The organism is Lentzea kentuckyensis (genome assembly GCF_002150765.1).
GTDB classification, from domain to species: Bacteria; Actinomycetota; Actinomycetes; order Mycobacteriales; family Pseudonocardiaceae; genus Lentzea; species Lentzea kentuckyensis.
Map to the genome: position 1 here is coordinate 1 of NZ_MUYM01000001.1, position 55798 is coordinate 55798.

A 55798-nucleotide genomic window follows, 5' to 3' on the forward strand; every position below is an offset into this window, starting at 1 on the left:
GGGACCACGCTGGTACCAGCGCCGGCAGGACGAGATCACCCAGCGGCGCGAGCACGGGGCGCCGGACACGCCGTTGCCCACGAGCGTCGCGTACTTCTCGATGGAGTTCGGCGTGCACGAGGCGCTGCCGAACTACTCGGGCGGCCTCGGCATCCTCGCCGGCGACCACCTCAAGGCGGCGTCCGACCTGGGCGTGCCGTTGATCGCGGTCGGGCTGCTCTACCGGTCCGGGTACTTCCGGCAGTCGCTGTCGCTCGACGGCTGGCAGATCGAGCACTACCCGGTGCTCGACCCGCGCGGGCTGCCGCTGGAGCTGCTGACCGAGCCGTCCGGGCTGCCGTTGCTGGTGCACGTGGCCATGCCGGGCGACCGGATGTTGCGCGCGAAGATCTGGAAGGCGCAGGTCGGGCGCATCCCGTTGTTGCTGCTCGACTCCGATGTGGAGCAGAACGACGAGGACCTGCGCGGCGTCACGGACCGGCTGTACGGCGGCGACCAGAACCACCGCATCCGCCAGGAGATCCTGGCCGGAATCGGTGGTGTCCGCGCGGTCCGGACCTTCTGCGAACTGACCGGGCACGCGCAACCCGAGGTCTTCCACACCAACGAGGGCCACGCGGGCTTCCTCGGCCTCGAGCGGATCCGCGAGTACATCACCAACGACGGCCTCGACTTCGACCAGGCGTTGACGGCCGCGCGCGCCGGTGCCGTGTTCACCACGCACACGCCCGTGCCCGCCGGCATCGACAGGTTCCCGGTCGACCTGGTCCAGCACTACTTCGGCGCCGAGAACCTCGTGCCCGGCGTCAACACCCAGCGCATCCTCGCGCTCGGTGCCGAGGACAACCCCGGCATGTTCAACATGGCCCACATGGGCCTGCGGCTCGCCCAGCGCGCGAACGGTGTGTCCAAACTGCACGGTGAGGTCAGCCGGGACATGTTCCGCGGCCTCTGGCCGGGCTTCGACGCCACCGAGGTGCCGATCGGGTCGGTCACCAACGGCGTGCACGGGCCGACGTGGGCCGCGACCGAGATGAGCAAGCTGCTCGGCGCGTCCGATGCAGACACAGTGGACAGCCGCCTCGGCCTCGGCATCGGCGCGTTCGAGCCGGTCACCGACGCGGGGCTGTGGGAGCTGCGCAGCACCCTGCGCGGGCGGCTGGTCACCGAGGTCCGCAGGCGTCTGCGCGAGTCGTGGCTGCAGCGCGGCGCGTCGGCGCTGGAGCTCGGCTGGACCGACTCGGTGTTCGACCCGAACGTGCTGACCGTGGGCTTCGCACGGCGCGTGCCGACGTACAAGCGCCTCACGCTGATGCTGCGCGACCCGGAGAGGCTGCGGTCTCTCCTCCTGCACCCCGAACGGCCCGTGCAGCTCGTGGTCGCGGGCAAGTCGCACCCGGCGGACGACGGCGGCAAGGCGTTGATCCAGCAGATCGTGCGCTACGCCGACGAGGCGGGCGTGCGGCACCGGATCGTGTTCCTGCCGGACTACGACATGTCCATGGCCCGGTACCTGTATTGGGGTTGTGACGTGTGGCTGAACAACCCGATGCGTCCCCTCGAGGCGTGTGGCACGTCCGGCATGAAGGCCGCGTTGAACGGCGGTCTCAACCTGTCCATTCGCGACGGTTGGTGGGACGAGCTCTACGACGGGTCGAACGGCTGGGCCATCCCGACCGCGGACGGCGTCAACGACCCGGTCCGCCGGGACGACCTGGAGGCCAACGCCCTGTACGACCTGCTCGGTTCGCAGGTCGCGCCGCTGTTCTACGACCGCGGTGAGGACGGCGTGCCGACCCGCTGGATGTCGATGGTCCGGCACACGCTGGCCTCGCTCGGCCCGGTCGTGCAGGCCTCCCGGATGGTCCGCGAGTACGTGGAGACCTACTACGCGCCGGCCGCCGCGTCCGCCCAGAACGTCCTCGGTGACGGCTACCGCGGCGCGAAGGAGCTGTCCGCGTACCGGCACCGGCTGCGCGCGTCGTGGACGCGGGTGCGGGTGCTCGACAGCGACCTGGTGCTCGGCGGCTCGTCCGTGCCCGTGCTGGGCGCGCCGGTGATCGTGCGGGCGCGGGTCGAACTGGCCGGACTGGAGCCGTCCGAAGTGGACGTTCAGGTCGTGCTCGGCAAGGTGTCCAACGACTCCGACGAGCTGAAGGACATCGTCAGCGCCCCGATGAACTACGCGGGCAACGGCAACTACGAGGTCGAGGTGCCGCTGCCGCACGCCGGTGCGCTCGGCTACACCGTGCGCGTGCTGCCGCGGCACGGCCTGTTGGCCACGTCTGCGGAACTCGGCAGGGTCGTTCTGGCTAGTTGATCGCTTTACCAGATCCACACAGGGCATCCAGTTCGCCTTCAAACGGCGGGCTGGATGCCCTGATGTGTTCGTCTTCCTTGTTGCCTGTTCACTGCTCGTGACCTGGGGCAGGCGTATACCCGATTCAGGGCTTCCCTCAATCGAATGACCCCTTTTTCGAGTGGGTGAATTCACGATCTCCGCTGGTAGGGGTCGGTGTGCAGGCTTACGCTCCTTGGCATGGAATGAACCGCACCAGAATTCCTATCTGGCATTTCCGGCGCGGCTCCAGCGAATTGCGCATTGAGGAAGAAGGTAGCCGTGAAGAAAACGATTACCGCACTCTCGCTCGTTGCAGCTCTGTTCACCGCCTCGTCAGTTCCGGCTGCCAGTGCGACGCCCGCCGCGCCAGAACTCCCAGCCGCCTGTGCCGCGATCGTGACCGACCTCGCCGGGAAGCTCACGAAAGTCGTCAGCAGCCTGTTGCCACTTCCGAACGTCGGCGCGGTGACACCGTTGATCGGTGATCTGCTCGGCCTGGTGACCGCACTGCAGAGTTCCGGATGTCTGCCGGCGTTGCCGACCAGCGGGCTGCCGGTCCCGGTTCCGGTGAAGGGCGTCGCCGCCTACTCCGGCCCGGTCGACCAGTGTCTGCCGGTGGTGATGAACCTGATCTCGACCATCGCGGGTCTCGGCGGCACGATCCTGGGCGCGGCGAGTGGCGGTCTGCCCGACGTCGGAAAGATCACCGGGATCCTGACGACGCTGCTGAAGACCGTCACCGAGCTGCTGAGCAAGTGCGGCCTGCCGGCTCCTCCTGGCGGCCTGCCCGCGTTGCCCGGCCTGCCGCTGCCGGTCGAGCACAGCTGATCCGAACGCGGGGTGGGAAAGGGCCCGTCACCGGTCTCGGTGACGGGCCCTTTCCTTGTGCGCGGTGCGTAGTATTCCGTGCGCAGAGGAATAGTTGATTCGACCTGCGTGGTCACCCATTTGCCGCAGTCCAAGTGTTTTTCCGAAATGCACACAATGGGGCGACCGATTCGTTTTCCGCGAGAAGGTGTGGTTAACCTGCGATTGCTCGATCCGCTGCTCGAAGAACGGAAAACTGCAGATGATCAAGAAAGCAATCGTCCTCGGTGTCGCACTCGCAGGCATGGGCCTGTTCGCGTCGACCGCACACGCGGCTCCCGCCCAGAGGGAGTTGTCGCAGAGCCGGGATGTGCTGGACACGCACTTGGTGGGTCCCATCACGATCACCGCGCTGTCGCACAACCCGTGGACACCCGGCAACGGCAACGTCACCGGATCGGGCAACATCGGAGGCAACGGCAACAACGTCGGAAACAACAACAACGGAGGTAACGGCAACAGCAACGGTGGCGGCGGCAACAACGTCGGCGCGGGCAACTCGGGCGGGAACGGCAACAATTCGCCCGGTTTTCCCGGCTGAAGCCGTTGATCTCCTGCGTTAGCTGATCTCCAGACGGGCGCGGGTCGCCGCCACCCGCGGACTCCAGCCCGCGAGCTCGTGCGCTTCGGCCGCGAGCTCGCGGGCCTTCGCGTTGTTGCCGTCCGCCATCCACGCCCGTGCGATGGTGATCAGCTCGTCGGCCCGGTCGACCCCGTTCTCGCTCGACTCGGCGGCGTATCCCGCGAGCTGCCGGGCCGTCGCCGCATCGCCCTCGAGCAACGCGATGATCGCCATCGTCCCGTTCGCGCGCTGCTTCGGATACCCGATCTCGTAGGCGTTGCCGAGCATGCTGCGAGCCGTGTCCAGGCCGACCTCGGCGGGGAACTGCCCGGCCTCCACCGCGAACACCGCGACCCCGGCCGTGGTCGCCATGACGAGCGACAGCTCCCGCGAGCCCAGATCGGACCGCCCGGTGAGCCCGACCACCGCCTGCATCGCCTCGAGGTACTTCGCGCGTGCGCACGCCGTCACGACCTTGAGCCCGACCACGGTGAGCAGGTCGGGGTGGTCCTTGGTCAGCTCCGCGCAGACCCGTTCGGCCTCGTCGAGGTCACCGCGGTAGTAGGCGTCCATGCCGGCGACGACCTGCGGCCGCGCCTCGAGTTCTTCGAGCGGCCGTCCGGTCAGCTTCGGCAGGGAGAACACGAACCAGCCCAGGCTGGTGTAGGCGGCCTTCTCGATCGGCACGAGTTGAACGAGGAAACACGCCGTCGCGGCCAGCGCGAGGCCCCTGCCGAACGCCGACCCGGTCGCGAGCCAGGTGGCCGCCGCGATCGCCGCGCAGCACACGATCGCGAACGCCCCGGTCAGGACGGTCCGCCGGCGCACACCGGGCTTGAGCCCGGAGATGCCGATCGAGGCGAGCACCGGGATGTTGCGCAGCACGATCCGCCGGTTCGTCGTGGTCCACGACCTGAGCTCGCCGCCGACGCCGATGATCACGTGGTCGACGCGGAGTCCGAAGAGGACCGCGCCGAGCGCCAGACCCGCCTGGGGTGCCGTCAGTTCCAGCAGCAGGCCGACCAGGGCCCCCGCCAGTCCGAGGTACCACTCCGAAAGGGTCCAGGCGATCGTTCCGGCCACCACCAGGCCCGTCACGATCCAGCGCACAACAGTCACGGTCTCCAGACGCTACCGGCGCGCTCCCGGTTCCGATCAGACGACGGCCTGGGAGCCGCCCTCCCTGATCGGCAGCCCGGCGGCGCGCCAGCCGCGGTACCCGCCGACGAGGTCGGTCGCGTTCGCGAGCCCGATCCGCTGCAGGTCACGGGCGGCGAGCGACGAGGCCCACCCCTCGTTGCACACCACGACGACGGTGGTGTCGGCGGTGAACCCGGGCAGTCGCCAGTCGCCGGTCGGGTCGAGCCGCCACTCCAGCACGATCCGCTCGACCGCCACGGAGTTCTCGATCTCGCCCTCGGCCAGCCGGTTGTGGATCGGCCGGATGTCGACGACCAGCGCGTCCTTCAGCGCGTGCAGCTCGTGCGGTTCGAGCCGCCGCAGGTGGGACCTGGCTTCTTCGAGGATGGTGTCGACGGAGCTCACGGGCCCTCCTGGTCGGCCAGCTGACGCAGTTCGGACAGGGGGAGCCGTTGCGCGGGCAGTGGTGGGATCGAGTCGGGGATGTCGAGCAGCGACGCGTACTCGCGGGTCGGCACCAGCGGTGGCGAGTAGGCGTGCACGGTCGCGGCCGGCGCCTCGAACGGGTTCGTCACCTGGTGCGCCCGCCCGGAGCCGAAGCCCAGCGCCTCCCCGGTGTCGCGAACGGCCGACCGGACCGGCCCGGCGGGGTAGCGGTAGTCCTCCTGAAGGGTGCCCTTCAGCACGGTGAACGAGCCGGCCGAACCGCCGTGGTCGTGCGGCTCGGTGCCCTGACCTGGCAGCCACGACAACAGCCACAGCTCCACGCCCTCGGTCAGGCCCAGCCGCGCCCACCAGCGACGTTCGGTCGAGTAGTCGAGGATCTGCAGCAACCCGGTGGTCAGCTCGCTCGCCACGAACGAGGTCAGCTCGCGCAGTTCGCGCGGCGTCCACAGCGACCGCGACGGGTGGATCACGTCACGCAGCAGCTGGCTGTCCAGCACGGGGTGCAGGTCGAATTGAACTTGCTCAGCAAGGTTTCCGGCATACGTCGAAGTCACGCACTCGCTCCTGAAGGCCGCGTCGGTACGGGGTAGCGATCAAGACGCGACGCAGGGCGCTGTCAGCGCGTGCGTCGCGTCGAGCTACACCCGCACGACGCCACGAGCAAGAGGTCGATCGTGCGGTCGGTCCAGCAATAGACGACCACGGCCGTGATGGTGCCAGACGCTCTCGGAAAGTGGCTAGAGCGTCCACTGGATGATCTACCTCGGCTACCGAGGTACTCGCAGCAACAGCAGCGAGCGCGCCTCGACCGTCACCTTCTCCTTCGGGCCGAACGCGCCAGGAGCCGCCGGGGAGCCGTCTGCCGTCGTCGTGTCGAGGTACGGCTCGTACGCCGGCCCGTACCGCTCGTGCGGCAGCGTCACCGTGATGGCCTCCGCACCGGCGTGCATCAGCAACAGCCACGAGTCGTCCGACACCAGCTCACCGTCCCGCGTGCGTGACAGGCAGTTCGAGCCGTCGATGAACATGCCGAGCGTGCGGCGGCCCTCGTCGAACCAGTCGGTCTCGGCCATCTCCAGCCCGTCCGGACGGAACCACACCAGGTCAGGGTTGCCGCTGGGGGTGGTGCGGCCCTCGAAGAACTCGGGTTGCCGCAGGGCGGGGGACGACGCCCGCAGGTCGATCAGCCGCTGGGTGAACCCGAGCAGCGCCTCGCCCGCGTCCGTCCGGGTCCAGTCGACCCACGACACCGCGTTGTCGAGGCAGTAGGGGTTGTTGTTGCCGCCCTGGCCGCGCCACATCTCGTCGCCCGCGACCAGCATCGGCGTGCCGGTCGACAGCACGAGCGTCGCGAGCAGGTTCCGCGCCTGCTTGGCCCGCAGCCGGAGGATCCCGGGGTCGGTCGTCTCGCCCTCGACGCCGCAGTTCCACGACCGGTTGTCGTTCGTGCCGTCGCGGTTCTCCTCGCCGTTCTCCTCGTTGTGCTTGTCGTTGTACGACACCAGGTCCCGCAGCGTGAACCCGTCGTGCGCGGTGATGAAGTTGATCGACTGCCACGGCCTGCGCAGGTCGTCCGCGTACAGGTCGGACGACCCGGACAGCCGGTACGCGAGGTCGCGCACCGACGTGTGGCCGCGCCAGAAGTCGCGGACCGTGTCGCGATAACGGCCGTTCCACTCCGCCCACTGCACGCCGAAGTCGCCGACGCGGTAGCCGTCGCCGGTCGCGTCCCACGGCTCGGCGATCAGCTTCGACCGGCACAGCACCGGGTCCGTGGTGATGGCGGTCAGCAGGGCGCTGTCGCGGTCGAAGAACCCGCCGCCCGGCCGCCCCATCGTGGACGCCAGGTCGAACCGGAACCCGTCCACGCCCATCTCGTCCGCCCAGTACCGCAGCGAGTCCGTGACCAGGCGCACGACCTGCGGCGATCCGGCGTCGAGGGTGTTGCCGCAGCCGGTGATGTCGACGGTGCTGCCGCCGCCCGCGTGCAGGTAGTAGCCCGGCGCGTCGTAGCCGCGGAAGCAGATCGTCGGCCCGCCAGGCCCGCCCTCGCAGGTGTGGTTGTAGACGACGTCGATCAGCACCTCGATGTTCGCCGCGTGCAGTGCCGCGACCATCGTCCGGAACTCCTGGATCTCGTTGCCCGGCTCGCTCGCGTATGCCGCGTGCGGCGCGAAGTACCCGAGCGGCGAGTACCCCCAGTAGTTGCCGGAGTTCCGGCTCAGCAGCGACGGTTCGTCCTGGAACGCCTGCACCGGCAGGAGCTCCACGCTGGTGACGCCGAGCCGGGTGAGGTGCTCGATCGCGGCCGGGTGCGCGAGGCCGAGGTACGTGCCGCGCAGCTTCTCCGGGATCTCCGGGTGCCTCTTCGTGAAGCCCTTGACGTGCAGTTCGTAGATGACGGCCTCTTCGAACGGCACCTCGGGCTTCACCCCGGTGTCCGCGCCGCCGGGCGAGCTGACGACGCTGAGCGGCACGCTGCCGAGCGAGTCGACGGCGGACGGCGGTCCGTGCATCGGGTCGCCGACGTAGCCGAGCGAGGCCTCGAGGTCGGTGATGCCGCCGGTGATCTGCCGCGCGTACGGGTCGACCAGCAGCTTCGCCGGGTTGCACCGCAGGCCGCGCCCCGCGTCGTACGGCCCGTGCACCCGGTATCCGTACCGCTGGCCGGGCGTCACGCCGGGGACCAGGCCGTGCCAGACGCCGAACGTCCGTTCGGTCAGTTCGACCCGCTTCTCCGTCCCGTCGTCGTTGATGAGACAGACCTCGACCGCGTCGGCGACATGTGACGTCACCGCGAACCGGACACCGCCTGCCTCGGCGTGTGCCCCCAGTGGGAACGGACGGCCTGCCAGCACCTCGGACTCGGGTCGCGTAGCCATACCTCCGATCTTGGCATCCGGGACCGACAAAAAACTTGAGAGTTCACGCGGGCGGCGCAGTGGGCGCGCCCAGTGCGAGGACCACCCCGATGAGTGGTCGGTGCGAGGCCGTTCGGAACAATGGGCTCGTGGCGGACGTCGACGTGACAGATCTGGTCGTGCACATGGCGGGCGTATCGGTCCGCCGGGGGAAGAACGTGCTGGTCGGCAACATCGACTGGAGCGTGGAACTGGATGAGCGATGGGTGGTCCTCGGCCCCAACGGAGCCGGCAAGACGACCCTGCTGAGGCTCTCCAGCGCAGAGCTGCACCCGACCAAGGGCAAGGTCCACCTTCTGGGTGAACGCCTGGGCAAGACCGACGTCCAGGAGCTCAAGCCTCGGATCGGTCTGTGCTCCGCGGCGCTGAACGGCCGCGTCCCCGGCGACGAGACGGTCGTGGACCTCGTGGTGTCGGCCGGCTACGCGGTGCTGGGCAGGTGGCGCGAGAAGTACGGCGAGGAAGACACCGACCGCGCCCGTGAGCTGCTCGGCACCCTCGGCATCGAGCACCTGGCCGACCGCCTGTACGGGACGTTGAGCGAGGGCGAGCGCAAGCGCACGCTGATCGCCCGCGCGTTGATGACCGACCCCGAGATGCTGTTGCTCGACGAGCCCGCCGCGGGCCTCGACCTGGGCGGCCGCGAGGACCTCGTGGCCAAGCTGTCCGAGCTCGCCCTCGACCCGGACGCGCCGGCGATGGTGCTGGTCACGCACCACGTCGAGGAGATCCCGCCGGGCTTCACCCACGCGCTGCTGCTGCGCGAGGGCTCGATCGTCGCGCAGGGCCTGCTCGACGACGTGCTCACCGAGGAAAACCTCTCAAAGACGTTCGCGCAGGACCTGGAGCTGCAAAAGTCGGGGGAGCGGTTCTTCGCCCGCCGAAAGATCTGACAAGCTACTGCCGGGTAACGTGACATCGCCGTCGCGACAAACTGTGGAGGGCTGCGTGGCTGAGTTCGTGAGGCTGGAAGTCGAGGACGGGATCGGCACGATCCGCCTGGAGCGGCCGCCGATGAACGCCCTGAACCGGCAGGTGCAGACCGAGCTCCAGGCCGCCGCCAAGGAGGCCTCCGAGCGTTCGGACGTCTACGCGGTCGTCGTCTACGGCGGCGAGAAGGTCTTCGCGGCCGGCGCGGACGTCAAGGAGTTCGCGCGGATCTCCCACGCCGAGATGACGCTGCGGGCCAAGAGCCTGTCGGACGCTCTCGGCGCGCTGGCGTCCGTGCCGAAGCCGACCGTCGCCGCGATCACCGGCTACGCGCTCGGCGGCGGCTTCGAGGTCGCGCTGGGTTGCGACCGGCGGATCGCCGGCGACAACGCGAAGCTCGGCCAGCCCGAGATCCTGCTCGGCCTGATCCCCGGCGGTGGCGGCACGCAGCGCCTCGCCCGGTTGATCGGTCCGTCGAAGACCAAGGACCTGCTGTACACCGGCCGGTTCGTCGGCGCCCAGGAGGCGCTCGAGATCGGCATGGTCGACGAGGTCGTGGCGCCGGACGACGTGTACGCGGCGGCGCTGCGGTGGGCCAAGCAGTTCGTCAACGGTCCTGTGCTGGCTCTGGCCGCGACCAAGGCGGCCGTGGACGGCGGCCTCGACACCGACCTGGAGTCGGGCCTGAAGCTCGAAAGCCACCTCTTCGCGGCCCTGTTCGCGACGGAGGACAAGAAGGCGGGCGTGGAGTCGTTCATCGAGAACGGGCCCGGAAAGGCGAAGTTCAGTGGCAACTGATCCGGTACCCAACCCGCACGCGACCGCGGAAGAGGTCGAGGCGGCCTACAAGGACACCAAGCTCGCCCAGGTGCTCTACCACGACTGGGAAGCGGGCACGTACGACGAGAAGTGGTCGATCTCCTACGACGACCGTTGCATCACCTACGCGACGGACCGGTTCCGCGCCGCCGCCGGTGACGTCGGCCCGTACGAGCACGCGCTGGAACTGGGCTGCGGCACCGGCTTCTTCCTGCTGAACCTCATGCAGGGCGACGTGATCAAGAAGGGCTCGGTCACCGACCTCTCGCCCGGCATGGTCGAGGTGGCGCTGCGCAACGCTGAGCACCTCGGGCTGGACGTCGACGGCCGGGTCGCGGACGCCGAGCGGATCCCGTACGACGACAACACGTTCGACCTCGTCGTCGGCCACGCGGTGCTGCACCACATCCCCGATGTGGAGGCGGCGATGCGCGAGGTGCTGCGCGTGCTGAAGCCGGGCGGCAAGTTCGTGTTCGCGGGCGACCCGACGAACATCGGCAACTTCTACGCGCGCAAGCTCGGCCAGGCGACGTGGTGGCTGACCACCAACATCACCAAGGCCGTGCCGGTGCTGGGTGACTGGCGTCGTCCGCAGGAGGAGCTCGACGAGTCTTCTCGTGCGGCTGCTCTGGAGGCCGTGGTCGACCTGCACACGTTCGACCCGGACCAGCTGGAGGCCACGGCCAGGCGTGCGGGCGCGGTCGGCGTTCGCGCGGTGACCGACGAGCTTTCCGCGGCGCTGTTCGGCTGGCCGGTGCGCACGTTCGAGGCCGCCGTGCCGCGCGAGAAGCTGGGCTTCGGCTGGGCGATGTTCGCCTACCGCACCTGGCAGAACCTCACGTGGGTGGACCAGAACGTGCTGTCGAAGGTCCTGCCGCGCGAGGTGTTCTACAACGTGTCGATCACCGGCAAGAAGTCTTCCTGAGTTGGGGTACGCGTTCACCTCTGCCGACGTGGCGTTCCTGCGCTCCGCCGCCGGAATCGCCGCGCTGGCCGAGGTGAACGCGTTGCCTTTCTCCACCGCGTCTCATCTCCAGGACGTCGCTACCGCGCGCAAGTCGCTGGGTGAGTCCTTCGCCCCGGTCGTGGAGACCGTGCTGCTGCGCCGTCGTGCCGCGTCCAAACTGGACGGTTCGGCGTCGTGGCTCTTCACCGACGACGCCCTGCAGCAGGCCACCGCTTCCGCCGTCGCCCGGCATCGCGCGGAGCGGTTCGCCGATCGGGTCGTCCACGACGTGACGTGCTCGATCGGCGCGGACCTGTTCGCGTTGAGCGAGGTCGCTTCCGCGTGCGTTGGCTCGGACCTCGATCCGGTGCGGCTTGCCATGGCGCGCAACAACGTTCCGGGCCGGCTCGTCGTCCAGGCCGACGCTCTGCGACCGGTGTCCCGGGCCGGTGCCGTCACCGCGGACCCCGCTCGCCGTGACTCCGCCGGTCGCCGCAAGTGGAACCCGGCGGACTTCGTGCCGCCGCTGGACGAGCTGTCGTCCGTCTACGCGGGCGTGGATCTCGCGGTGAAGTGCGCTCCCGGCATCGACTTCGCGGTCGCGCCGTGGGCGGACGAGATCGAGGTCGTGTCGCTGGACGGCGCGGTCCGCGAAGCCTGTCTGTGGACGCGCGGCCTGGCCACCGCCGGGGTGTCGCGCCGGGCTTCGGTTCTGCACGGTTCGGAGTCGTGGACCATCACCGACGCCGAGCCCGACGACTGCCCGGTCGCTTCTCCGGGCGCGTGGATCATCGACCCGGACGGCGCGGTCGTGCGTGCCGGTCTGGTGCGGCATTACGCGGCCCGGCACGGCCTGTGGCAGCTCGACGAGCGCATCGCCTACCTGAGCGGTTCCGTGCCTCCGCCCGGCATCCGCGCGTTCCGCGTGCTCGAACACGGCCACTACACGGAGAAAGCGCTCAAGTCGTTGCTCCGGGCGCGTGGGATCGGCCGGTTGGAGATCCTGGTGCGCGGCCTGGACGTCGACCCGAACACGTTGCGCAAGCGCCTGAAGCCGACCGGTTCCGCCGAGGCCTCGGTGGTGCTGACCCGCATCGGCGCCAAGCCGGTCATGGTGCTGTGCCAGGCTGAAAGGACCTGACCACCAGGTCGATCCGGGCCTGGTGGTGATCGGGTCGCAGCCGTTTCCCGTGGGTGAGCGTGGCGATGCCGTGCAACCCGCTCCAGAACACCTCGGTCAACGTCTCCAGATCCCGTTCTCCCGCAACGGGTTTCACCGCGGCCACCAGCTCGCCGAACGCGTCCCGCAGCTCCTGTGGCGTCTCGTCCGTGCCCCACGGGATGTCGACCTGCAGCACGAACATGGCCTCGTAGAGCGCGGGCCTGCGCTCGGCGAACTCCAGGTACGCCTCGGCAGCGGCCTGCAGCCGGGACTTGCCCCGCGCCGCACGCGCCTTGCGCAACTCCCTGGCCAGCACACCGCACCCTTCGATCGCGACCGCGCGCACGATCGCGTCTTTGCCCTTGAAGTGGCTGTAGAGCACCGGCTGGCTGTATTCGACCTTCTCCGCGAGCCGGCGCGTGGTGACCGCGTCCCAGCCCTCGGTCTCGGCCAGTTCGCGCGCCGCGTCGATGATCAGCTGGTGCCGCTCCGCGCGTTCGCGCTCACGCCGGTTCTGGATGCTCACGACGCCAAATCTAGCACTGCTAGACATTCGAGCGCTCCTAGTGTTAGCGTCGCTCTAGTCGCTAGCAGTGCTAGATCTCAAGTGGGGGTAGTCATGCGTTTGACCACGATCATGGGTTGGCTCGTCGTGCTGGCCGGTTTCTACTTCGGCCTCAGCTACCTGCTCAACGGCGACGGCGCCGCCGCGGGCTTCGGCATCGCCGACCCGGCCGGCTACTACGTGGTGAAGGGGGTGCGCGACATCGCCTACGCCCTGACCGCACTGATCCTGCTGCTCATGGGCCAACGCCGAGCCCTGGGCTGGGTGGTCCTCGCGGACTCGATCATCCCGATCGGCGACTGCCTGGCCGTGATGACCCACGGCGGCACGGTCGGCTACGCGTTGGCGGTGCACGGCTCAGCGGCCGTGCTGGTGCTGCTCACGGCCGCGTTGTTGCTGCGGGAGACAGCGCCTGCACGGCCGCTGCCAGAGCCGGTTCGTCAATCTCGTTGAGCAGCAACCCGGTCAGCACGTGGAACGCTCGCCGCAGCTCATCAGGATGGGTCGACAGCACGAGCGTCCCGGCAAAGGCGTCGGCATCGGTCAGGTCGTCGAGCCCACGCCCCTGCACCGCGTTGACCCCCTGGCGCAGGCACCACAGCGCCATCACCTGGTCGCGCAGGCAGTTCACCATGTACAGCGCCTGCCACACCCGCCCACGCGCAATCGACGAACGCACGTGCAGCCCGTACAACCAGGCAAGCCCGATGAGCCCGGCACGACCAGGCTGGCCGGCCTGCGGCAGCGTGTTGGCCTCGCCGAAGAGCAGCCGGAACGTGGGCCCGGTCGCGCCGAACTCGGACGAGGGCCAGAACGCGATGTCCACCTGCAGCGTCGAGCGCATCAGGAAGACGCGGAACAGGACCGCCCCGTGCTTCACGTCGAGGTGGCCGACGGCACCGCGCGAGTACATCAGCGCGGTCCAGTCGGCCACCACCCCGTCCACTTCGCGGTCGACCGACAGGGCGAGGTCGATGTCGGACCAGCGGTCTTCCCTGCCCACGGCGGCAGATCCGGTCAACGCCGCCCCGACCACGCGCGGGTCGGTCTCGGCGGCGTCGACCAGGTCGCGACGCAGCTCGTCACGTTCGGAAACGGTGAACACCACCCCAACACTATTGGCCGCGGCTCGAAGGATCGACGCGAGCGAACCTGAGCAGGTCGACCATGCCGAACTGGTCGGCGGCCCGCGACGGCAGAACCGGCTTCCAGTCAGGCTGTTGCCTCAGGTACGACTCGGGATCGAGCTGCAGCAGGCCGACGAACACCTCGCCGACCAGTCGGGCGGCGGCGCCCGCGAGCGAGATGCCGTCACCGAGCGTCTCGGCCTCGCGCAGCGTGTAGTACCAGAGCGGCGTCGAGCGGTCGAAGCCGAACTCCCGCAGCTCCGGCACGGAGTCGAGCACCGGAATGCCCATGGCCCTCGCGACCGCCTGCCCCGACGGCAACGACCACGTGAGGTGCCTCAACAGGTTGCGTTGCGGCAGTGCGACCGGCGGCGAACCGTCCGCGATCGCGCCGAGCGGCAGCCGGAACAGCGGCGTCGAGATGTGCGTGTCGATCCGTTTGTTGGGCCGCACCTGGCCGTCCCCGAAGTCGAAGAACGTCTGCCACCCGATGAACCTCCGGCGCGCCCGCCGCCCGCCGCGCAGATCCACCGGATCGCTCTGCCCCTCGGCCGCCGGGTCGAAGACGAAGCCGAAGAACGGCTGACCGTTGTCCCCCTTCAGGTTCGCGCGGTACGACGGCCGCACCTGGCTGTGCCCGAACCGGTAGCACGCGCCCTGGAACTCCACCGGCATGTAGTGCTGACCCTGTGCCGGCCGGTAGAAACGCCGCCCGTGCGCGAGAACGTCCTGGGTGAGCCCGAATCCGATGATCTGCGGCAGGAACTCGTGCACCACGATCCACTGGTAGTGCCACGCAACGGTTCTCTGCGCGTCGGCGAACACCCGGTCGGCGGGCACACCCGCGGCGCGCAGCCGGTCCACGACCCGGTTGTGGAACAACAGGAACGCCGCGTGCAGCCCGGCGATCATCAGGTTCTCGTCGTTGCGCGGGTCCCCGATGATCGCCACACCGTCCGCGCGCCGCGGCAGGTCCTCGAACGATCCGCCGCTCTCCACCCGGAACTTGGCCCGGTCGCCGGAGTCGTACAGCTGCGGCGACAGGACAGGGCCGCCGCCGTACACGGAATCCAGTGACAGCGTGGGATTGCGGGTGTTCGGACTCTGCTCGGGCACGGCCGGCACCGCCAGCCGCGAGTGGAGGTCGAAGGTGAAGTCGTGATCGATGAACTGCCCGAGGAACGTCGTTCCCGCGGTGTTGAAGGGGTTGTCGAGGTTGCCCGGACTCAGTTCCGGGTTGGTGATGAGCCGGACGGGTCCTTCGTGCAACGGATCCTTGGCGTCCAACGGCCCGCCGGGTGCGCCCATCGCACGCAACGCGTCCTGGACGCGCGGCGTGTTCTCGGCGAACGGCGGCAGCCCTGGGAACATCCGCCCGAAGAACCGGGGCGAGGTGGCCGCGGCGTCGACAGCGGCCACTCGTGCGGCGGCAGGGGAGGGAGCCAGCGTGACGGCGCTGGCGCCCGCGACGCCTCCCAGAAATCCACGTCTGGTGAGATTGCCCATGTCAGCGCAGTGTTCTGCGGGATCACCCGCCGCCGCACGGACGAAGAACCATGCAGGGGACGCCAATCCCTTACGCCTGGTTTCCAGGTCAGCCGGGCTTGCGCACCAGGTTCGTGTACCCGGCCAGCGCCAGCGTCGCCAGCCCCCACACCGCCAGCTGCACCAGCCAGATCGCCGCCGTGAACGCCTGCCCCGCCCGCGCCGCGGTGTCCAGATCGCACCGCGCCCGCATCCCGGTCATCCCCAGCGGCAGCCCGCGATCGAGCCCCAGCCCCACCAGTTCCACTGTGGAGCAAGGGACGCCAGCCGCGGTGGTCGCACTGGCCACGCGTTCGGCGGCGAGATGTCCCGGACGGGTGGAGACCTGGCCCGCCGACCAGCCGAGGAGTCCTGCCATCGCCAGGACCAGCAACAGCGCCGCAGCGGTCCGGCGAGCGCGGTAGCCGTAGCCCGCCAGCACGCCCCACAACCAGTGGAACCACCGGGTGAGCGGACCACCCAGAGCCCATGGGTTGCGGCGCCGGAGGTCCGTCTGCTGAGTCATGAGAATCCTGCGCACGGTGCCGTCGTGCCCGGCAGCCCGCTCCACCGCGGCCAGCCGCTGATACGCCGACGCGTGATAGGCGAGGGTGTGGTGGCGGATCAGGTGCAGCCACTGCTGCCAGTCCCACCCCTCGCCGAGCGAGGCGTAGGAGAGTCCGTCCAGCCGCACCCAGCTGTGGTGCACGCAGGTCCAGTCATTGCCGCGACGGCCGCACCTCAGGGCCGGCGGCAGCGTCACGGTGGTCCCGACCCCCAGTTCCTGGAGGTTCAGCACCGGGCCGGGCCCGCCCAGCACCTTGAGCGCGGCCTGGCCTTCGCTGTCGAACTGACCGCCGATGCGCCCGCCGTGCAAGGTCAGCGCGCCCCTTCTGCCGGCGGCGGACAACGAGGTCTTTCCCGAGAGGAACAGGCGCCCGTCGACCTTGATCTGGTCGGCGGACACCGCCGGACCGAGCGAGTTGGTGACGGTCACGTTCGCGATGTCGAGATCTCCCGCGAGGTGGCCGCCGACGAGGTCGATCGCGCCGCCGGGCTGCCGTCCGGTCAGCACGGCGCCCCTGTGCAGGAAGAGGCTTCCGCCGAGGTCGATGCCGTTCGCGTTGAGAGCGGCACCGAGGTCGTTGGTGATCTCCGCATTCTCCAGCAGCACACTTCCCCCGACGTGAGCACCGGCCAGGTCGATCGCGCCTCGGGGCCCACGTCCGCTGATCCGGGTCCCGTTCCTCACCAGCACATGACCACTGACGCGAGCGCTCGTCGCGTTGAAACCGGTGCCGTCCTCGTTGGTGATCTCCGCCTTCTCCACCTTGACGTTCAGGATCACGTTGGCGTTTTCGAGGGAGACCGCACTCATCGCACCATGCCCGGTGGCTCGGAAGCCGTCCGTCAGCCACACCGAGCCCTGGACGCGGACGTCGTCGGCGTCCAGAGCGGGCCCCTTGGCGTTCGTGATCGTCACGTCGTCGTCCAGCAGGAGGTCTCCCTCGATGTGGGCGCTCTGCAGGTCGAACGCGGCTGCCCAGCCGTTCCCGGTGATCCGGACCCGGCGCCGGCCGAAGACCGAACCGTCGATGCGGACCCGGTTGGCCTCGATGGCGGGACCGGACGCGTTCGTGAGCTCCACCTTCCGCAGACTCAGATCTCCGCCGATGTGGCTGCCGCTCAGCCTGATCAGGCCGTCCTTCTGGTCGCCGTCGACCTGCAGGCCGCTGTGCAGGTACAGGTCGCTGTCGATGAGGACGCCGTCGGCCTGCAGCCCGGCGCACCGCCCCCCGCTGAGCACCAACGTCCGCAGGTGCGCGTCGCGCGCGTCGATCGGTTCGTCGATGGTGCAGTCGGTCAGGTACAGGCCGACGGAGGCGGTCACGTTCTCCAGGTCGAGCACACCCTTGATCCGCGCACCCTCGATCCGGACGCCCCGCGGGTCCAGCTCGCCGTGCGCGCCGAGCAACAGCTCCCTGATCAGCTCGGCGGGCACCGCCGGAGCCGACTTCGGGCACACCAGCAGCTCGCCACGCTGGGCAGCACCGACGAGCCGTTTCTCGAACTCGGTCACATCTGGGAAATCCGCTGGTAGGCGGCTTACGTTAGCAATCCGAGCCGCTGTGCTTCCGAAAGTGCCTGAGCCCGGTTGTGCACCCGGAGCTTGAAGAAGAGCTGCCGCTGTTCCGACTCGACGGTCTTCACCGCGATGCCCAGCGCCGAAGCGGTCTGCCGCACCGAGTCGCCCCGGGCGATCGAGGCCAGGATGTCGTGCTCCCGATGCGTGAGCGCGGGAACGTCGTCATGCGACACAGCGCCCCGGCAGGGAGTCCGGACGAGCCCCAGCCGGGCGACCACCGCGGCGGCCTGCACCCGGCTCTGCACGCCGAGCTTGGCGAAGATCCGCCGCTTGTGGTTGACCACGGTGTGCGGCGAGAGTCGCAGGGCGGACGCGACCGACACCGCCGGCAGTCCGGAGCAGACATGCGCCAGGACTTCCATCTCGCGGTCGGTCAGCGCGCCCGGTGCGAGGCGGCGAAGAGGAACCAACGGCACTCGTTCCAGCGAAGCCCGCAGCGAGGCGAGGCCGCAGGTGGGGCTGAGGGCGACGAGTGGAAAACCCGGTACGAAAGCCGGTTCCAGCTGCCCCACCACGACGTCCGGCGGGCGCAGACGACACAGCAACAGGAGGTCCTCGAGCGTGCAGGCGGTGCCCACGACGAGCCAGCCGGGCAGGGCGTCCAGCCAGTTCGCGACGGCGTCCGCGGTCAGCCGTTCCCACGAGTGCACGGCGATCCTCGTCGACCGCACGCCTTTGGGCATAGCGCCTCACGCTCACAGCGGCGGCGCTTTGGGCTGCTTCACAAGATAGGACGTGGGTGGTTCCCGTCGCCAGCGCGACGGGCACCACCCACGGTTGACGAACTAAGCAGGCTGCCGGAAGTTGTGTCCGTTACTCGTCTGGTGCTCTGCCTTGGGCTCTCATGACGTCTGCAAGTACCACCAACTCAACATCAACAGGCGTGTTTCTACACCCAACAGGGGTCGCTTCCCTCTGAGAACACCGCAGCGGCTCGACAGGCGGCGACGAGATCGGGTGTAGTTGACGGCGATTCGATCAAGAGTTGGTGGTACTTGCAGGTGTGGGCACCCAGCGAGGCCAGAGGTTTCGGATACCACTTTCGGCCAGGTGCTTAGCCCACTGCCACCGCGAAAACATGCAGGTCCGCATCTTCCGGCAGCACCACGGAGGCCAGCGTCTTGCCCTCAGGTGCCACGTACGTCTTCGTCGCGAAGATGTGCGTGGCGACCTTCTCGGTGCCGCCGCCCAGCTGGTTGCGGTACGGCGTGTTCGCGATGATCACGTTGCCGTAGCTGGGGGCCGCCCCGCCGCCGCCGAGCGTCCAGTCGCTGAAGCCGATCTCGACCTGGGCCGTCGTGCCGTCCGTGAACGTCACGGTGGCGGCCTTCGCGCGTGCCCCGTTGGCCGCGGAACCGACGAAAGCGAGCCGGGTTCCGGACAGGGCAAGTGTTTGCTTCGCCGCGGTCGCGTTGTCCGGCCGGCCGGGAGGTGACGACGGCCAGGTGAACGTCAGGCCGTCGACGGTGCCGGTGCCTCCCGGCGGAAGTCCGGCCGTGGCCAGCGCCTCCCGCGAGTAGCTGTAGCCGCCGCCGTCGAAGTCGCCCTCACCGTCGGCGTCGGCGGAGGCACCGACGTTGTTCACGGCGGCGAGCATGCTGCCAGCCGGGGCGACCTTCACCGTCTGCGGCAGCACGACCGGTTTCGCGGCGCCCTCGACGGTCACCGTCACGCTGATGTCGTAGAACCCTTGTGGGGTACCGGGATCAGCCGAGACCGTGAATTCCGACGGCACGGCACCGGTGGTGGGCGTGAACTTCAGCGCGTCCGTGCCGGTGATCGTGTACGTCGCCTTCGGGTCGCCGTCGTACAGCTTGACCGCGTTGACCTTCGCCGTGACCGACTTCCCCGGCTCGACCACGAGCTGCCGCGGCTCGACCGTGAGGTAGTAGGGCTGGTCGTGCCTGATCGGCTGTTCCCCGTCGCGGAACGACGGCGGGGCGTCGGCAGCGCCCGTGCCCCACGAGGAAGGTGCCTTGCCGAGCACGAAGTCGAGCTTGCCGCCGCGCTCGACGAACGACTCGGGCAGCCAGGTCTTCGTGGTCGCGCGGCCGTTGACCTTCAGCGACTGCACGTACTTCGTGGCCGTGGCGGCCTGCGGAGCGTTGATCGTGATGTCCTTGCCGCCACCGCGGTTGATCTTCACCGACGTGAACAGCGGGCTGCTCAGCACCAGCTCGGCGCGCGACGGCACCTGCGGGTAGATGCCCATCGAGGTGAAGACGAACCACGACGACATCGCGCCGAGGTCGTCGTTGCCGGGAATGCCGCCGGGGGCGTTCTTCCACAGCGTGCCGATCGTCTCGCGCAGCGTCTCCTGCGTCTTCGCCGGCTGGCCCGTGTAGTTGTACAGCCACGGCACGTTCACCGACGGCTCGTTGTCCAGTTCGGACTTGGCGCCGCCGTGGCCCGTGAGCGCCCAGCTGCCGTCGGCGTTGTGGAAGAAGTCGTCCAGCCGTTTGTTGGCGCGCTCGCGGCCACCGAGCGACTCGACGAGCCCGGCGACGTTGTGCGTGACCATCCACGTGTACTGCGCGCTGCTGCCCTCGACGAACCCGTTGCCGGTGTCCGGCGTGAAGTCCTTGACCCACGTGCCGTCGGCGTTGCGGTTGCGGATGTAGCCACCCGTCCTGTCCGCGACCGGGTCGAAGTTGTTCTGCCACCACTGCGCGCGTTCGGCGAACGCCTTGGCGGTCTTCCGGTCACCCGTGCGCTCGGCGAGCTGGCTGATCGCGAAGTCCGCCGCGGAGATCTCCAGGGTCTCCGCCGCGCCACCCCACGCGTTCGACACGGATGGCATGTACTTGTTCTTCAGGTACTTGTCGAGCGACGGCCGCTGCCCGACCGACATCACGGCCCAGCCGTCCTTGCTCAGGTCCAGCGCCGTCGGCACGGTCGCGGCCTTCACCAACGACTTCAGCGACGACCTGATGTCGTACCTGTCGCCGCCGAACGCCGAGATCGCCGCCAGCGCGATGGGAGCGGGGTCGCCGTTCATCACGTGCGTGCCGCCGCCGTTGTGCGTCCAGCGGTCCCACACGCCGTTGTTCTGGTCGGCCTGGTTGAGCAGCGACTGTGCGATGTCGGAACCGATCTGCGGTTCGAGCAGCGTCACGAGCTGCAGCTGCGAGCGGTAGATGTCCCAGCCGGAGAACGTGCCGTACTGGGCCTTCTGCCTGCTCCTGTCGATTTTGTGGGTCTTGCCGTCGAACCCGGCGTACTCGCCGTTGACGTCGCTGAACAGGTTGGGGTGCAACAGCGAGTGGTACAACGCGGTGTAGAACTTGGTGCGCTCGTCATCGGAGCCGCCGCCGACCTCGATGCGCCTGAGCTGCTTCTGCCACGCGATGTACGCGTTGTCCCTCATGTCCTCAATGGACTGACCCTTGTTCTCGGCCGTGAGATTGGCCCGCGCGTTGTCCAGGCTGACGTAGGAGATGCCGACCTTGACGCCGACCTGGCTGCCGGGCGCGAACCCGAGATAGGCGCCGGATCCCTTGCCCAGCACCGGCCAGCCGTTCGTTCCGTACGTCGTGCCACCCTTGGAAGTGACGCTTCCCGGGGTGACAACGTTGTCTTGATACGTGCCGACCTCAGTGAATTCCTGGTCGAACTCCGCCACGAAGTGCAGCGTGTAGTAGCTGCGGCGGCCCACCTGGTTGATGTACCCGCAGAAGTTGCCGCTGGTCACAGAACCGGTGATGGTCCGCTTGTCCTTGTCGACCACGGTCTGCGCGTCGCTGCTGCCGACCTGCGACTTGGACGTGTTGATCAGCACCGTCGCCGGCTTGCCGGCAGGGAAGCTGAACCGCGCCGCACCGGTGCGTTCGGTGGCGGACAGCTCGGCCTTCGCGCCCGACTTGAGCGTCACGTCGTAACGGCCGGGCTTGGCCACCTCGTCCGTGTGCGCGAACTCGCTGGCGTAGACCGAGTCCGTCGCGTCGGTCGTCGGGCTGGTGGTGACGGTCCCGACGTGCGGGAAGATCGGGATGTCACCACTTCCGCCCGCGCACCCCGTCCCGGACATGTGGGTGAGGCTGAAGCCGCGGATCTTGGTCGCGTCGTAGCGGTAGCCGCCGGGAGCCGCGGCGCGCAGGGTGTTGCCGCGGGACGCCTCGGGGCTGAAGGAGAACATGCCGAACGGCACGACCGCGCCGGGGAAGGTGTTCCCGAGGTTGGTCGTGCCGATGAACGGGTTCACGTGTGCCGCCGGATCCGGCACCACTTGAATCTGGGGCTGAGCAGAGGCAGGGACCACTCCGAACGTCATGGCCACCGCCACCGCAGCCGTCGTGAGGACTCTTCGCTGCATGGTCGCGGACCCTACTTTCCGTGCCCGCGCAACCCCAGAGAGCGACACGAACCTGTCGTCAAACGGACAAGCGCTGCTCCATGAAGGCCCTCAACGCGGGCCAATCGGTGTCCTCCGCGACCTCTACCTGGTGCTTTCCCCCGACGAGCGCGCCCTCGTCGTCGATGTCGAGGTTGTGGACCTTGGTGCGCAGCGTGCCGGGAACGATCGCCTCGGCCACCGCGACGGCGTCGTGCACGAGGATGCCCTCTTCGCGGTGGGACAGGTTCTGCTCGGAATGCCGGGCGAGGTACTCCCGGTAGGTGCCGGTGAGGTTGCTCAGCACCGGGTCGACGTTCGCGAGGAACTCGGTGTCGGCGATGCACCGCTGGGTGAGGTTGAGCGGCACGATGATCGGGTTGCCGCGACGGACCACCGTCCTGGCGGCTTCCGGGTCGGCCCAGAAGTTGAACTCGGCCCGCGCGGTCGTGTTGCCCAGCCCGAGCCCGCCGCCCATGACGATCAGCCGCGGGAACGTGATGCCCGCGTCGAGCGCGGCGGCGATGTTGGTCAGCGGCCCGATGGCGGCGACCACGGTGTCCGGCGTGAGGTTGTCCGCGAAGAACCGCACGGGATCGTCGCCGTGGACGGTCTCGGGGTTCTCCGGCAACGTGTGCGCCTGCCCGCCGAGCCCGTCCTGACCGTGCACGTCCGCGGCGCCGGCAGGCCCTGCGAAGCCCCGGACCACGGGCACGTCGGTGCGGCCGAGGTGGGCGAGCAGGCGCAGGGCGTTGGCGGTGGTGAGGTCGAGTCCGACGTTGCCGAACACCGTGGTGAGGCCGCGGAGGTCGATCTCGGGACTGCGGGCAGCGAGCGCGATCGCGAACGCGTCGTCGACGCCGGGGTCGGTGTCGATGATGAGGGGAATCGCCATGTGTCTAGGGTGCCTGAGACCTGGCGCCCACCTCGGCCACGTCCCACACGCCTACGGTCGCCGCCGGGTGCGCACGAGAACGTTCCCGAGCACGACCAGCAGACCGACCAGCAACCCCGCCCCGGCACCGGCCCAGAAATCCATCGACATGCGATGGAACCTACCCAGTCGGGCCGTGACGTGCAGCGTTTCCTAGAGTTCACCTCCATGACGAGCATGTGGGGCGCACCGGTCTGGACCCGATGGGCCAGGTCGCGCCGAGACCCGGCCCAGGCCCGCTTCCTCACGCTCGCCTCCCTGCGCTGGGTCCTGCGCCACCGCGCCTACACCCCCTGGTACCTGGTCCGGTACTGGCGGCTGCTGAAGTTCCGCCTGCTGAACCCGCACGTGGTGCTGCGCGGCATGGTCTTCTTCGGCAAGCGGGTCGACGTCATGGCCCGCCCCGGCTACGGGCGCCTGGAGATCGGCCGCTGGGTGCACATCGGCGACGGCAACGCGCTGAGGTGCCACGAGGGCTCGCTGCGCATCGGCGACAAGGTCGTGTTCGGCAAGGACAACACGGTCAACTGCTACCTCGACATCGAGATCGGCGCGTCCTCGCTCGTCGCCGACTGGGTCTACATCTGCGACTTCGACCACAAGACCGAGGACATCACCCTGCCGATCAAGGACCAGGGCATCGTGAAGTCACCCGTGCGCATCGGACCGGACTGCTGGCTCGGCGCCAAGGTGACGGTGCTGCGCGGCACGCGGGTCGGCCGCGGGTGCGTGCTGGGCGCGCACGCCGTGGTGCGCGGGGACTTCCCGGACTACAAGATCGCGGTGGGCGCGCCGGCACGGGTGGTGCGGGATCGGCGCGCCGACTACGAGGCGGATGCGCAGCGGCGGGCGGACATCGCGGACATGGCCCGCAAGGCCAAGGAGGCGCTGGCTAGACGAGCGGACGAAGCGTCGGACGCTTCGGCCTGAAGCCGTCGCCCGGCTGCCTGCCGATCAGCTTGTTGCGCGACCGCGTGTACGCGACCGGCAGCACCTGGTCGCGCAGCCACCGCCAGTGGTCCCACAGCGATGATGGCGCGGCGGTCCCGTCCAGCGGCGCCATCCACGAGGCGTCGAACGGGATGTCCAGCGCCGACAGCAGGTGCCCGGCCAACCGCCGGTGTCCCAACGACGACAGATGCAGGCGGTCGGGGCCGAAGAAGCGTGAGTCCTGCACGCACGAGTCGTCCCACACGTCGACAAGAACCGCGCCATAACGCACGGCGGCGACGCGCACGGCGTCGTTGAGGGCTTCGATGCGCGGACGCATGCGCCAGCCGAAAGGCATGCGCTGCGAGACATCGCTCAACGTGAAGACGGCGACCGTGGGCGCGAACGACGTCACGGCGCGCACCATCGCGTCGACCCGGTCCCGGATCTGTGCGCACGACGCGCCGGACATCACGTCGTTGCCGCCGCCGAACAGCGCGACCAGGTCAGGTTTCAACGCCGCCGCGGACGGGACCTGCTCCACCAGCATCTGGTCGAGGCGACGGCCGCGCACGCCCAGGTTGGCGTAGCGGAACCCCGGCGCGTCCAGCACGGACGCGACGCGGTCCGCCCAGCCCCGGTAGCGGCCGTCGGGCAGCAGGTCGTCCAAGCCCTCGGTGCAGCTGTCCCCGAGTGCCACAAAGCGTTGGTATTTCATTCAGTCCTCGGTCACCTCTTGTTAACGGGACCGGCGACTGTAGCGGAGCTAGGTGAACAGATTGCCCGTAGCGATCTTGGGGCGCCCCAGGACGGCCGGTTCGCGCACGCCGGCGGACGCGTAGACCGAAGCCGTGTCCGACGCGATCGTGGCCCAGTTGAAGTCGGTGCCCAGACGTTCCTTGGCGGCACGCGCGCGCACAGCGGCCGACGTCGGATCGGACAGCACGGCGCGCACGGCGCGTGTGAGTCCGTCCACGTCACCGGGGGCGAACGACAGTCCGGTCACCCCGTCCAGGACCACCTCGCCGAGCCCACCGGCGGTCGAGGCGACCAGGGGAGTGCCCGCGGCGGCCGCTTCCAGGGCGACGATCCCGAACGGCTCGTACCGGGAGGGCAACACGACGGCGTTCGCGGCGGTGAGTAACGCCGCCAACGACCTGTCGGAGAGATGTCCGACGAACTCCACGGCCCGCAGCACGCGGTGTTTGCGCGCCTGCTCCTGCAGCCACTCGGTCTGCGAACCGCCACCGGCCACGACCACCCTGGTGCCCCGGTGAAACCGGCGGATCCGGGGGAGCGCCGCGATCAGGTCCTGGATGCCCTTCTCCCACTCGATGCGGCCGAAGAAGAGCAGCAGCGGATCACCGTGCGGCGAGTACGCGCGCCGGGCCGCGCCGACGTCCTTCGCCCGCACCTTCCAGCCGCCCGGCTCGATGCCGTTGTGCAGCACGGAAACCAGTTCGGTGTCCACATCGAACAGATGCGCCACCTCGCCGCGCATCGCCGACGAGCAGGTGATCAGCGAGTCGGCCCGGTTCGCCAGCCACCACTCCACCGAATGCACCTGCTGGTTCAACGGGTGCGACAGCCAGCCCGAGTGCCGGCCGGCCTCGGTCGCGTGGATCGTCGCCACCAACGGCACGCCGAACGCTTCCGCCAGCGCCACCGCCGGGTGCGCGACCAGCCAGTCGTGCGCGTGCACGACGTCCGGACGCCACGAGCCCAGCGCCAGTCCGGCGCGCGTCATCGCGTGCCCCATCGCGAGCGTCCACGCCAGGAGGTCCTTCTCGAACACGAAGTGCGCGGGGTCCTCGGCCACGCGGACCAGCCGCACGCCCTCGCTCACCAGGTCCACGGTGGGGTGGGTGATCGCGTCGGTGCCGGAAGGTTGTCGGCAGAGCACGACGACCTCGTGCCCCTGCGCGGCCAGCTGTGTCGCGAGCGCGTGGACGTGCCTGCCCAGTCCGCCGACGACCACCGGCGGGTACTCCCACGACAACATCAGCACGCGCATCCCGTTACCTCATTCCTCGCGCGTCCAGATGCCCGAACGGGCCGTCTGCCGCGCGGAGCTCCGCCGCCCGAGCATGACCACGACCGCCGCGGGCCAGCGCAGCCAGCTCGCTGAAACGATCGCTGTGAATCTTCGCGCGGTAGCGGGCGTAGTCGGCCGCCGAGTCCTTGGTGACCATGAAGGCCCAGTCGCTCGACAACGCCAGCAACGCCTCGCGCACCGCCTGGTCCAGCACCGGATCCCGCACGTCGGACGAGAAGTCCAGCTCCAGCAGTTCCTTCTGCACCGACTCGTTCAACGACACGATGTCCGACACCTGCGCGCCGTCCCACACCCGCCAGTCCTTGCCGCTGCCCCACGACGACGCCGGCAGCTCGACCGGCGCACCCACGTGCCCGGCCTCGACCGCGCCGCGCAACGTCGTCACGTGCACGCCCGCTTCCGGCAACGCGCGCAGCACGGCTTCCAGCCACAAGGGACCTTCGTGCCACCAGTGTCCGTAAAGCTCGGTGTCGTACGCCGCGACGACCAGCCCGCCGTCGATGGCCCGCAACCGCCGCACGACTGTCTCAACGAAGTCGTCGACATGGCGTGAAATAGCTTCTCGCGCCAGCAACGGCTCGTACGGCCGTTTGTCCTCAGGTGCCACGTTCTTGCCGGTCACGCGCGACGGCTTCAGGCCCGTCGGGTGGTCGAAGGTGTGAAAATCTCGATACGCGGCATCGCCCGGATAGCCGACCTTCGGCGACCACACGCGGTACGAGACCTCGAGATCACGGCCGAACGCCAGCACGTCCGAAGATCCGACGGGATGCGCCGAGGAGGTGTCGCCGTGCAGCGCGGGACCGTCGACCATGAACCGCCGCACGCCCGCCGCCGCGTAGCCCGCCTCCATGCCCGGCGAGTAACCGCATTCCGGCGCCCAGATCCCTTCCGGGGCCCTGCCGATGCGCAACGCCGTGTCGTCCAAACCGGTCCGCAGCGCGAACGAGCGCACCCGCGGGTCCAGCAACGGCTGAAAGGGATGCGTCGCGGGCCCGCCGAGCAGCTCGATCGTCGAAGAGTCCACAAGGGACTTCAGCACCGGCGAAAACCCGTGCCGCCAATGCGTTTCGAACTGGTCCAACGCCCAGGAGGACGCGCGGTGCTCGTACGCGGACAGCTCGCGCAGCCGTGCGCCGGCGTAGTGCGAGCGCAGGTGCCAGTTGCCGAGCCAGTCGTGCGCGCCCCGTAAGCAGTACGGGTCGTCGAGCTGCGCGGCCAGGACCGGCGTGATGCCGAGCGTCAGGACGTCTTCACGGCCTTCGTCCGCGAACCTGCGCAGCATGTCCACGACGGGCAGGTACGAATGCGCCCACGCCTGGTAGAGCCACTCCTCGCCGACCGGCCACGTGCCGTGGTGCGCGAGCCACGGCAGATGGCTGTGCAGGACCAGGCAGAACGTTCCCTCGGAGGGCTTACCGGCGGTTGTTTTGACCGTCACGCGCGCACCGCCACGGCCACGAGGTCGAGGCAGCTGTCCATGTCCTCGGAGGTGATGTCGAAGTCCCGCACTGTCACCGACTCGACCGCCTCCTTCAGCTCGGCGGGCCACGGCGCACCCGACAGGGCGACTTCGACCTGTGCGTTGATGATCTGTCCGTTCAGGAGACTGTCAAGCCTGCGTCCGTGACGCAGCCCGGTCAGTTCGTCAACGCGGAAACCAGCCTCGCGCAGCATCTCGTCCAGTTCGGACGGAGCGAGTTCCCTGGTGTGAAACGGGTTCAGCGGCGTGTCCTGGCCCGGTGAGAAGGTCAGCCGGTTCGGCGTCGTCACGATGAGCGTCCCGCCGGGACGCAACACCCGCCGGCACTCCGCGAGGAACCCCTCCTGATCCCACAGGTGCTCGATGACCTGCAGGTTCGCCACGACGTCGACGCTGCCGTCGCGCAGCGGCAGCGCGGCGAGGTTCCCGCGCAGCACGTCGAGTTGTGGGTACGCGCGGGCGACGTGCCGCGAGGTCAGCTCGTCGTAGTCGAGCGCGATCACCCGGCGGGCGACCGTGCGGATCAGCTGGGCGCCGTAGCCCTCACCGCAGCCCGCCTCCAGCACGACCGCGTCCGCGCAGTGTCCGATGAGGTGCAGATACGCGGCCTCGTGCCGCCGGAACCAGTAGTTCTCTTCCGCGATACCGGGCACCGTGCGTTCGCCGGTCAGGGGGAGGGTCACGCCCGCCAGGTTACTTGTCAGTAGTGCGCCTGCGAACTACCTGGTGCGCGATGGCGACGGCGACACCGGTCGCGGCGAGGAACGCGGTCATCGCGGGGCTCATGTACTTCGACAGGCTGGGTGCCTCGCTCGGTCCGGTGAGCCACAGCGTCAGCGGGGTGGCGTAGGCCAGCGCGAGTGCCCCTGTCCACCAGCGCAGCGCCCTGGAGCGGCGGTCGCGCAGGCTCGCGACGAGCACGACGGCGATCGGAATGCCGGAGAGCAGGCCGAACTGGCCGATCACCATGCCGGGCACGGCCCAGGCCGCGACCAGCACGGACGTGGACGGGTGAGCGACGATACGGGTCTTGACGGACATGACAGGCTCCTTCGTTCGTTAAGATTTCTCACGGTAGTTACAAGCTCTAACTATGGTGACATGCTGAAGCTAGAGGTAGGTCGGAGTGACTGTCAATAACGAACGTGAGAGGGTCTAACCATGACGAACTCGGCCTCGGTGGAGACCCCGCGTGAGCGCTACCGGGCTCAGGTGCGTGCGGAGGTCAAGCGGCACGCGTGGGAGCAGATCGCCTCAGCCGGGGTGACCGCGCTGTCGCTCAACGCCATCGCCAAGGAGATGGGCATGAGCGGGCCGGCCCTCTACCGGTACTTCGCCGGCCGCGACGAGCTGATCACCGCGCTCATCCGGGACGCGTACCGCAGCCTCGCCGACACCGTCCGCGCCGCGTTCGAGGCCGGCACCACCGTCGTCGCGCTCGCCGCGGTGATCAGGACGTGGGCCTTGAGCGACCCGCACCGCTACCTGCTCATCTACGGCACGCCGGTACCGGGCTATCACGCGCCGGACGAGATCACCGCGATCTCGAACGAGATCCTGACGGTGCTGCTGGAGGTGTGCGCCGATCCGTCGGGGGATCAGCCGAAGACCCCGTTCGACGCCCTGCTGAGCACGAACCGCGAGTGGGCGGCCGCGCTGCCAGCCTCGTCGCCGACGGTGCACCGCGCGCTGTCCTTCTGGACCCGGCTGCAGGGCGTGCTCTCGCTCGAACTCTCCGGCCACTTCGCACCCATGGGGTTCGATCCGGGCCTGCTGCTCGCCGAGGAAGTCGCTCAGCTCTGAGCAGGGGTGCTGATCAGTACGGCGACACCGTGACGGCCAGGGCGCCGGGACCCACGTTGGCGCCGACGGCCGCGCTCACCTGCGTCAGGACGACGTCGCGCGCGTGCGGGATCCGCTTCTGCAGCGACTGCAGGAGCTGGTGGCCCTCCTTCTCGGCGGCGAAGTGCTCGACCGCGAGGTCCACGTCGCGTCCGTAGGCGAGCGCCACGGCCTTGGCGACGAGCTTGTCCAGGGCACGCTCTCTGCCGACAACCTTGTCGAACGGCGTCACCTCGCCGTTCACGACCGTGAGCAGCGGCTTGACCGAGAGCGCGTCGCCGAAGAGCTTCGCCACCACGCTGATCCGGCCCGTCTGGCGCAGGTAGTGCAGCGTGTCGACGTAGATCAGCACATGCGCGTCGCGACCGCGACGCTCAGCGACACCGCGCGCCTTCTGGACGTCGCCACCGGTCTGCACGATCCGCGCGGCCGCGAGGGCGGCGAACCCGAGCGTCATGCCGGACGAGTTCGAGTCCACGATGAACACCGGCGCGCGCGACTTGGCCGCGGCCACCTTCGCCGCGTCCGTGGTGGGCGAGAGCTTCGGCGTCGCGTGCACGGACACGATCGTTTCCGCGCCCTTGGCCCACGCGTCCTGGTACGCCCAGAAGAACGCGTCCGGTGCCGGCGGCTGGGTCGTGATCGGGATCTGCGCCGCCATCGCCTCCAGCAGCCTGTCCGTCGGCACGGTGCCCTCGTCGATCAGCTCCGACCCGATCTTCAGCTGCATCGGGACCGTGATGATGTCGAACCGGTCCGCCAGACGGGCCGGAAGTGACGCTGTCGAGTCGGTGACGACGGCTACTCGTGAGGGCACGAACGACTACGTTAACGAAGGGTGATCGCGGTAGCCACCAACGATCGATGGCAATTCGTGTGATCTACGCCTGGGTGGTTGCTTTCCGTACACGGCGAACGCGCGGAGTGAACCCCTCGGAAAGGCGTCCTACTTGACACAATCGGGTGACTGCTCGTTCTTTAAAGTTGATCTACATGCGTCTCGTTTGTGCAGGAAGCTCGCGTTATTCCACGTGTTACATGCGCCCGTTCTGTCCACTGTCGACGCTGGTTGGGGGTACCTGGCCTGGGTAAGCTCGCACAATCTTCAGCCTGGTTCAGTGAGTAGGTGACCATGGGTGCAAAAGAGCAGGAACTAGTTCCGCTGCACGCCGCTTTCGACGTTGTCTACCGAGGTTTTCATCGACGTCAGGTCATCGACCACATCGAGAATCTCGAGGAGCAGCTCCGCTTCACGAGCCTCGATCGGGCCGAAGCGCTGGCGCAGGCCGCCGATTTGCGCAAGCTGCTGGAAATGACGCGCCAGGACCTGGAAGAGGCGCGCGCCAGGATCGAACGCCTGGAATCCGCCTCCGGTTCCCACGCCGGCGCCACCGAACGAATGCACCGCATGCTCCGCCTCGCCGAGGACGAGGCGGCGGAGATGCACCTGCAGGCCGAACGCGAGTGCGCCGACCTCCGCGCCCGCGCCGACGTCGAGGTCACCGCGTTGCGTGCCGACGCCGAACGCGAGGCCGCGGCGATGCGGTCGGAGGCCGAGTCCGAGCTCTACGCGTCCCGCCAGGACTGCGCCTCCCGCGCCGCCGCGATGGAGCGCCGCGAGGTGGAGATGGAACGCCGCTGCGCCGACCTCGAGGCCCAGCACCGCCAGCGCGCCGACGAGGTGGAGCGCGAGTGCGGCGAGGCGGTCGCCCAGGCCCAGACCGACGCCGACCGGTTGCTGCGCGAGACCGCCCTGCAGTGCAACTCGCTGGAGGCCGACTCCGAACGCAAGCGCGAGAAGGCCCAGCAGTTCTTCGAGCTCACCATGACCCGCCGCCGCAACGAGGCCGCGCAACACCTGCAGGAGCAGGAGGCGCTGGCCAGGGCGCGGTCGGAGTTCGTGGTGAAGATGGCGTGCCGCGAAGCGAACCGCCGGCTGGCCGAGGTCGCCGACCGGACCCACGAGCTGCATGAGCTTCGCCGGGTCGTGCACTCGCAACTGTCCGCGGCGCGCGCGGCCCTGTCGGTGGCCGCTGATCGTGTTGCCCCGGTGCACATCCCGGAACAGGTGGCCGCGTCGTGAAGCGCTGGGTGCCGTTGGTCGTGGGGGCGTTGATGGTGCCCGCGTCGGTGACGGCGTTCGGGTTCTCGGTGTACGGCGAGGAACTGGAGACGGCGCTGTCGTCGTCGCCCGCCGTGCCCGTGTCGCACGAGGGCCCGGTGCCCGTGTCGGACTTCGTGTCACCGCTGCGGATGGAGCCCCCGGCGCCACAGCTGGTCCCTCCGTTCGTGGCACAGCAGAACGTGCGCAACCTGTTCTCGTCACACGCGGTCAAGGGCGTCACGTTCGCGCCCGGCACGTCGTCGTTGGTGGGGCGTGGTGAGGACGTGCGCCGGGGGTTGGCCAGCGTGCTGCGCAACGTCACCGGTGGCGCGGTGACGTTGGTGGCGCACGCGTGGAACGGCGAGACGGCGTCGCACCGCTGCGACGTGCTCGCGATGGAAAGGGCCGGCCTGGTGCGGCAGTACCTGGCCGAGCAAGGGGTGGAGAGCGTCATCACCACTCGGGTGATCGTGGACCCCGTCTGGGGCCCGCCCTCGGACTTCGGCCCTCAGGTCGACGTCCTCGTCAGCTAGGAGCCTTCGCATGGCAGGGGCGATCGGGATCGTCTTCGGGTTGTGCGTGCTGTCCTTCACGCTAGGGGCAGCCCTCATGTACGTGGTGCTGCGCCGCCGCGAGGACGCCGCAGGGGTGTCCTCGCCGGCGGACGAACCGGTCGAGCGGACGTGGGTGGAGAAGCCCGCGGCGGTCGGACCGGTCGACGAGGACTACGACTCGCGGCCCATCCACCGCAATCCCGTGATGGGGCTGCCGCAACTGGAGCCGGCGCTGGCGGTGCTGGCCGATCCGGTGCCGGACTTCGTGGAGCCGCGTCTCACGGTGCCGGGTCTCGCGCCGCCGGATCTCACGTCGCCGGGTCTCGCGTTGCCGGATCTCGCGCCGCCGGATCTCGCACCGCCGAAAACTGTCGGTGCTGCCCGATACGATCGGGATGGGGACCTCGATCCCCCCGTGGGGGAACTCGAAGCCCCCGAATCAACCGTAGCGCCGAGCACCGACAGTCCTGAGGCAGTCGAGCCGGTTGCCGAAGCCCTGCGAGCCGCCGAGGTCGGGCGAGTCGCCGAGGTCGAACTGGTTGCCGGGGCCGAGCGGGTCGCCGAAGCCCTGCCGGTCGCCGACGCCGGCCGGGCTGTCGGGGCCGAGCGGGTCGCCAAGGCCGAGCGGGTCGCCCAAGTCGAGCCGGTCGACAAGGCCGGACAGGTTGTTCGGGCCGAGCGGATCGTTGAAGCCGAACGGGTCGCCCAAATCGAGCCGGTGGCCGAGGCCGAACGGGTCGCCCAAGCCGAGCGGGTCGCCGAGGCCGGACGGGTTGCCGAAGCCGAGCTGGCTGCCGAAGCCGAAGCCGACGCCGAGTCCGAGCAGGATGCGGAGCCGGTGGCGGAAACCGTTGCGGCCGCCGCGTTGCCGCCGCCCGCCGCACCCCAGCCCGTCGAGCACACGACGTGGGTGGAGCGGGAGGACTTCCGGCAGCGCTACCTGCGGACGTTCGAAGAGGTGCGCCGCAAGGCGGGCAGCAACTGACCGGGCGGCAACTGACCGGGCGGCAACTGGCCGGGCGGCAACTGGCACCGGCGGATCGGAGTGGTGTCGGAAAGTCTTCGGTTCCCGTCCGAAACTCGCCGGATTTCTGTCGGTGACTGCTGATATCACTCTGATCATGACTTCCACCGCTGACCGCACCCGGCTCTTCCACGCCCTTCACCAGCCCGGCCCGCTCGCCCTCCCCAACGCCTGGGACGTCGCCTCCGCCCTCGTCAGCGAGGCGGCCGGCGCCAAGGCGGTCGCGACCACGAGCGCCGGTGTGGCCTGGACGCTCGGCGCTCCGGACGGCAACAGGGTGGATCGTGACCGGGTGATCGACCTGGTCGCCCGGATCGCGCGGGCGGTCAGCGTCCCGGTGACGGCGGACATCGAGTCAGGCTTCGGTGAGGACGCGCAGGCGGTCGGCGCGACGGCCAAGGCGATCACGGAGGCGGGCGCGTCCGGGGTCAACATCGAGGACGGGATCGGCGGCGCGCTGCGGGACGCCGAGGAGCAGAAGGAACGTCTGGCGGCGGCACGCGAGGCCGCTCCGGACCTGTACATCAACGCCAGGATCGACGTGTACCTGCGCGGGATCGGTGAGCCGGAAGGCCGGTTGCGGCACACGCTCGACCGCGCCGCCGCCTACCTCGAAGCAGGGGCGAGCGGCATCTTCGTGCCGGGGGTGACCGACCTCGAGATCGTCACGGAGCTGGCCAAGGGCATCGCGGCGCCGCTCAACGTTCTGGTGGGGCCTGGCGCGCCCGCCGTCGACGAGCTGGCGAAGGCGGGCGTGGCGCGGATGAGCCTCGGCTCCGCGGTGGCCGAGGCTGCCTACGCCGTCGCCAGGAGGGCAGCGGAAGAGCTGCTGACCCAGGGCACGTACGTCAGCGTTGAGAACGGCATCGAGTACGGCGAGCTCAACGCGCTGTTCAGGGGTTAGTGCTTCTTGCCGCGAAGCTTGCGCAGCAGCTGTTCTGCCTGTGCGCGCTTGCGCGGGTCCTGTGCCATCTGCCGGGCCTTGGCCTGCAGCTTGTGGCCCTGCGGACTGCGCAGGAACTTGGTGATCTTGTCCATGAACGAGGCCATCGGTCCTCCAGGTGGTCCGTTACGTCCTGTTCAACGGACGGAACAGCACCTGGAGTTCCCGAAAATCACACCGGCGACACTGTGATGCCCAGCGCACCAGGGCCGACGTGGGCTCCGATGGCCGAGCTGACCTGCGTCAACATGAACTGGCGGACGTTGGGCACGCCCTTGCGGAGCTTGCGCAGCAACCGGGTGGCCTTCTCCTCGGCGTCGAAGTGCTCGACGGCGACGTCGACGGTGTCGGTGCCCGCGCGCTTGATCGCGATGTCCAGCATCCGGTTGAGCGCGCGGTCGGCGCCGATCACCTTGTCCAGCGGGGTGATCTGCCCGTCGGCCATGGTCAGCAGGGGCTTCATCGACAGCACGCCGCCGACCAACGCCGCCGCGGCACCGATGCGCCCGCCGCGGCGCAGGTACTCGAGGGTGTCGACGTAGATCAGCTCGGTGGATCTGTCGAAGCGTCGCTGAGCGGTCGCGAGCACTCTCTCGACGTTGCCGCCCGCCTCAGCCACCTTCGCGGCGGCCTGGACGGCGTAGCCGATGCTCATCCCGCAGGTTTGGGTGTCGACGACGTGCACGGGCACGCGGACCTGGGCGGCGGCCGTGCGGGCCGCTTCCACGGTCGCGGACTGCCGGCTGGACACGTGCACCGACACGATCGAGCGAACGCCCTGCGCGGCCAGTTCGTTGTACGTCCAGAAGAACGCGCCGGGATCGGGCGGAATCGTCGCCACGGGCACGTTGGAACGCATGGCCGAGACCAGGTCGGGGACCGGGATGCGGGACTCGTCGTCGGTGTGGTCGCCGATCCTGACCTGGATCTGGACCACCTCGATGCCGAGTTGATCAGTCAGCTGCGCCGGGAGACAGGCCGTGGAGTCAGTGACAACTGCTACTCGCCGGTACATGTCGGGGCAGCGTAGTCGCCCGAATGGGTTAAGTCTCAAAAGGTGTCGTTAACGGGTGATAACTGTCACGCTAGCGGGGTGCTTGCTGCCGTTTGCACCGGTGCTACTGGCGGGTAACATCCGGGTGATGGCAGGGTCGTGAACACCCGGCGGCGCAGTTCTAAAGTCCTCTGCGTAAGCGTCGCCGCCCGTCCGCAGGAGGTCGAAGAGGACCTATGAACATTGTTGTCCTGGTCAAGCAGGTGCCTGACACCTGGTCCGAGCGCAAGCTCACCGACGCCGACCACACCCTTGATCGCGAATCCGCGGATGCCGTGCTCGACGAGATCAACGAGCGCGCTGTCGAAGAGGCCCTGCTGCTGCAGGAAGCCCACGGCGGTGAGGTCACCGTGATCGCGATGGGTCCCGACCGCGCCACCGACGCGATTCGCAAGGCGCTGTCGATGGGTGCCGACAAGGCGATCCACGTGAGCGACGAAGCGCTGCACGGTTCGGACGTGCTGGCCACGGCGAAGGTCCTCGCGAAGGCGATCGGCACGGTCGAGAACGTCGACCTGGTCATCGCGGGCAACGAGGCGACCGACGGCCGCGCGGGCGCTGTTCCGGCCATCGTCGCGGAGCTGCTCGGCCTGCCGCAGGTCACCCAGCTGCGCAAGGTCACCGTCGAGGGCTCCACGATCAAGGGCGAGCGCGAGACTGACGAGGGCGTCGCGTTCCTCGAGGCGTCGCTGCCGGCCGTGGTCTCCGTGACCGAGAAGATCAACGAGCCGCGTTACCCGTCCTTCAAGGGCATCATGGCCGCGAAGAAGAAGCCCGTCTCCACGCTCACCGTGGCGGACCTGGGCATCGACGCGTCCGAGGTCGGCCTGTCCGGTGCGTGGACCCAGGTGCTCGAGGCGGCCCCCAAGCCGCCGCGCAGCGCGGGTCAGCGCGTCGAGGACGGTGGCGACGGCGGCGCGAAGATCGCCGAGTTCCTCGTCGGCCAGAAGCTCATCTGAGAAGGATTGGGAGGGAAGAGAAATGTCTGAAGTCCTGGTCCTGGTCGACCACGTCGACGGCGAGGTCAAGAAGGTCAGCTACGAGCTGCTGACGGCCGCGCGTCGCCTGGGCACCCCGGCCGCCGTGGTCGTGGGCGCGCCCGGCACCGCGTCGAAGATCCGCGAGTCGCTGGGCCGCTACGGCGCCGCGAAGGTCTACGCTGTCGAGTCCGACGACGCCGTCAACTTCCTGACGACTCCGAAGGTCGACGCCCTGGCCGCCCTGGCTCCGAACGCGTCCGCGGTGCTCGTCTCCGCGACCGTCGACGGCAAGGAGGTCGCGGGCCGGCTCGCCGTGCGCCTCGACTCCGGCTGGCTGGTCGACGTCGTGGACGTCGAGGCCGACGGCACCGGCGTGCAGTCCATCTTCGGTGGCGCGTTCGTCGTCAAGTCGAAGGTCAGCAAGGGCACCCCGGTCATCACCGTCCGCCCCGGCGGCGTCGAGGCCGAGGAGTCCGCGGCGGACGCCGTGCTGGACGAGTCGGTCTCCATCTCGGTGGACACCGCCAAGGCCGCCCGCGTGACCTCGCGTGAGGCTGTCGTCGGCGGCGACCGCCCGGAGCTCACCGAGGCGTCGGTCGTCGTCTCCGGTGGCCGCGGCGTCGGCTCGGCCGAGAAGTTCTCGGTCGTCGAGGAGCTCGCGGACTCGCTGGGCGCCGCAGTCGGTGCCTCGCGCGCCGCGGTCGACTCCGGCTACTACCCGCACCAGTTCCAGGTCGGCCAGACCGGTAAGACGGTCTCGCCGCAGCTGTACGTGGCGCTGGGCATCTCCGGTGCGATCCAGCACCGCGCGGGCATGCAGACCTCGAAGACGATCGTCGCGGTCAACAAGGACCCCGAGGCCCCGATCTTCGAGATCGCCGACTTCGGTGTGGTGGGCGACCTGTTCAACGTCGCGCCACAGCTGACCGGCGAGGTCAAGAAGCGCAAGGGCTGAACAACGCGATAAGCGTGCGAAAAGGGGTATCGGGACATGTTCCCGATACCCCTTTTCGCTGCCTGGACTTTCCCGTCCCACTTCGGCCGGAGCAAGATCACTTCACCTGTTCGGCGGTACCTCTCGCCATGGTGAACCGGAAATGTCGCCCCTGCATTGCTGTGGGGGCGATGCTCATGGGGGCAATTCGAGCGTCTCGACTCTTGTTCGGCCGTGTTCGGCCTGTGGGCTCGTCTTCGCGCTACTGGGGAAACAAGAGGGAGGAACACGCTCCATGGGGAACAGGAAATCGTCGTTCATCGCGGCGGCGGTGCTGGCGGTGTCGGCACTGGTCATGACCTCCGGCGGAATCGCGTCGGCGGCGGAGGACGCTGCCGCGCCGTCCGTCATCGACGAGGCCGATCCGGGTCAGGTCGAGATCACCGCGGTGTCCGACGGTGACGGCCTGAGCGCGCAAGCGGTCATCACGTGCCGCGGCAACACGGACAACCCGCACAAGTCGCACACGGACTCACGCAGGGCGAACGTGCACGTCAACATCACGTGCACGGCCAATGTCCCGAGGATCGCGGTAAGGGGCGCGATCTACCGTGACGGCAGGCTGGCGGGCACGTCCGCGCGCAACAGCGTCGTGACGGGTCGCAACAAGGCGACCAACCACGCCAACACGGCGTGCACCAACAACCACGTGTACGGCAGCTGGGTCGGTGGCGAGATCACCTTCCCGCCCGGCTACCGGCCGCCGACGGGCCGGATCAGCGCGGTCGGCCGCAGCGCCCGCATCACCAACTGCTGACCGTTCGCGCGATGATGAGGACATGACGACGAGTCCCGTCGGCGGCGCACCGAAGCCGGCACCGGCGGCAACAGCTCATGCTTCGGCGTGGGCTGTTGCCGGTGTCCGAGATTTCGACGGCACGATCGGATCTATCGTGCCGGCGGTTTTCCCGGCTTATGCCCGCGTGTTTCACCCGGCATACCGCAGAATCGCGGAAAACGATGTCGAACCGGTGCGCTGGCGGGAAATAGCGGAGGCGCACCACCGTGTCATGCACCCACTCGCACAGTGGCGGCAGATCAATCCACCGTTGCCGGGTGAAACGACGAATCCCGAAAAATGGGGCAGAGACCTCAGTTCTGTTCCCGCCCGCGTTGGCGTGTGGGACGACGAACCGGTGCTGGGTGCGATACCGACCTCCGTGGCCACCCGCCTCGCCGCGTTGCTGACCAGGTACACCGGCACCCCCGGCCGCTGCTGGCTCGCGGTCTGGGAGGGCTACGGAGACCTGGCCAGGCGCTGGACCACCGCGCCCCGGTTCGACCTGCCCGGCCGCGGCATGCACCTGCTCCTGGGCCCGGCGGCCGCGGCGGCCTTCCCGCTGGCGGACGAACGCTGGCCGCTGGCTGAGCCCGGCCGTCAGTTGCACCCGAACCTGTGGTGGCCGGCCGACCACGCGTGGTGCGTGGCCACCGACGTCGACATGATGACCACTTACGTAGGCGGTAGCGCCGAAGCCGTCGCGGCCGTGGTGACCGACGCCGAACTCGAAGCCTTCCCCGTCACCGCCGGCGACGCCGTCACGTGGGACTCGGACACGATCAACCACACCACCGGCGGTTAACCCGACTGCCACTGACCGGTCATCGTTCTGACCTGCTGTCATTCGCCGACCCGGCTTCACCCTGGTTCGCATGACGCAGCCGGAACTGCTTGTCAGCACCCCCGTCCAGCAGGACAAGGACGCTCCCCGCTACTCCCTGCTCGTCGCCCGCGACAGCGACGAGGTCGTCGCCGCGCAGAGACTGCGCTACGAGGTGTTCGCCGGTGAGATGGGGGCGACGCTGCACACCAGCGTGCCCGGTCACGACGTCGACGAGTTCGACCAGCACTGCGACCACCTGGTGGTGCGCGACGACCGCACCGGCCAGATCGTCGGCGGCTACCGCATGCTGCCGCCGGAGCGGGCGAGGGAAGCCGGTCGGCTCTACAGCGACGGCGAGTTCGACCTCGCGAACCTCGCGGACATCCGGCACACCACGGTCGAGACCGGACGCTCCTGCGTGCACCCCGACCACCGCAACGGCGCCGTCGTCAGCCTCGTGTGGGCGGGCATCGCGCGGTACATGTTGCTGAGCGGCCACAAGTGGCTCGTCGGATGCGCGTCGATCCCGCTGCAGGACGGCGGCGGTCTCGCGGCCGGTGTGTGGGACACGGTGCAGGCCAAGCACTACGCGCCCGAGCAGTACCGGGTCACGCCGCACCACCCGTGGGACGTCGACTCGGTCGTACGGCCCGGCCGGACCGTAATGCCGCCGCTGCTGAAGGGCTATCTGCGGCTCGGCGCGTGGGTGTGCGGACGGCCCGCGCTCGACGCGGACTTCGGGGTCGCCGACCTCTTCATCCTGCTCGGCATGGACCACATCGACCAGCGCTACCTCAAGTTCTTCCTGGGGGAGACATCATGAGTCACGCCTGGATGCCCGCCTCGCCCTGCGGTGACGGGTGCGTCGGCGGCACGCCGGCCGAGGTCGGCAAACTCCGGCAGGTCTGGCGGGCGGTCACGGCCGTCACCGCGCTCCTGTGCGGCGTCACGATCGCGCTCGCGCTGTTGTTGCCGGGCAAGCAGCGGGAGAGCGCCATCCGCCTCTGGTTCCACGCGGTGCTGCGGGCGTTCGGGGTCAGGTTGCGGGTGCACGGCGCCCGCAAGTTCCAGGAGATCCCCAAACGCGGCGTGCTCGTCGTGAGCAACCACGTGTCGTGGCTCGACGAGCTCGCGATCGACTCGGTGCAGCCGATCCGGCTGGTGGCCAAGAAGGACATCAAGAACTGGCCGGTGCTCGGCCGGATCATCACCGCGGCGGGCACGGTCTACCTCGACCGCGAGAAGCTCCGCGAGCTGCCGCGGACCGTGAACGAACTGGCCGCGTCGTTGCGCAGCGGCAGCGCGGTAGGCATCCACGCCGAGGGCACCACGTGGTGCGGGCTCGCGTCCGGGCGCTACAAGCCGGCGCTGTTCCAGGCGGCGCTCGACGCCGGTGTGCCGGTGCGGCCGATCGTGCTGCGCTACCGGATCGGCGACCACCTCACCACCCAGCCGGCGTTCATCGGCAGCGACACGCTCGTCGACTCGATCCGGCGGGTGCTGAAGGTCAGGGACCTGGTCGTCGAGGTGCACGTGCTCGACGAGATCGCTCCCGGCCGCGCGGAAAACCGCCGGGAACTCGCGAAACTTGCCGAAGAGCAATCAAACCGCTTGACCTCGACCGAACTGGAGATAGCACCATCAACGGGTGACTCTCACCGCGTCCGCCCCATCACGCCTCTGGTCGCCTGACCGCCGCTGGCCCACGACGGGCATCCTCCTGCTGGTCACGCTCCTCGCCTTCGAGGCGATGGGGGTCGGCACGGCGATGCCCACGATGGTCCACGAACTCAGGGGCGAGGCGCTGTACGCGTGGCCGTTCCTCGCGAACCTCGCGGCGAGCGTCATCGCGACGGTCTTCTCCGGACGGCTCTCGGACCGACGCGGCCCCAGGCCCGCGGTGCTGATCGGCGTGGTGCTGTTCCTCGCCGGACTGGTCGTCGCGGGCGTCGCGGAGACCATGACCGTGCTGCTGGTCGGCCGGGCGCTGCAGGGCTTCGGCGCCGGGTTCCTGATCGTCGCGATCTACGTGCTGATCGCGCTCGTGTACCCGGAGAGCGACCGGCCCGCGGTGTTCGGCGCGCTGTCCGCGGCGTGGGTGGTGCCGTCGCTGGTCGGTCCGGCGGTCGCGGGCTGGGCGACCGAACACCTGAGCTGGCGGCTGGTGTTCCTCGCGATCGTGCCGCTGGTGCTGTTCGGCAGCGTGCTGCTCGTCCCGGTGCTCAAGAAGCTGCCTCCGCACAGCGAGACGCCGCCGCAACGCAGGTATCTGCCGCTCGCCGCGCTGGCGGTCGGCGTCGGCGTGGCCAGCCTGAGCTGGGCGTTGCAGCACCGCACCTGGTGGCTGCTCGCGGTGGCGTTGGTGCTGCTGGCGCCCGCGCTGCGCATCCTGCTGCCGAAGGGCACGCTCATCGCCCGGCGCGGCCTTCCCGTCACGATCCTGGCGCGCGGCCTGCTCGCCGGCACGTTCTTCGCGGTCGAGGGCTTCATCCCGCTGACGCTGACCGTCGTGCACGGCTACTCGCCGCTGGAGGCGGGGCTGCCGCTGACGCTGAGTGCGCTCGGCTGGGCGGGCGCGTCGATGTGGGCGTCGCGGCATCCGGAGATCCAGCGCTACACGCTCGTGCGGACCGGCTTCCTGTTCACCGCGACCGGCATCTCCGCCGTGACGCTCATCGCACCCACCTGGGGCCCGGCGTTCCTGACGCCGCTGCTGTGGGCCGTGGCGGGCGCGGGCATGGGCATGGCGACGTCCAGCGTCGGCGTGCTGATGATGGCCGCGTCACCCGAGGAGGACCGCGGTTTCAACTCGGCCGCGCTGCAGATCTCCGACATGCTCTTCTCCGCGACCATGATCGGGATCGGCGGCGTGCTCGTGGTGGCGACCGCGCCGACCGCGGGCGTGGTGGTGCTGAACCTGTCGATGGCGGCGTTGGCGGTGGTGGGAGCGATTCTGACCGGGCCCCGCATGCGGGCTACCCTTGAGGCCTGATGGCTTATCTCGACCACGCCGCCACGACCCCCATGCACCCGCAGGCGGTCGCGGCGATGACCGAGGCGTTGTCCACCACGGGCAACGCCTCGTCGCTGCACACCTCCGGCAGGCGGGCGCGGCGGGCGATCGAGGAGGCCCGCGAGAACATCGCCGACGCCCTGGGCGCCCGGCCGTCCGAGGTGCTGTTCACCGGCGGCGGCACGGAGAGCGACAACCTCGCCGTCAAGGGCATCTACTGGGCGAGCGGTAAGCGCCGTGTGCTGGCGTCCGCCGTGGAGCACCACGCCGTGCTGGACGCCGTCGAGTGGCTGGAGCGGCAGGGCGCGGACGTCACGTGGCTTGAGACCGACTCCTACGGCCGTGTCTCGGCGGAGTCCGTCGCCGAGGCGCTGGACGACGACGTCGCGCTCGTCACGACGATGTGGGCGAACAACGAGGTCGGCACCATCAACCCCGTGCACGACATCGCCCGTGTGTGTGCTGAGCGCGGTGTGCCGTTCCACACGGACGCCGTGCAGGCCGTGGGTGCCGTGCCGGTCGACTTCGCCGAGTCCGGCGCGTCCGCGTTGACCATGACCGGCCACAAGGTCGGCGGCCCGTACGGCGTGGGCGTGCTGATGCTGGCACGCGACGTGAAGTGCACACCGCTGTTGCACGGCGGCGGCCAGGAGCGGGACGTGCGCTCCGGGACGCTGGACGTGCCGTCGATCGTCGGCCTGGCGTGCGCGGTGCGAATCTCGGTGGAGGAGCAGGCGTCCCGGGCCGCCGAGTTGGCCGCGCTGCGGGACGAGCTGATTTCCTCGGTGCGCGCGGTGGTGCCGGACGTGATCGTGAACGGCGACCCGGCCGACCGCCTGCCCGGCAACGCGCACCTGACGTTCCCCGGCTGCGAGGGCGACAGCCTGCTGATGCTGCTCGACGCACGCGGCGTCGAATGCTCGACCGGTTCCGCGTGCACGGCGGGCGTCGCACAGCCATCGCACGTCCTGCTGGCGATGGGCGTCGAACCGGCGCTGGCCCGCGGCTCGTTGCGGTTCTCACTCGGGCATACGTCGACGCGCGCGGACGTTGAGAAGTTGACGGCGGTCATCGGCCCGGTGGTCGAGCGCGCGCGTACGGCAGGTCTGGCAGGCATGAGGCGTTCCCGGAAGGTGGTCAAGCAGTGAAGGTCCTCGCGGCGATGAGCGGTGGTGTCGACTCCGCGGTGGCGGCGGCACGCGCCGTCGAAGCGGGACACGACGTGACGGGTGTGCACCTGGCGTTGTCGGCCAAGCCCGGCACGTTGCGCACCGGCGCCCGTGGCTGCTGCACGATCGAGGACTCCCACGACGCCCGCCGCGCGGCGGACCTGATGGGCATCCCGTTCTACGTCTGGGACTTCGCCGAGCGCTTCACCGAGGAGGTCGTGGAGGACTTCGTCGCGGAGTACGCGGCGGGGCGAACCCCCAACCCCTGCCTGCGGTGCAACGAGCGGATCAAGTTCGAGGCGTTGCTGGACAAGGCGATCGCGCTCGGCTTCGACGCTGTGTGCACCGGGCACTACGCGCGGCTGGAGATGGTCGACGGCCGTCCCGAACTGCGCCGGGCGGTCGATCTCGGCAAGGACCAGTCGTACGTGCTCGCCTCCCTGACCGCCGAGCAGCTCTCGCACGCGATGTTCCCGTTGGGGGACACCACGAAGGAGCTCGTGCGCGTCGAGGCCGCCGAGCGCGGGCTGTCCGTGGCGAAGAAGCCGGACAGCCACGACATCTGCTTCATCCCGGACGGGGACACGCAGAAGTTCCTGGCCGGCCGGATGGAGACCAAGCCAGGCCTGCTGATCGACGACGCCACCGGTGCGGTGCTCGGCCGGCACGCGGGCGTGCACGAGTTCACCGTGGGACAGCGCAAGGGCCTCGGCATCGACGGCCCGGCTCCCGACGGCCGCCCTCGGTACGTGCTGGCGTTGGAACCGGTCTCCGGCAACGTCCGGGTGGGCTCGGTCGAAAAGCTCGCGGTGAGCGGGATCTCCGCGTCGGATCCGATCACCCACGTGCTGCTGGACGGGCCGGTCGAGTGCGTCGCCCAGGTGCGCGCGCACGGCGGCACGGCTCCCGCGGTCGCGGAACTGGTCGACGGCGTGCTGCAGGTTTCGTTGCGCGAGCCGTTGAAGGGCGTGGCGCCCGGTCAGGCCGTGGCGATCTACCGCGAGGACGTGGTGGGCGATCTGGTGTTGGCGAGCGCCACGATCGACGCGACCAGCTAGGTCGACGCGGCCGGCTAGTGCCGGACCCGGCTGGTGACGCGGCCGGCTAGGTTCATGATCGCGAGTTGTCCACAGGCTGGCGCTCTGCTGACCTGGGGTTTCAGGATTTCGCGTAGGCTGTGGATAGCCGGGGAACCGAAATCGCGGTTTGTTCGTTCCGCAAGGCAAGGAAGCGCGGGGGGACGGACCGGATGGCTCGGCACCGAGCGCTGTCGGCACTGCCCGTTCGTGGGCTCGGACGGTTCGTGGGCTCGGACGGTTCGTGGGCTCGGACCGTTCGTGGGCTCGGACCGTTCGTGGGCTCGGACCGTTGTCGGCCCGGACTCGGGCGACCCGTGTGATGCGACGGGTTCGTGCGACCGAAGGCTGAAGACGCGAGGCGAATCAGTCCGGAAGCTCGACTGCTGGCTCGACGTCCAGGGGAGACGCCTGGGGGAGACGCCCAGGGGACGAGCCACCCACACGTCCTCGCGGTAGATCGCCGGGGACGAGCCACTAATCAGGTTGTCGCCGTCGCTAGCGTCGAAGCGTGACCTTCACCGACGCTGACGCCGTTGCCCTCTACGACCGGCTGAACCCGTGGACGGGCGTGGACGCCGCGTTCTACGACGCTCTCGTCGACGAGGCCGGCGACGTGCTGGACGTCGGCTGCGGCACCGGCCAGCTGCTGATCGCCGCCCGCGGGCGAGGGCACACCGGCCGGCTCGTCGGCCTCGACCCCGACGACCCCTCACTGGATCGCGCCCGCCGCCGCACGGACGTCGAGTGGGTGCGGGGGAAGGCCGAAGACGCGCGCTGGCAGGCCGACTTCGACCTCGCGGTCATGTCCAGCAACGCCTTCCAGTGCCTCGTGACGGACGATGAGTTGCGCAAATCGTTGCGCGCCATCAGGTCCGCACTCCGGCCCGGCGGCAGGTTCGCCTTCGACACCCGCAATCCCGCCGCCCGCGAGTGGGAACGGTGGCCGCTCGCGGACATCGAGATCGACGGCTTGAAGGTGGGCTACGAGGTGGAGGAGGTCGCGAACGGGGTGGTGACGTTCACCGAGGCGACCTCCCGCGACGGCCAGCTGCTGCGGGTGGACCGGGCTTCCCTGCGGTTCCTCGAAGCCGAGGAGCTCAACGGGTTCCTGGCCGAGGCGGGCTTCGCGGTCGCCGGTCAGTTCGGGGACTGGACGCGCGGCCCGATCACCGCGCGGTCCGGCTCGATCGTCACCGTGGCTGCCACTCCGAGTTAGCTCCACAAAGGAGCACGCACGGCAGCTCGCTCTGCACATCGCCCCTGAGGAACGACGCGAACGCGGCGGCGCCCGCGGGTTCGACGGCCAGGCGGAAGTCCGCCCACAGCCGGTCGCGAGCCGCGAGGATCTCCTCGTCGGACACCAGCGCGGACGAAACGTGGTGCTGCCGCAGGATTTCCAGCGACAGGTCGCCCGCGCGGGTCGCGCCGAGTGCGTCCGCGGCGACGGACCTCACCTCTGAGTCGACGGGCTCGCCGGCTTCGAGGGCGTTGTGCATGGCGCAGCAGTGCTCGGGTTCCACGGCGACGATGTGACGGCCGCCGGAAGCCAGTGCGGCACCGGCGACCAGGCCGCCGCCACCAACGGCGACGAAGATCGTGTCCACTTCGGGCACGTCCTCGACGATCTCCCGCGTCACCGTGGACTGACCCTCGATCACCGTGGGGTCGTTGTAGGCCTCGATGTACGGCAGGCCGAAGTCACGGGCGGCTGCTGCGGCCTCGGCGTAGCTGTTGCCGTGGCGGATCAGCTTGGCGCCCAAGGCTTCGATGCGCCTGGTCTTCGTCTCGGGGGCGGTCACCGGGACGAAGACCGTGGCGTGGGCGCCGAGCAGCTGGGCGGCCTGCGCCACCGCGATGCCGTGGTTGCCACCGGAGGCGGTGACGACCTCGGAGGCGTTCAGGGACAACAGCTTGTTGACGGCGCCGCGGATCTTGAACGAGCCGGTCAGCTGGAGGTGCTCCAGCTTGAACACCAGAGGTCGCCCGTCGACGGTGGCGTGCATGGTCGGGGTGCGACGGACGTACTGCGACAGCGTTCTCATGTGACCAGCTTCCACAAGAACTGGACCAGAGTCACGATGCCCAGCAGGAAACACACCAGGACGAAGCCGCCGCCGGCCATGACCAGCAGGCAGGCGCCCCAGGACGTTTCCTCGTGCGGGGTCGCGTCCAGGTCGTGCTGCAGCTCTATGCGGGCTTCCAGGTACAACGACGCCAGCCGGGTTCGCGCGGTCTCGGTGGGCGCCTCGTCCACGCGTCCCTGCCAGCTCAACGCCACCAGCCGGGCCTCGGCACGGCGATAGGCGCGTTCGAAGGCCAGGGTCTCCTCCGGGTCGCGTTCCTCCGAGAGATAGGTCCAGCGGCCGGCTTGAGCCGGTTGGCCGAGAGTGCGGTAGACCTCGGCCAGACGCTCGCGCAGGTCGAGCCGGTGCGGGTAGGTGCCGACGAGTCCCGCGACGCGCTGACGTGCGCGAAGCACGCTTGCGAGGTCGCCCCTTTGCAACTCCTCGGCCGCTTTGTGGAGCGTCAGCTCTACCGGCATGAAGATTAGTTTCGCAGGTAGGGCTAGCTTTGACCCGTGTTTGGCCTATCGCTGCTGGTCTCCGGCCTCGCCTGGTGGCTCGGGCTGTACCTGCTCGCCCGCGATCCGCGCAAGCCGTTGCTGTGGTGGGCGGGTATAGGCGTGATCGGCTGTTCGGCGGCGGTCGTCGTGCCGCATCCCGTGCTGCTCGGGGTACCGGCGCTGGCCTGGACGGGTGCGATCCTGTTGCTCGCCCGGCCCGAGTTGATCAGGTGGTGGTTCCTCGCGCTGGTGCCGTTCTTCGCCGCGTTGTTCTGGCTGCCGTGGCTCGTGTTGCTCCCTTTGGCCGTGTCGGTAGTCTTAGCCATAAGGAAACGCGTTTACTTTTCACTCGTCGGAGTGATGTTCGGGCTGTCCGCTGCCGCCTTCCTTCTGCAACTTCTGCCAGACGTGGTGACGCTGCCGTCGATCGGCTTCGATCTGGTGGTCTTCGGCGTGCTCGTCGCTGTCACCGACGCGGTGGAGGAGGGCGAGGCGATCCGCGCGGACATGCTGCGCTCGTTGGTGATCGCCGGCTTCACCGCGGTGCTGTTCGGCTCGCAGGTGATCCTCTTCGGAGGTCCGCAGCCGCTCGCCTACACGACCGTCGCCGCGGCGATCGCGGTTCAGGTGCTCGCGAACCCGCTGGCGTCCGTGGTCGACCGGCTCGCGGTACCGGCTGTGGCCGCCGAACGCGCCGAACTGCGTGAGGCCGCCGAGTCGCTGCCCAAGCGCCGTCCGTTGATCACCGAGGACGAGGCCGAGTTCGCGCGGCTCACCCGGAAGGCGTTGAGCCACTACGGAGATCTCGGAAAGCTGGTCGCGAGCCCGTTGATCGCTTTGACCGCCGAGGCTCCGCCGTTGGACCGGGCGGCGCAGTTGAAGGTTCTGCTGCTGACCAGCATTCAACGGTTGAAGCCCGCGGACGGCGATTTCGGGACCAGTGACGAATGGCGTTACTACAACGCGCTGTACTTCTATTACGTGAAGGGAATCCGGCCGTACTCGGTGCGGACCAAGCGCGAGGACCTGGACGCGGAGGACCGGCGCGCGCTGCAGTGGTTCGTGACACAGGTGCCGGAGCGGACCCTGCACAACTGGCAGAACGCCGCCGCCCGGCTGGTCGCGGCGGACCTGATGGCAGGAGTTGGCAGCGCTTGACGTGGTTCTGGCAGCGCCCGGCGGGCGATCGTCGGGCCATGTTGAAATTCGCCTTGAAACTCGACGGTGTCGCTTCGTTCGCACTCGGCCTGCTGACCGTGCTGATCCGCCCGGAAGTCGGCATGCCGGTGGGCTGGCAGATCGGCCTCGGCCTTTTCTGCGTGGTTTACGGCGTGGGCGTGTTCGCTCTGGGCACCCGCGCCAACCCGGATCGCCGAATCGTGCTGCTGATCATCATCGGCAACCTGGTGTGGGGTCTGGACAGCATTCTCACCGCGGAACTCGCCTGGTTCCCGCTCACCGGCCCCGGCGTCGCCCTGGTCCTCGCGCAGGGCCTCGCCGTGATCGGCTTCGCGGTGCTGCAGTCCATCGGGCTCAGGCGCGCAGGGTCCGCGAGCGACCGCGGAACTCGGCCACGATCTCGGTCCCTCGCCTGACCGTGATGTCGTAGATCCCGCTGCGGCCGAACCGGGTCCGTTCCACCGCCTCCGCCACCAGCTCGTCGCCCTCGTGCACGGGCTTGATGAAGTCGATCTCGGCCGTGGCGGCGACGGTGACGGACCCGGCCCTGTTGCAGGCGCACGCGAACGCGGTGTCCGCCAGCAGGAACACATAACCGCCGTGCGCGATGCCGTGCCCGTTGATCATGTTTTCCGCGACCGTCATGCTCAGCAACGCGTAGCCGTCGCGCAGTTCGACCGGCGCGATGCCGAGGCCGGTGGAGGCTTTGTCGGCGGCCAACATCTCAGCAGGACCATTCATTCGTGGCAGCGTAATCACCCTGAAGGTGGTGTCACGCGGTGTTGGAGCCGCCTTACTGTCCGATGGCTTGATCGCTCAACATCGGAGGTGGTCATCATGGGTGGTTGCTCTTGTTGCAGCTCGTGCACGGGTCCGAGCTGCGGGTGCTGCGGCTCCTGCTAGCGGCCTCGGGCGAACGAACAAAGGCCGGCGTGGGACGGAGATCCCACGTCGGCCTTTGCGATGCAGGGGTGGAGTGGGAACGCGGGGCGCGTCGCATTCCCACAACCACGACTGAGGGCGCTTCGTACTGAGAGCGCCTGCTCAATCACGTTAAGTGGCCTAGACCATGACGTCAATGGGTCTAGACCTCTTCTGTCCGGCGGACAGTGGAACAATTCGGCGGGTGCGTGGAGCCACTGGAATCGGATCGCTGCCCGGAACCGACATCGACGAGGCGGCGAGGGTCGTCGTCGGAGAGCTGCCAGAACTGCCGCACGTCCCGGAGCTGCCTGCGCGGGGAGTTGGCGCGGACATGATCGGCCGCACCGCCGGCCTGCTCGTCGACCTCGCGATCGAGGTCATCACGTCCGGCTACCGGGTGAACCCGCGTCCCGGCCGCGACCACCGCCGGGCCGTCGATCTCCTGCGCGGTGACCTGGACGCGTTCGACGAGGCGTTGGAACGTGCCGGTGCGCAGCCTTCGGTGGTGAAGGTGCAGGCCACCGGGCCGTGGACGTTGATGTCGAACATCGAGCTGATGCGCGGCCATCGGGTGCTCACGGACCGCGGTGCCGTCAAGGAGTTCTCCGAGTCGCTCGCCGAGGGACTCAAGCTGCACGCCGCCGAGGTCGCCAAGCGCACCAAGGCGAAGGTCGTGGTGCAGCTCGACGAACCGGGCCTGCCCGCCGTGCTGCAGGGTCTGCTGCCGACGCCGTCGAAGCTCGGCACTGTCCCCGCCGTGCCCGGACCGGACGCCCGCGCGGTGCTGGCCACTGTGATCGAGGCTCTCGCGGATCACGAGGTGATGGTCCACTGCTGTGCGCCGCATCCGCCGTTGACGCTGCTCAGGGAGGCGGGCGCGACGGCGATCGCGTTCGACGTGGCGTTGGTCAAGGGGGCGGAGGCGCTCGACGAGATCGGTGAGACCTGGGAGGCGGGCACGACGCTGGCGCTCGGACTGGTGCCGAGCACCGATCCCGGCACGCCGGTGACGTTGAAGGACGTCGGGCAGCGCGCGTTCACGCTGGTCGACCGGCTGGGCTTCCCGCGGTCGATCCTCGCCGAGCAGGCGTTGCCCACCCCGACGTGCGGTCTGGCGGGTGCGACGTCCAGCTGGGTGAAGCGTGCGCTGTCGCTGACCCGTGATCTCTCCTCGGCCTTTTTGGAACCGCCCGAGGGCTGGTGATGTCCGGTTTGGGCGGCTAGTCTGCTGCGAACTATTAGGAAACTTTCTTAACCGTAGGCTTCCGCCGGGCCTGGATCGGGAGTTCCTCTCATGCGCATCAGACGTGCGGTTCTCGTCGCCGCAGTGCTTTCCGGGGTGGTCGTGACGCCTGCGCAGGCGGCCCCCGCCGGACACATCAGGCTGGACCAGATCGGTTTCGGCACCACCGAGACGAAGCACGCGTACGTGCTCGGTGGGGCCGCGAACACCACGTTCACGGTCGTCGACAGCAGGGGCAGGACCGTGCTGACCGGCAGGACGGGCGCCTCGACGGGCTCGTGGAGCGAGAAGTTCCCCTCGGTGCACCCGATCGACTTCTCGAAGGTGCGGACGGCCGGCACCTACCGGATCAAGGTCGGTTCGGCGACGTCGACGGCGTTCAGGATCGACTCGCTGAAGAAGCTCTTCCAGCCGGTCGCGAACAACACCGTCGAGTTCTTCCAGGCCCAGCGGGACGGCGCGCAGGTCGTCCCCGGGCGGCTGAACCGCAAGCCCGCGCACCTCACCGACCGCAGCGCGACGGTCTACGAGGAGCCGGTGTTCAAGGGTGAGGGCGGCGACGAGATCGCGGCGCCGCTGCAGCCCACGGGGGTGAAGGTCGACCTCGAGGGCGGCTGGTTCGACGCGGGTGACTTCGTGAAGTTCACCCACGCCTCGTCGTACTCGACGGCCTCGATGCTGCTGGCGTTGCGCAACAAGCACAACGACGCGCTGTACGAGGAGGCCAAGTTCGGCCTCAAGTGGCTCGACAAGGCGTGGGACGAGAAGACCGGCGTCCTGTACGCCCAGGTCGGCATCGGCACCGGCTCCGAGGAGTTCGGCTTCGTCGGCGACCACGACGTGTGGCGCCTGCCGGAGGCCGACGACAAGCTCGCCGTGTTGCCCGGCGACAGCGAGTACTACATCAAACACCGGCCGGTGTTCCGCGCGAACAAACCCGGCGAGAAGATCAGCCCGAACCTGGTCGGCCGCGTCGCCGGCTCGTTCGCGCTGGCCGCGCAGATCGAGGCTCGCCGCAACCCGCGGCTGGCGTGCGAGTACCTGAACAAGGCCGCTTCGTTGTTCGCGCAGGCCAAGACGTCGGACGTCGGCGAGCTCGTCACGGCGTTCCCGCACGCCTACTACCCAGAGGGCTCCTGGACCGACGACATGGAGTTCGGCGCCACCCAGCTCGCACTGGCCGCGAAGGCGTTGAACGACAAGCGTTACAGCCAGTTCGCGCGCGCCGCCGCGCACTGGGCCGAGGAGTTCCTGGCCACGGGCGACCCGGACACGTTGAACGTCTACAACATCTCCGCGCTCGGCCACGCCGACCTCGCTCCGTTGCTGCGCAAGGGTGTTCCCGGCGCCGAGGTGACCGAGGCGCAGGTCGTCGGCGACATCCGGCGCCAGCTCGCGCAGGGTGCCGAGGCGGCCAAGAGTTCGCCGTTCCGCACCGCGGCCAACGTCGAGACCTGGGACGTCGGCTCGCGCACGTTCGGCTTCATCACGACCGCGGCGCTGTACCGGAAGCTGACCGGCTCGAAGGAGTACGAGACGTTCGGCACGCAGCAGCGCGGCTTCGCGCTCGGTACCAACGCGTGGGGAACGTCGTTGATCGTCGGCGTGGGCGCTAAGTTCCCCGAGTGCCCGCACCACCAGGCCGCGAACCTGTCCGGGTCGTCCAACGGCGGCTCGAAGGTGCTGGTCGGTGCCGTGATCAACGGCCCGAACGACGCCTCCCTGTTCGGCGATCTCGGTGAGATGCCGCCGGGTTCCGTCGACTGCACCAAGCCGTACACGAAGGAGTTCGACTCCGCGAAGTCCGTGTTCGCCGACGACCTGCGGTCCTGGCCGAGCTCCGAGCCGGCCATCGACTTCACGGCGACGGGCGTGCTGGGCTTCTCGCTGATCGCCAACTCCTGAGTGGCGCCGGCGCGGGCCTGGGTGTCCAATTCGGACTTGTGCTCAGGATCGCGCTGGTCATCCTGCTGTTTCTCCCGGCTTCGGCACATGCCCTGCCGCTGAAGGTTTCGTGCAAGGTTCCCGGCGTGCACGACGCGGACGTGATCCGCGTCGTGCACGCCGTCGGTCTTTCGTTGCGCGTGAGCGACAAGGTGATGCTCGCCGGGTTCGAGGCCGGGTGGGTCGAGTCGCACATGAACAACCTGGCTTGCGGCGACGCGGACTCGCTCGGCGTGTTCCAGCAGCGGCCGTCGATGGGGTGGGGCACGCCTGCCGAGATCATGGACGTCCCGTATGCCGCGCGCCGCTTCTTCGAGTACGCGGTGAAGGTGGATCGGCCTGATCTCTCGCCAGGGCTGCTCGCCGATGCGGTGCAACGGTCTTGTTGTCCGGAGCGCTACGACCAGGCGGTCGCGCGCGCCGAGTCGATGCTGCGCCAGGCGTGGCAGGGCGGGCCTGAGGTGGTCGGCGGCGTCTACGTGGTCGAGGACGGCGACGTCTGGGTCGATCGCACGCGGCTGAGCACGATCGGGTCCTTCATCGGACGTCCTTCGGTGGCCGGCCGGTTCGTGTACGCGCGCACGGTTCGCGGCGAGGTCATGGTGCTGGCCGACGGGTCGTGGCGGCTGGTGGCGTCGGGCGTGGGCGGCGATCCCGAGGCGGTGTTGCGTCCTGATGGGACGGTCGTGGTGTACGCCGTGCTGGCCGACGGCAGCGTGGCGAAATTGTCAGACCCCTCTGAGATGATTGGGATGGGGGGTCGATCCCCCCAGGGGGCCCGCCAGTCCGGATCGATTCCGCTCAGCCCGCCGGGGTTCGCCGCCGGCAAGCCGTCCGCGATCACCTTCCCGGACGGGTCGATCGCCCTGTACCTCCGCTCCGGCAGCACACTGGTCGCCGGCGGGGCGGGTGCGTGGCGGGAGATCGCCCAGGGTCTCGAAGCCTCACCCGAGGCGGTGCTCCGTCCTGATGGGACGGTCGGCGTCTACTCGTTGATCGGCGGACGCGTGCACCGCCTCGGCGCGGGCTGGGAGCCGTTGGGCGAGGCCCGGTTCATCGACACGGTGTCAGCCCAGCCCGAAGGCACGGTCTACGCGCGCAAGGCCGATGGCGAGGTCGTCAAAGTCGGTTGAACGGCTCCGCGTACCGGAACGGCCCGGGAGGAACCTCGCCGAACAGCCGGGCCTGGAAGTACGGCGCCCACGCGGAATCCGGCGGCGTGATCCCGAACTCCTCAGCCAGCCGGAAACCGAACCGCCCGTAGTACTTCGGGTCGCCCAACAGGATGACCGCGCGCTCGCCGCGTGCCTCCGCGGCACCGAGAACGGCATGCATCAAGGCCGACCCGACTCCGCGCAGCTGATGCTCGGGGTGCACGCTGACCGGCCCGATCCCGAGCGCCGGGAAGTCGTCGCCGATGTACCCGCGAGTGGCCACGACGTGTCCGATCACGCCGTCCGCGACCAGCGAGAACTCCGGAATCCAGCCCTCGTCGGCCCGTAACCAGTCGATCAGCGGGGCCTCGGGGCCGTTCTTGAACGCGAGGTTCGTGACAGCGCGGATGGCGTCGATGTCTGCGGGTGTCTCCCGCCGGATCAGCATGACGCGCACTGTGGCCAAAGCCGTCGTCGCGCGCCACTCAGTATTCGCCGCCATAATCCGCGGCGTGGTCGTCAGACAGACCGTGATGGTGTGCGTACTCGCCGTGCTGGCCTACCTCGGAGTGTGGTGGGCGTTCAGCGAAGCGGACGAACCGACGCCGGCGGCACCCGAATCCCTGTTCCTCACGGACTACTCGAAGGCGGCGAAGGGCAGCTGCGTGAAGTTCACCGGCCCTGGAGAGGACGATCTGGGGCTGACGGTCATCGACTGCAAGGGCGCCAAAGCCGCGTTGAAGGTCGGGACCGTGCTGACCAACACCAACGGCGAATGTCCGCGCGGCGAGTACAAGGTGTTGCGCGACACCAGGCACAACGCGGCGCTGTGCCTGCTGCCCAACGCCGCGAAGGGCGACTGCTTCGAGCTCGACACCGACGACCTCCAGAGATCGACCGTGTCCAAGTTCGACTGTGCGGCGCCACGGGTGAACGTGCAGGTCGTGGGCATAGCGGAAGAAAGTTGCCCCGAAGAGGCCGAACTCGGTGTTCCCTATGAGGAGATGACGCTCTGCCTGAGGAGGGTGCGTTGATCTTCTTCGAAGATCCCGCCGAGTTCGACGCCTGGTTGCACGAGAACGGCGCGCAAGAGACCGAGCTGTGGATCAAGTACGCCAAGAAGGGCTCGGGGCTCAAGACGATCACCTACGACCAGGCGCTGGACATCGCCCTGTGCCACGGATGGATCGACGGGCTCGTGCGGTCGATCGACGACACCTACTACTCGCAGCGGTGGACGCCGCGCAAGCCGCGCAGCAGGTGGTCCAAGCGCAACTGCGGCAAGGTCGAGGAGCTGATCGCGGCCGGCAAGATGCTGCCGGCGGGGCTCGCCGAGATCGAGAAGGCCAAGGCGGACGGGCGCTGGGAGGCGGCTTACGCGGGGCCGGCGACGATCGAGGTGCCCGACGACCTGACCGAGGCGCTCAAGGCGAACCCCAAGGCCGCCAAGGCCTTCGAGACGCTGAACAGCCAGAACAGGTACGCCATCCTGTTGCGCATCCACGACGCGAAGCGCGCGGAAACACGTCAGCGCCGGATCGCCCAGTTCGTCGAAATGCTGGCAGACGGACGCAAGCTCTACGCTTGAACGTCATGAAGTGGTTCCGCCGCCGCAAAGCCGAAGACGTCACGCCCGCTCACCTGCCGAACGCCGAGGAGGCCGCGCGACGCTTCTGGGAGCGGTGGTTCGAGCTGGTACCGGTGGTGAGCGCGGCGCTGGGCGACGGCGAACCGCACCGGGTCGAGGACCAGCTGAAGGAGCTCGTCAGCGCGCTGCACCCGGACCTGGTGTTCTCGCTCGAACAGGGCCACCTGGCGATGTACGCGCTGGTGATCACCGGCCAGGAGGACCCGCGGCTGCGGCCGTACACGGACGCGTGGATCAAGGCCGCGCCGCCGTCGGACATGGTGTGGGAGTTCCACGACTCGGTGCCGCCGGTGCCGGACCCGACCGAGGTGATCGTGAACCTCGGCGAGGTGAGGATGCGGCTCGGCGACTTCCGGGTGGTGGCCCAGGTGGACGGTGACGTGGTGGACGTCGCGGTCTACCACCCGGCCCTCGTCGATCTCACCGACCAGCAGCGGCAGACGATGACGTTCCTGCCGCTGGACGTCACTCTCGGCGAGCGGCTGGCGGGGGAGCGGTTGCGGCGGGTGGAGACCGCGCAGCTGGAACCGGAGGGCACGATCAGCCTGCTGGAGCTGCGTTCACTCGTCCGGGAACTCGCTCAGGTTTCGGACGGCTGAAAACTGTCAGGCCTGCGCAGGGCACTGGCAGCGGCGCCGACCGCTGACGCGGTGTTCGTGATCATCACCCGATAGTGGCGAACATGTGTTCGGTATGGTCGCTTGCATGGCGGATGAGGCGGGTGTGGCCCGGCTTTCCTACCGGCTGCGCTTGTCGTCGTCGGCCCGCCGCGTGCTGCTGGTGGAGTGGGATCGCTGTCGGTGGGTGCGGAACCAGTGCGTCGCGCAGTCGCGCGAGACTCATCGGCACAACCGCGAGAATCCCGGCGATCCGCGCACGTGTGGTCCGGCGCAGTTGGACAAACTGCTGACGGGCTGACGTGCCGGGCAGGTTTGGTTGGGGCTGGTTCGTCGTTTCAGACGCGGGTTCAGGCCTTGCCGGGGACGGGTCGGGTGATCGGTGTCGACTGGGGTGTGCAGGAACTCGCGACCACTACCAGCGACGCGCATGACTTGCCGCAGCCTGAGCCGAAAATCCCCACACAGCTCGTGCAGGACGGGAACTCCGTTTCACGCCGCGAGGCTCGACGGATTGCCTGCCCTTCGGAGCGGGGAGCATTCAATAAGCTGTGGGACGTGACCAGCGAGAGCCTTGAAGACGTCCCCGCAGAGGTCCGCGAGCGGCATGCCGTGCTCGCGGAAGAGCTGCGGTCGCACCAGTTCCGCTACTACGTGCTGGACGATCCGATCGTCACCGATGGTGAGTTCGACGCGCTGCTCAAGTCGCTGGAGGCGCTCGAGGCCGAGCATCCGGGTCTGGCCACACCGGACTCGCCGACGCAGCTCGTCGGCGGCACGTTCTCGACCGAGTTCAAGGCGGTCGACCACCTGGAGCGCATGCTCAGCCTGGACAACGTCTTCGCCCAGGACGAGCTGACGGCCTGGTTCGAGCGCGTGCGGAAGGACATCGGCGAGGGCACGCACTTCCTGTGCGAGCTGAAGATCGACGGCCTC

The 55798-nt window shown here is 69.0% G+C and carries 58 protein-coding genes (1 of these 58 cut by a window edge); 34 read left to right on the plus strand and 24 right to left on the minus strand.

What is annotated here, in order from left to right; genetic code table 11:
* From glgP to B0F77_RS00015, 3 genes are all read left to right on the plus strand, one after another.
* Positions 1-2320: alpha-glucan family phosphorylase (gene glgP / locus B0F77_RS00005; RefSeq protein WP_143466498.1), on the plus strand; the 2320-nt coding region annotated here is incomplete at its 5' end.
* Positions 2321-2620: 300 nt separating this feature from the next.
* Complete coding sequence (locus B0F77_RS00010; RefSeq protein ID WP_143466499.1) at positions 2621-3169, plus strand: hypothetical protein; 549 nt, start codon at positions 2621-2623, stop codon at positions 3167-3169.
* Positions 3170-3410: 241 nt separating this feature from the next.
* Positions 3411-3749 carry a hypothetical protein gene (locus tag B0F77_RS00015; RefSeq protein WP_086660637.1) on the plus strand — a complete coding sequence of 113 codons (339 nt, stop codon included), beginning with the start codon at positions 3411-3413 and terminating at the stop codon, positions 3747-3749.
* An 18-nt stretch (positions 3750-3767) separates the two neighbouring features.
* On the opposite strand, the gene B0F77_RS00020 is transcribed toward B0F77_RS00015, so the two are convergent.
* The 4 genes from B0F77_RS00020 to glgX form a co-directional block, all read right to left on the minus strand.
* A complete protein-coding gene (locus B0F77_RS00020; protein ID WP_158102546.1) occupies positions 3768-4889 on the minus strand; it encodes a hypothetical protein in 1122 nt (373 codons plus the stop codon).
* 36 nt (positions 4890-4925) lie between these two features.
* A complete protein-coding gene (locus tag B0F77_RS00025) occupies positions 4926-5315 on the minus strand; it encodes a rhodanese-like domain-containing protein (RefSeq protein WP_086660639.1) in 390 nt (129 codons plus the stop codon).
* Complete coding sequence (locus tag B0F77_RS00030) at positions 5312-5911, minus strand: cysteine dioxygenase (protein ID WP_086660640.1); 600 nt, start codon at positions 5909-5911, stop codon at positions 5312-5314. The genes B0F77_RS00025 and B0F77_RS00030 overlap by 4 nt, the downstream gene beginning before the upstream one ends.
* Positions 5912-6124: 213 nt before the next feature.
* Positions 6125-8239 (minus strand): glycogen debranching protein GlgX, encoded by a 2115-nt coding sequence (gene glgX / locus B0F77_RS00035; protein WP_086660641.1) that lies wholly within the window; start codon positions 8237-8239, stop codon positions 6125-6127.
* Between the two features lie 89 nt (positions 8240-8328).
* Between glgX and B0F77_RS00040 the strand changes: the two genes are divergently transcribed.
* Genes B0F77_RS00040 through B0F77_RS00055 form a run of 4 tightly spaced genes read left to right on the plus strand, consistent with a single transcriptional unit; the run spans position 8329 to position 12114 of the window.
* Positions 8329-9171, plus strand: coding sequence for an ABC transporter ATP-binding protein (locus B0F77_RS00040; RefSeq protein WP_086660642.1), 843 nt, complete (start codon positions 8329-8331; stop codon positions 9169-9171).
* A gap of 55 nt (positions 9172-9226) precedes the next feature.
* Entirely contained in the window at positions 9227-10006 is a 780-nt protein-coding gene (locus tag B0F77_RS00045) for an enoyl-CoA hydratase/isomerase family protein (RefSeq protein WP_086660643.1), read from the plus strand.
* Positions 9996-10952, plus strand: a complete 957-nt coding sequence (locus B0F77_RS00050; RefSeq protein WP_086660644.1) for a class I SAM-dependent methyltransferase — start codon at positions 9996-9998, stop codon at positions 10950-10952. Before B0F77_RS00045 ends, B0F77_RS00050 begins: the two co-directional genes overlap by 11 nt.
* Before the next feature lies 1 nt (position 10953).
* Positions 10954-12114 carry a THUMP-like domain-containing protein gene (locus B0F77_RS00055; protein ID WP_086660645.1) on the plus strand — a complete coding sequence of 387 codons (1161 nt, stop codon included), beginning with the start codon at positions 10954-10956 and terminating at the stop codon, positions 12112-12114.
* On the opposite strand, the gene B0F77_RS00060 is transcribed toward B0F77_RS00055, so the two are convergent.
* Entirely contained in the window at positions 12083-12661 is a 579-nt protein-coding gene (locus B0F77_RS00060) for a TetR/AcrR family transcriptional regulator (protein WP_086660646.1), read from the minus strand. The two genes, B0F77_RS00055 and B0F77_RS00060, sit on opposite strands and share 32 nt — an antisense overlap.
* A gap of 93 nt (positions 12662-12754) precedes the next feature.
* On the opposite strand from B0F77_RS00060, the gene B0F77_RS00065 reads away from it, so the two are divergent.
* Positions 12755-13153 (plus strand): DUF4267 domain-containing protein, encoded by a 399-nt coding sequence (locus B0F77_RS00065; protein WP_086660647.1) that lies wholly within the window; start codon positions 12755-12757, stop codon positions 13151-13153.
* On the opposite strand, the gene B0F77_RS00070 is transcribed toward B0F77_RS00065, so the two are convergent.
* The 6 genes from B0F77_RS00070 to B0F77_RS00095 form a co-directional block, all read right to left on the minus strand.
* Complete coding sequence (locus B0F77_RS00070; protein ID WP_143466500.1) at positions 13080-13805, minus strand: nucleotidyltransferase domain-containing protein; 726 nt, start codon at positions 13803-13805, stop codon at positions 13080-13082. The two genes, B0F77_RS00065 and B0F77_RS00070, sit on opposite strands and share 74 nt — an antisense overlap.
* Before the next feature lie 10 nt (positions 13806-13815).
* Positions 13816-15333, minus strand: coding sequence for a peroxidase family protein (locus B0F77_RS00075; RefSeq protein ID WP_086660649.1), 1518 nt, complete (start codon positions 15331-15333; stop codon positions 13816-13818).
* An 88-nt stretch (positions 15334-15421) separates the two neighbouring features.
* Entirely contained in the window at positions 15422-17431 is a 2010-nt protein-coding gene (locus B0F77_RS00080; protein ID WP_086660650.1) for a hypothetical protein, read from the minus strand.
* 26 nt (positions 17432-17457) lie between these two features.
* The gene (locus tag B0F77_RS48870; RefSeq protein ID WP_086660651.1) at positions 17458-18180 is read right to left on the minus strand and encodes a response regulator transcription factor; all 723 of its coding nucleotides are present in this window, start codon (positions 18178-18180) and stop codon (positions 17458-17460) included.
* 371 nt (positions 18181-18551) lie between these two features.
* Positions 18552-21809 (minus strand): GH92 family glycosyl hydrolase, encoded by a 3258-nt coding sequence (locus B0F77_RS00090; RefSeq protein WP_086660652.1) that lies wholly within the window; start codon positions 21807-21809, stop codon positions 18552-18554.
* A 58-nt stretch (positions 21810-21867) separates the two neighbouring features.
* Positions 21868-22722 carry a nucleoside hydrolase gene (locus tag B0F77_RS00095; RefSeq protein ID WP_086660653.1) on the minus strand — a complete coding sequence of 285 codons (855 nt, stop codon included), beginning with the start codon at positions 22720-22722 and terminating at the stop codon, positions 21868-21870.
* A 207-nt stretch (positions 22723-22929) separates the two neighbouring features.
* Here B0F77_RS00095 and B0F77_RS00100 point away from each other — a divergent pair, with 207 nt between their 5' ends.
* The gene (locus tag B0F77_RS00100; RefSeq protein ID WP_086660759.1) at positions 22930-23691 is read left to right on the plus strand and encodes an acyltransferase; all 762 of its coding nucleotides are present in this window, start codon (positions 22930-22932) and stop codon (positions 23689-23691) included.
* On the opposite strand, the gene B0F77_RS00105 is transcribed toward B0F77_RS00100, so the two are convergent.
* The 5 genes from B0F77_RS00105 to B0F77_RS00125 are packed head-to-tail and all read right to left on the minus strand — an operon-like array spanning position 23654 to position 28271.
* On the minus strand, positions 23654-24409 hold the full coding sequence (locus tag B0F77_RS00105) for an SGNH/GDSL hydrolase family protein (protein WP_086660654.1): 756 nt from the start codon (positions 24407-24409) through the stop codon (positions 23654-23656). The two genes, B0F77_RS00100 and B0F77_RS00105, sit on opposite strands and share 38 nt — an antisense overlap.
* 48 nt (positions 24410-24457) lie before the next feature.
* Positions 24458-25705, minus strand: a complete 1248-nt coding sequence (locus B0F77_RS00110; protein ID WP_086660655.1) for a glycosyltransferase family 4 protein — start codon at positions 25703-25705, stop codon at positions 24458-24460.
* 4 nt (positions 25706-25709) lie between these two features.
* Entirely contained in the window at positions 25710-27188 is a 1479-nt protein-coding gene (locus B0F77_RS00115; protein ID WP_086660656.1) for a 1,4-alpha-glucan branching protein domain-containing protein, read from the minus strand.
* The gene (locus tag B0F77_RS00120) at positions 27185-27913 is read right to left on the minus strand and encodes a class I SAM-dependent methyltransferase (protein ID WP_245847730.1); all 729 of its coding nucleotides are present in this window, start codon (positions 27911-27913) and stop codon (positions 27185-27187) included. The genes B0F77_RS00115 and B0F77_RS00120 overlap by 4 nt, the downstream gene beginning before the upstream one ends.
* A gap of 10 nt (positions 27914-27923) precedes the next feature.
* Complete coding sequence (locus tag B0F77_RS00125; protein ID WP_086660657.1) at positions 27924-28271, minus strand: hypothetical protein; 348 nt, start codon at positions 28269-28271, stop codon at positions 27924-27926.
* 120 nt (positions 28272-28391) lie between these two features.
* On the opposite strand from B0F77_RS00125, the gene B0F77_RS00130 reads away from it, so the two are divergent.
* Positions 28392-29033 carry a TetR/AcrR family transcriptional regulator gene (locus tag B0F77_RS00130; protein WP_086660658.1) on the plus strand — a complete coding sequence of 214 codons (642 nt, stop codon included), beginning with the start codon at positions 28392-28394 and terminating at the stop codon, positions 29031-29033.
* Between the two features lie 13 nt (positions 29034-29046).
* On the opposite strand, the gene B0F77_RS00135 is transcribed toward B0F77_RS00130, so the two are convergent.
* Both B0F77_RS00135 and B0F77_RS46865 read right to left on the minus strand, forming a co-directional pair.
* The gene (locus B0F77_RS00135; protein WP_086660659.1) at positions 29047-29889 is read right to left on the minus strand and encodes a DegV family protein; all 843 of its coding nucleotides are present in this window, start codon (positions 29887-29889) and stop codon (positions 29047-29049) included.
* Between the two features lie 336 nt (positions 29890-30225).
* Entirely contained in the window at positions 30226-30477 is a 252-nt protein-coding gene (locus tag B0F77_RS46865; protein ID WP_143466503.1) for a hypothetical protein, read from the minus strand.
* Between the two features lie 3 nt (positions 30478-30480).
* Between B0F77_RS46865 and B0F77_RS00140 the strand changes: the two genes are divergently transcribed.
* The 4 genes from B0F77_RS00140 (at position 30481) to B0F77_RS00155 (ending at position 33658) form a co-directional block, all read left to right on the plus strand.
* Positions 30481-31155: a hypothetical protein gene (locus tag B0F77_RS00140; RefSeq protein ID WP_143466504.1), complete on the plus strand. Its 675-nt coding sequence runs from the start codon at positions 30481-30483 to the stop codon at positions 31153-31155.
* Entirely contained in the window at positions 31152-31709 is a 558-nt protein-coding gene (locus B0F77_RS00145) for an OmpA family protein (RefSeq protein ID WP_086660661.1), read from the plus strand. Before B0F77_RS00140 ends, B0F77_RS00145 begins: the two co-directional genes overlap by 4 nt.
* A gap of 10 nt (positions 31710-31719) precedes the next feature.
* Positions 31720-32715 (plus strand): hypothetical protein, encoded by a 996-nt coding sequence (locus B0F77_RS49565; protein ID WP_086660662.1) that lies wholly within the window; start codon positions 31720-31722, stop codon positions 32713-32715.
* 136 nt (positions 32716-32851) lie between these two features.
* The gene (locus B0F77_RS00155) at positions 32852-33658 is read left to right on the plus strand and encodes an isocitrate lyase/PEP mutase family protein (RefSeq protein WP_086660663.1); all 807 of its coding nucleotides are present in this window, start codon (positions 32852-32854) and stop codon (positions 33656-33658) included.
* Here B0F77_RS00155 and B0F77_RS48590 read toward each other — a convergent pair.
* On the minus strand, positions 33655-33804 hold the full coding sequence (locus tag B0F77_RS48590) for a hypothetical protein (RefSeq protein ID WP_169730864.1): 150 nt from the start codon (positions 33802-33804) through the stop codon (positions 33655-33657). The genes B0F77_RS00155 and B0F77_RS48590 overlap by 4 nt on opposite strands.
* Before the next feature lie 65 nt (positions 33805-33869).
* Positions 33870-34712, minus strand: coding sequence for a DegV family protein (locus B0F77_RS00160; RefSeq protein ID WP_086660664.1), 843 nt, complete (start codon positions 34710-34712; stop codon positions 33870-33872).
* Between the two features lie 215 nt (positions 34713-34927).
* Between B0F77_RS00160 and B0F77_RS00165 the strand changes: the two genes are divergently transcribed.
* The 10 genes from B0F77_RS00165 (at position 34928) to B0F77_RS00210 (ending at position 44806) form a co-directional block, all read left to right on the plus strand.
* Complete coding sequence (locus B0F77_RS00165; RefSeq protein WP_086660665.1) at positions 34928-35710, plus strand: electron transfer flavoprotein subunit beta/FixA family protein; 783 nt, start codon at positions 34928-34930, stop codon at positions 35708-35710.
* Between the two features lie 22 nt (positions 35711-35732).
* A complete protein-coding gene (locus tag B0F77_RS00170) occupies positions 35733-36686 on the plus strand; it encodes an electron transfer flavoprotein subunit alpha/FixB family protein (RefSeq protein WP_086660666.1) in 954 nt (317 codons plus the stop codon).
* A 274-nt stretch (positions 36687-36960) separates the two neighbouring features.
* Positions 36961-37482 (plus strand): hypothetical protein, encoded by a 522-nt coding sequence (locus B0F77_RS00175; protein ID WP_086660667.1) that lies wholly within the window; start codon positions 36961-36963, stop codon positions 37480-37482.
* A 253-nt stretch (positions 37483-37735) separates the two neighbouring features.
* On the plus strand, positions 37736-38308 hold the full coding sequence (locus B0F77_RS00180) for a hypothetical protein (protein WP_143466505.1): 573 nt from the start codon (positions 37736-37738) through the stop codon (positions 38306-38308).
* Positions 38309-38378: 70 nt separating this feature from the next.
* Complete coding sequence (locus B0F77_RS00185) at positions 38379-39152, plus strand: GNAT family N-acetyltransferase (protein ID WP_086660669.1); 774 nt, start codon at positions 38379-38381, stop codon at positions 39150-39152.
* Positions 39149-40021 carry a lysophospholipid acyltransferase family protein gene (locus tag B0F77_RS00190; protein ID WP_086660670.1) on the plus strand — a complete coding sequence of 291 codons (873 nt, stop codon included), beginning with the start codon at positions 39149-39151 and terminating at the stop codon, positions 40019-40021. Before B0F77_RS00185 ends, B0F77_RS00190 begins: the two co-directional genes overlap by 4 nt.
* Positions 39978-41321: an MFS transporter gene (locus B0F77_RS00195; RefSeq protein ID WP_245847731.1), complete on the plus strand. Its 1344-nt coding sequence runs from the start codon at positions 39978-39980 to the stop codon at positions 41319-41321. Before B0F77_RS00190 ends, B0F77_RS00195 begins: the two co-directional genes overlap by 44 nt.
* Positions 41321-42490 carry a cysteine desulfurase family protein gene (locus tag B0F77_RS00200; protein WP_086660671.1) on the plus strand — a complete coding sequence of 390 codons (1170 nt, stop codon included), beginning with the start codon at positions 41321-41323 and terminating at the stop codon, positions 42488-42490. The genes B0F77_RS00195 and B0F77_RS00200 overlap by 1 nt, the downstream gene beginning before the upstream one ends.
* Positions 42487-43569 (plus strand): tRNA 2-thiouridine(34) synthase MnmA, encoded by a 1083-nt coding sequence (gene mnmA / locus B0F77_RS00205; RefSeq protein ID WP_086660672.1) that lies wholly within the window; start codon positions 42487-42489, stop codon positions 43567-43569. Before B0F77_RS00200 ends, mnmA begins: the two co-directional genes overlap by 4 nt.
* A 529-nt stretch (positions 43570-44098) precedes the next feature.
* The gene (locus tag B0F77_RS00210) at positions 44099-44806 is read left to right on the plus strand and encodes a class I SAM-dependent methyltransferase (RefSeq protein ID WP_086660673.1); all 708 of its coding nucleotides are present in this window, start codon (positions 44099-44101) and stop codon (positions 44804-44806) included.
* Here B0F77_RS00210 and B0F77_RS00215 read toward each other — a convergent pair.
* Together B0F77_RS00215 and B0F77_RS00220 are read right to left on the minus strand one after the other, a co-directional pair.
* On the minus strand, positions 44781-45632 hold the full coding sequence (locus B0F77_RS00215; protein WP_086660674.1) for a serine/threonine dehydratase: 852 nt from the start codon (positions 45630-45632) through the stop codon (positions 44781-44783). The genes B0F77_RS00210 and B0F77_RS00215 overlap by 26 nt on opposite strands.
* A complete protein-coding gene (locus B0F77_RS00220; RefSeq protein ID WP_086660675.1) occupies positions 45629-46132 on the minus strand; it encodes a DUF6584 family protein in 504 nt (167 codons plus the stop codon). Before B0F77_RS00220 ends, B0F77_RS00215 begins: the two co-directional genes overlap by 4 nt.
* 36 nt (positions 46133-46168) lie before the next feature.
* On the opposite strand from B0F77_RS00220, the gene B0F77_RS00225 reads away from it, so the two are divergent.
* Positions 46169-47311, plus strand: a complete 1143-nt coding sequence (locus B0F77_RS00225) for a hypothetical protein (RefSeq protein WP_086660676.1) — start codon at positions 46169-46171, stop codon at positions 47309-47311.
* A 38-nt stretch (positions 47312-47349) separates the two neighbouring features.
* Complete coding sequence (locus B0F77_RS00230) at positions 47350-47748, plus strand: hypothetical protein (protein ID WP_086660677.1); 399 nt, start codon at positions 47350-47352, stop codon at positions 47746-47748.
* Here B0F77_RS00230 and paaI read toward each other — a convergent pair.
* Positions 47687-48073, minus strand: a complete 387-nt coding sequence (gene paaI / locus B0F77_RS00235; protein ID WP_086660678.1) for a hydroxyphenylacetyl-CoA thioesterase PaaI — start codon at positions 48071-48073, stop codon at positions 47687-47689. The genes B0F77_RS00230 and paaI overlap by 62 nt on opposite strands.
* A gap of 337 nt (positions 48074-48410) precedes the next feature.
* Between paaI and B0F77_RS00240 the strand changes: the two genes are divergently transcribed.
* From B0F77_RS00240 to B0F77_RS00250, 3 genes are all read left to right on the plus strand, one after another.
* Positions 48411-49460 carry a methionine synthase gene (locus B0F77_RS00240; protein ID WP_086660679.1) on the plus strand — a complete coding sequence of 350 codons (1050 nt, stop codon included), beginning with the start codon at positions 48411-48413 and terminating at the stop codon, positions 49458-49460.
* Positions 49461-49550: 90 nt separating this feature from the next.
* On the plus strand, positions 49551-51404 hold the full coding sequence (locus tag B0F77_RS00245; protein ID WP_086660680.1) for a glycoside hydrolase family 9 protein: 1854 nt from the start codon (positions 49551-49553) through the stop codon (positions 51402-51404).
* A gap of 38 nt (positions 51405-51442) precedes the next feature.
* Entirely contained in the window at positions 51443-52576 is a 1134-nt protein-coding gene (locus tag B0F77_RS00250; RefSeq protein ID WP_086660681.1) for a hypothetical protein, read from the plus strand.
* Here B0F77_RS00250 and B0F77_RS00255 read toward each other — a convergent pair.
* The gene (locus B0F77_RS00255) at positions 52563-53045 is read right to left on the minus strand and encodes a GNAT family N-acetyltransferase (RefSeq protein ID WP_086660762.1); all 483 of its coding nucleotides are present in this window, start codon (positions 53043-53045) and stop codon (positions 52563-52565) included. The genes B0F77_RS00250 and B0F77_RS00255 overlap by 14 nt on opposite strands.
* A gap of 64 nt (positions 53046-53109) precedes the next feature.
* Between B0F77_RS00255 and B0F77_RS00260 the strand changes: the two genes are divergently transcribed.
* The 5 genes from B0F77_RS00260 to ligA all read left to right on the plus strand — a co-directional run.
* The gene (locus B0F77_RS00260) at positions 53110-53631 is read left to right on the plus strand and encodes an LppU/SCO3897 family protein (RefSeq protein ID WP_143466506.1); all 522 of its coding nucleotides are present in this window, start codon (positions 53110-53112) and stop codon (positions 53629-53631) included.
* On the plus strand, positions 53628-54185 hold the full coding sequence (locus tag B0F77_RS00265; protein WP_245847733.1) for a YdeI/OmpD-associated family protein: 558 nt from the start codon (positions 53628-53630) through the stop codon (positions 54183-54185). The genes B0F77_RS00260 and B0F77_RS00265 overlap by 4 nt, the downstream gene beginning before the upstream one ends.
* 5 nt (positions 54186-54190) lie before the next feature.
* The gene (locus B0F77_RS00270; RefSeq protein WP_086660684.1) at positions 54191-54844 is read left to right on the plus strand and encodes a hypothetical protein; all 654 of its coding nucleotides are present in this window, start codon (positions 54191-54193) and stop codon (positions 54842-54844) included.
* A gap of 106 nt (positions 54845-54950) precedes the next feature.
* Positions 54951-55163 carry a hypothetical protein gene (locus B0F77_RS47605; RefSeq protein ID WP_158102547.1) on the plus strand — a complete coding sequence of 71 codons (213 nt, stop codon included), beginning with the start codon at positions 54951-54953 and terminating at the stop codon, positions 55161-55163.
* 257 nt (positions 55164-55420) lie between these two features.
* On the plus strand, positions 55421-55798 hold the beginning of the coding sequence (ligA, locus tag B0F77_RS00280; RefSeq protein WP_425435593.1) for an NAD-dependent DNA ligase LigA. The gene runs 1731 nt beyond the window's last position; the window shows 378 of its 2109 coding nt (coding positions 1-378); it begins with the start codon at positions 55421-55423; its stop codon lies beyond the right edge, outside the window.

Coding starts and splice junctions, on each gene's coding strand:
- B0F77_RS00125 (WP_086660657.1), bottom strand. CDS start 28,271: ATGTCCGTCAAGACCCGTATCGTCGCTCACCCGTCCACGTCCGTGCTG.
- B0F77_RS00190 (WP_086660670.1), top strand. CDS start 39,149: ATGAGTCACGCCTGGATGCCCGCCTCGCCCTGCGGTGACGGGTGCGTC.
- glgX (WP_086660641.1), bottom strand. CDS start 8,239: ATGGCTACGCGACCCGAGTCCGAGGTGCTGGCAGGCCGTCCGTTCCCA.
- B0F77_RS00040 (WP_086660642.1), top strand. CDS start 8,329: ATGAGTGGTCGGTGCGAGGCCGTTCGGAACAATGGGCTCGTGGCGGAC.
- B0F77_RS00110 (WP_086660655.1), bottom strand. CDS start 25,705: ATGCGCGTGCTGATGTTGTCGTGGGAGTACCCGCCGGTGGTCGTCGGC.
- B0F77_RS00155 (WP_086660663.1), top strand. CDS start 32,852: ATGACTTCCACCGCTGACCGCACCCGGCTCTTCCACGCCCTTCACCAG.
- B0F77_RS00185 (WP_086660669.1), top strand. CDS start 38,379: ATGACGCAGCCGGAACTGCTTGTCAGCACCCCCGTCCAGCAGGACAAG.
- B0F77_RS00255 (WP_086660762.1), bottom strand. CDS start 53,045: ATGCTGATCCGGCGGGAGACACCCGCAGACATCGACGCCATCCGCGCT.
- B0F77_RS49565 (WP_086660662.1), top strand. CDS start 31,720: ATGGCAGGGGCGATCGGGATCGTCTTCGGGTTGTGCGTGCTGTCCTTC.
- B0F77_RS00230 (WP_086660677.1), top strand. CDS start 47,350: ATGTTGAAATTCGCCTTGAAACTCGACGGTGTCGCTTCGTTCGCACTC.
- B0F77_RS00220 (WP_086660675.1), bottom strand. CDS start 46,132: ATGCCGGTAGAGCTGACGCTCCACAAAGCGGCCGAGGAGTTGCAAAGG.
- B0F77_RS00200 (WP_086660671.1), top strand. CDS start 41,321: ATGGCTTATCTCGACCACGCCGCCACGACCCCCATGCACCCGCAGGCG.
- B0F77_RS48590 (WP_169730864.1), bottom strand. CDS start 33,804: ATGGCCTCGTTCATGGACAAGATCACCAAGTTCCTGCGCAGTCCGCAG.
- B0F77_RS00015 (WP_086660637.1), top strand. CDS start 3,411: ATGATCAAGAAAGCAATCGTCCTCGGTGTCGCACTCGCAGGCATGGGC.
- B0F77_RS00270 (WP_086660684.1), top strand. CDS start 54,191: ATGAAGTGGTTCCGCCGCCGCAAAGCCGAAGACGTCACGCCCGCTCAC.
- B0F77_RS00140 (WP_143466504.1), top strand. CDS start 30,481: ATGCTCCGCCTCGCCGAGGACGAGGCGGCGGAGATGCACCTGCAGGCC.
- B0F77_RS48870 (WP_086660651.1), bottom strand. CDS start 18,180: ATGCCCAAAGGCGTGCGGTCGACGAGGATCGCCGTGCACTCGTGGGAA.
- B0F77_RS00170 (WP_086660666.1), top strand. CDS start 35,733: ATGTCTGAAGTCCTGGTCCTGGTCGACCACGTCGACGGCGAGGTCAAG.
- paaI (WP_086660678.1), bottom strand. CDS start 48,073: ATGAATGGTCCTGCTGAGATGTTGGCCGCCGACAAAGCCTCCACCGGC.
- B0F77_RS00100 (WP_086660759.1), top strand. CDS start 22,930: ATGACGAGCATGTGGGGCGCACCGGTCTGGACCCGATGGGCCAGGTCG.
- B0F77_RS00240 (WP_086660679.1), top strand. CDS start 48,411: ATGGGTCTAGACCTCTTCTGTCCGGCGGACAGTGGAACAATTCGGCGG.
- B0F77_RS00105 (WP_086660654.1), bottom strand. CDS start 24,409: ATGAAATACCAACGCTTTGTGGCACTCGGGGACAGCTGCACCGAGGGC.
- B0F77_RS00090 (WP_086660652.1), bottom strand. CDS start 21,809: ATGCAGCGAAGAGTCCTCACGACGGCTGCGGTGGCGGTGGCCATGACG.
- B0F77_RS00065 (WP_086660647.1), top strand. CDS start 12,755: ATGCGTTTGACCACGATCATGGGTTGGCTCGTCGTGCTGGCCGGTTTC.
- B0F77_RS00095 (WP_086660653.1), bottom strand. CDS start 22,722: ATGGCGATTCCCCTCATCATCGACACCGACCCCGGCGTCGACGACGCG.
- B0F77_RS00245 (WP_086660680.1), top strand. CDS start 49,551: ATGCGCATCAGACGTGCGGTTCTCGTCGCCGCAGTGCTTTCCGGGGTG.
- B0F77_RS00165 (WP_086660665.1), top strand. CDS start 34,928: ATGAACATTGTTGTCCTGGTCAAGCAGGTGCCTGACACCTGGTCCGAG.
- B0F77_RS00180 (WP_143466505.1), top strand. CDS start 37,736: ATGCACCCACTCGCACAGTGGCGGCAGATCAATCCACCGTTGCCGGGT.
- B0F77_RS00075 (WP_086660649.1), bottom strand. CDS start 15,333: ATGGGCAATCTCACCAGACGTGGATTTCTGGGAGGCGTCGCGGGCGCC.
- B0F77_RS00130 (WP_086660658.1), top strand. CDS start 28,392: ATGACGAACTCGGCCTCGGTGGAGACCCCGCGTGAGCGCTACCGGGCT.
- B0F77_RS47605 (WP_158102547.1), top strand. CDS start 54,951: ATGGCGGATGAGGCGGGTGTGGCCCGGCTTTCCTACCGGCTGCGCTTG.
- B0F77_RS00175 (WP_086660667.1), top strand. CDS start 36,961: ATGGGGAACAGGAAATCGTCGTTCATCGCGGCGGCGGTGCTGGCGGTG.
- B0F77_RS00215 (WP_086660674.1), bottom strand. CDS start 45,632: ATGAGAACGCTGTCGCAGTACGTCCGTCGCACCCCGACCATGCACGCC.
- B0F77_RS00160 (WP_086660664.1), bottom strand. CDS start 34,712: ATGTACCGGCGAGTAGCAGTTGTCACTGACTCCACGGCCTGTCTCCCG.